This is a genomic window from Thioclava indica, from assembly GCF_000714545.1.
GTDB lineage: Bacteria > Pseudomonadota > Alphaproteobacteria > Rhodobacterales > Rhodobacteraceae > Thioclava > Thioclava indica.
Map to the genome: position 1 here is coordinate 1 of NZ_AUNB01000018.1, position 56,155 is coordinate 56,155.

Sequence of the window (56,155 nt, forward strand, 5' to 3'; positions counted from 1 at the left end):
GCGTAGCGCGGATTGTCGATCGGGGCGAAAGCCACGAACAGCGCATGGTCGCGCCGATCCCAAGGCAGTTGGTCGTTGCGGATGACGCCGCGCGCGCGCTCGGCCTTGGAGATGTTGCGCACCTGACTGGTGCCCGATTTGCCCGCCATCTTCCATTCCGCCATCGCGATGCGCGAGCCTCGCCCGGTGCCGCGTGACGAGTTCACCACCGCCGTCATGCCTTTGCGCACATCGTCGAGATGGGCCTTGGCAATGCCAAGATCGTCGCTGACGCGCACCGGTTGCTCGATCCCGTCGCGGGTGCGGATCAGGCGCGGCTCGACTTTTTTGCCGCTCGCGATGCGCGCGGTCATGATCGCAAGATGCATCGGCGAGGCCAGAACATAGCCCTGACCAATTGCCGCGTTGGCAGTGTCGCCGATCAACCAATCCTTGCCGTAGCGTTCCTTTTTCCACTCTTTGGTGGGGGCCACGCCCTCTTTGACGGCGGACATCGGCAGGTCAGGGCGCACGCCAAGACCCAGCCGATTGGCCATTTCGCTCATTTTGTCGATGCCGACGCGCTGGGACATCTCGTAGTAATAAACGTCGCAGCTTTGCTCCATGCTTTTGGTCATATCGACATGGCCGTGGCCTGCGCGTTTCCAGCAGTGAAAACGCCGCCCCGCAATCTCGACATAGCCCGGGCACCAGACGGTTTCATTGGGCTTGACGAGCCCGGCCTCAAGGGCGGCCAGCGCGGTGACCATTTTATAAGTCGAGCCCGGCGGATAAAGGCCCTGCACCGATTTATCGGCAAGCGGGCGGTGATCGTCCTGCGTCAGCGTTTTATACTGCGCGACGGAAATCCCTCGCACGAACATATTGGGATCAAACGAGGGCGCGGACGCACAGGCCAACACATCGCCATTGGTTACGTCGATCAGCACCGTCGCGGCTGATTCTTCTTCCAGCCGCTGGAGCGCGTAGTTTTGCAGCCGGTAATCGACGGTCAGTTGCAGGTTCTCTCCCGGCTTGCCCGGCTCGCGCGAGAGTTCACGCATTTCGCGCCCCGCCGAGTTCACCTCGATGCGCCGCTGCCCGGCCTCGCCGCGCAAGACGTCTTCTTCCTTGGCTTCGATCCCGGTTTTGCCAAGCTGGAATTTCGGGATCATCAGCAACGGGTCGGGATCGTCCATCTTGCTGAGATCGTAGTCCGAAACCGGGCCGACATAGCCGATGACATGGGCGAAATCATCATGGCGTGGATAAAGGCGTGACAGGCCAACATCGGGGTTCACGCCGGGCAGGGAAGGGCTGTTGACGGCGACGCGCGAAAACTCGTCCCATGTCAGACGATCCGCGACCGTAACGGGCGTGGTCGGCGGGCGGCGGCGGATGTCATGCAAGATATCGGCGGCATCGCTATCGGTGATGGGCACAAGGCGGCGCAGCTCGGCCAGCGTGGCGTCCACGTCATCGCTATCCTCGCGCGTAATCGTGACGCGGTAGTTCTGCTCGTTTCCCGCCAGCAACACGCCGTTGCGATCATAAATCAACCCGCGCGCCGGCGGGATCAGCCGGATCTTGACCGAGTTACCCTCGGCCAGCAGACGGTATTGGCTGGCGTCTTCGACCTGCATTTTGCGCATCCGCGCGGCCAGCACCGCAACCACCGCCAGCTGCGCGCCACCCAGCATCAGCCCGCGGCGCGTGATGCGGCGGGTGCTTTCTTGCGTCTCTTTCGGGGATCGTCTCATCGCGTGCCCCTTTCCTTATAATCTGTGCCCGAAGGCGTCGACTTCACCCGGGGCTGCCCGGCGCAGCCCAAACCCGACCCGCGACACCAGCACCACAACCGGATAGGCCGCCAGCGTCATCAGCATCTGGAACAGCTCTAGCCCCAGCGAGGGTTGATCCAGCAGCACCACAATCAGCACCACCCGTTTGACCACCATCATCGCGACCAATATCGCCGCGACCAGCGCCCATTCCAAGGCAAATGGCAAATCGCGCAGAGATTGCTCACGCGCGCGCAAAAACTCGGTCGCGCCCAGAACGATAAGCGCCCAAAGCCCGATTGGCCGCCAGAATAGCATGTCTTCCAGTAAAAACACGGCCACGATTAGAAGAGCGGGCACATATTCGGGGCGGCGCAGCAGCCAAGCCAATGTGATCGCCAGCGTCAAATCGGGGCCGGGCAGACCGCCGGGCGTGTGATCGACGGGCAGCATGCGCACGAGGATCAACACCAGCGCAATCGCAACGTAAAGCGCGCGATAGCGGATGCGCCGGCTGGTGAGCGGGTCGATCATTGGCTTGCCGTCCCGTCGCCCCCGGTTGCGGTGCCGTCTTCGGGTTGCAATGCGCCCTCGCTGGCCTCATCGCGCGCTTTTTGCGCCGCTTCGCGTTCAATCAGTGCCGGATCGGGCGCAATCAGCCCACCTGCCGCGCCGATGCGCTCCGCCGGGTGCGAGCGCAGTACGCGCAGGAAATCGAGCCGCTCGTAATCAGCCGCAAGGCGCACCCGCATCCGTTTGTCGCGCCCCTGAAAAATCTGCCCGACCAGCAGACCGGCGGGAAACACGCCGCCATCGCCCGAGGAAATCACCCGGTCGCCGGGACGCACGCGCTCGGGGTGTTCAAGGAAATCGATCACCGGATAAGGGGAGTTATCGCCTGCAAGAATCGCGTTTTGCCCCGAGGCGGGGATCGTGATCGGGATGCGGCTTGAGGCGTCGGTGAGTAGCAAAACACGGCTTGTGGATTTCCCCACGCCCGAGATCCGCCCGACCAGCCCCAGCCCGTCCATCGTCGCCCAACCATCGACGATCCCGTCGCGCTTGCCCACATTCAGCAGCACCGATTTGCGAAATGGCGAGCCGCTATCGGCCAGCACCCGCCCCGACACCGAGGTCAGTTTAGGATCCAGCCGCACGTTGTTTTGCGCCAGCAGCTTTGCGTTTTGTTGCTCTAGCTGAACGGCGGCCTCTTTCCAGCTTTTCATCTGCTGCAATTCGCGGCGCAATTCCTGATTTTGCTCATAGATGCGGGCGTAGGATTGGAACCCCTCGACCATATCGGTCAGCTTGCCCACCGGCGCCATCATCCAGTCAAAGCTGGGCACAAAACGATCCACCAGAGCCGAGCGCACGCGCTCCATCCGGGGGCTGTCGGCGCGCCAGAGTATGAAGAAGACCAGCAAAATCAACGCCAAAAGCGCCACGCCCACGCGGCGCAGCGGTCCAAGATAATCTTCGTTATCGCGGTTTCTGGCCAATTCCGTCTCCGGTTAGCGCGGCTGACCGGGGTGTGCCCGGATCAGCTATCGTAATCAATGACGTGGCGAAGCTGCTTTTCATATTCAAGCGCCTTGCCGGTTCCCAAAGCAACACAGTTGAGCGACTGGTCCGCGATCGAGATCGACAGGCCCGTCTGCTCGCGCAGCGCCAGATCCAGCTCGCCCAGCAGCGCACCGCCCCCCGTCAGCATCACGCCGCGATCCACGATATCAGCGGCCAGATCGGGCGGGGTGGTTTCGAGCGCCTGCATCACCGCGTCGCAGATTTGCTGCACCGGTTCGCTGAGCGCCTCGGCGACTTGCGCCTGCGTGATTTCGGTCTCTTTCGGCACGCCATTGAGCAAATCGCGCCCGCGCACATGCAGGCTCATGCCGCGCCCATCATCGGGCATGCGCGCCGTGCCGATCGTGGTCTTGATCCGCTCGGCGGTGGATTCGCCGACCAGAAGGTTCTGGTTGCGCCGCAGATAGCTGATGATCGCCTCATCCATGCGGTCGCCGCCCACGCGCACCGAGCGCGCGTAAACGATATCGCCAAGGCTGAGAACGGCCACTTCGGTCGTGCCGCCGCCGATATCGACCACCATCGAGCCGGTGGGATCGGTGATCGGCATGCCTGCGCCAATCGCGGCGGCAATCGGTTCCGCAATCAGGCCCGCGCGCCGTGCGCCAGCGGAGAGAACCGACTGACGGATTGCGCGTTTTTCCACCGGCGTTGCGCCATGGGGGACGCAGACGATGATTTTCGGTTTCGAGAAGGTCGAGCGTTTATGAACCTTGCGAATGAAATGTTTGATCATCTCTTCGGCGCTGTCAAAATCGGCGATAACACCGTCGCGCATCGGGCGGATCGCCTCGATCGAGCCGGGCGTGCGCCCCAGCATCAGCTTGGCGTCTTCGCCCACGGCGAGCACCTGCTTTTTGCCATCCTTGACGTGATAGGCAACAACCGAGGGTTCGTTCAACACGATCCCCTTGCCTTTGATATAGACCAGCGTGTTCGCCGTGCCGAGGTCAATCGCCATGTCTGAGGAAAAGAGCCCGCCTACCATTTTTCGCCTGTCCCGTCGCCAAAATCTTAACTTGCCCCCGACTCGTCCCAGCCGTGGCTCGCGCCGGGTATAGTCAAAGCCTGCAAGACGTGGAAGCGGATTTGCGCGTGCCCCCCGCGCCGGTTGCGGCAATCCGCGCAAGGGGAAGCAAGCACTTGACCTTTTTCAACTTTCTGCCTCGCGAAACCCGAATAAGAGGCGGGCAAAATGTTCATTATGCGATACGTCACGAAAACGTGCTATTTTCGTTGGTTTTGACGGGCTTGCGCGTCATGCGAAAGGGCAGCCGCTGGGGCTGCCCTTAAAGATGCACTCACTCTAGGCTCAAAGCTTGTAGCTGACCGATTTTACATCGGCATCGGGTGCCGTTTTCTGGCTGCGCACCCGCAGCCTGTTGAGCGCGCCGACATAGGCTTTGACGCTGGCGAGGATGGTATCGGTATCTGACGCCGAGCCGGTCACGATGCGCCCGTCTTCCTCCATGCGCACCGACACGGTCGCCTGCGCATCCGTCCCCTCGGTCACGGCATGCACCTGATACAGTTTCAGCTTGGCCTCGGTCGGGTAGATTTCCTTGACGCATTTGAACACGGCATCGACGGGGCCATCGCCCTCGCTTTTGCACGACTTCTCTTGGCCATCCACCAGCATCTTCAGCTCGGCTTCCTGACCATCGCTGCCGCAGACCACACGCAGCCATTTCACCTGCAGATAATCGCTGTCGGTATTGGCGGCGCTATCGGTCATCAGCGCGATCAGGTCGTCGTCGTAGATTTCCTTCTTGCGATCGGCCAGCGCCTTGAAGCGCACGAACACATCCTTGAGCTGGTTATCGCCCAGTTCATAGCCCAGATCGTTGAGCTTGGCGCGCAGCGCCGCGCGCCCCGAGTGTTTGCCCATCGCGATATTGGCCTCATTCAGCCCGATATCGGCGGGTTTCATAATCTCGAACGTCTCGACGTTTTTCAGCACGCCATCCTGATGGATGCCGCTTTCGTGCAGAAACGCATTCTTGCCCACGATGGCTTTATTGAACTGCACCGCAAAGCCCGAAACCTGCGCCACGCGGCGCGAGAGGTTCATGATCTTCGTGGTGTCGATCCCGGTATCGTAGGGCATGATGTCGTGGCGCACTTTCATTGCCATCACGACTTCTTCGAGTGCGGTGTTGCCCGCACGTTCGCCCAAGCCGTTGATCGTGCACTCGATCTGGCGCGCACCGGCCTCGACCGCGGCCAGCGAGTTCGCTGTCGCCATGCCAAGGTCGTTGTGGCAATGCGTGGCAAAGATGATCTCATCCGCGCCCGGCACCCGCTCGATCAGCATCTTGATCAGATCGGCACTTTCGCGCGGCGCGGTGTAGCCCACCGTGTCGGGGATGTTGATCGTGGTGGCCCCGGCCTTGATCGCGATTTCGATTACGCGGCACAGGTAGTCATGCTCGGTGCGCGTGGCATCCATTGGCGACCATTGCACATCATCACACAGGTTGCGCGCATGGCTGACCGTGTCATGGATCACCTGCGCCATCTCGTCCATGCTGAGGTCGGGAATGGCACGATGCAGCGGCGAGGTGCCGATAAAAGTATGGATGCGCGGCTTGGCCGCGTGTTGCACGGCCTCCCAGGCGCGGTCGATATCGGGCATCTTCGCGCGCGCCAGCCCGCAGATCACCGAGTTCTTCGAGCGTTTCGCGATCTCGCTGACGGCCTCGAAATCACCGATAGATGCAATCGGGAACCCGGCCTCGATGACGTCCACGCCCATCTCGTCAAGCAGTTCTGCAATCTCGAGCTTTTCGTCATGCGTCATCGTGGCGCCCGGCGATTGTTCGCCATCGCGCAGGGTGGTGTCAAAAATCAGGACTTTGGATTTATCGGTCATGGTCGGTGCCATTTGTTGTCTCTTTCTTAGCGGGTCTTAGCGTTAGTTTGTCCCGAAGGCCAGCGTTGCGCGGTGGCGGTCGGGATCGGTCCGGGCGCTGTTTACCCCTGAGCGGTCGCGCCCGGGCAGGGCACGCTCAGAGGCTGCTAAGTAGAAGGAGACCACGGGTCAGCGCGCCACGGGCTTGCGCCCCGGCTGCGGAAATTTGGATATGTTGGTCCCGTGTCATGGGGGCGACTATAGGCGCTGTTTTCGGAATGGAAAGGAAAAAAGAAACCAGTGCGGCGCGCCTCGCGTAGCCCTTGTGTCAAGCGAAAGCCATATCCAAGGGGGGAGAGCGATGACAGATCAGGCGCTTGTGATTGGCGATACAGGCGGGATTGGCGTGGCGATCCGGTCCGAGTTGGAGGCGCGCGGCTATCGCGTGACGGGGCTGTCACGATCGCGCGATGGGTTTGATATTTGTGACGAGGACAGCATCGCTGCGGGCTTGGGTGCGCTGAGCGCGCCGTTCGATCTGATCTTCGTGGCCAGCGGTCAGCTTGGAACGCCCGAAAAGACGCTCGCACAGCTTGGTGCGCAGGAAATGGCGGCGCAATTCAGGGTCAATGCGATGGGGCCTGCGCTGGTGCTCAAACATGCGCGCCGGTTACTGCCGCGCGACCGGACGGCGCGGTTTTCAGTGCTGTCGGCGCGCGTTGGCTCGATTGGTGATAATCGCTTGGGCGGATGGTATAGTTACCGCACCGCGAAAGCCGCGCTCAATCAACTGATCCACGGCGCATCGGTCGAACTGGCCCGCAGCCATCCGCGCCTTGTCGTGGCGTGTTTACATCCGGGCACGGTCGATACGCCCTTCACCGCCGATTATCCGCGCGACAAACTGCCCCCTGCGCAGGCCGCACGCCATCTGCTGGATGTGCTAGAGGGGTTGAGCCCGGCGCAAACAGGCGGCTTTTATGACTACGCTGGAAAGGACATCCCATGGTAGATCCGACCGCCTGCAAAGTGTTTGTTACCGGAGGCGCGCTGTCTGGTCGATCGCGGCATGACGCGCAAGATGATCTATGACGAGGTTGATCGTTGTGCTGGGCGACCAGCTAAGCCATGACGGCGCGGCCCTGCGTGGTGCTGATAAGACAAGCGACGTGGTGATGATGGCCGAGGTGCGCGCCGAGGCGACCTACGCCGCCCATCACAAGCAGAAACTCGCGCTGGTCTTTGCCGCGATGCGCCGCTTTGGAGATGAGCTGACACAGGCGGGCTGGCAGCTTTGCTACACCAAGCTGACCGATCCGGAAAACGCCGGCTCGCTGCCCGGCGAAATCGCGCGACGCGCCGATGAGGTGGGGGCCGATGAGGCGTCGGTGATCGCACCGGGCGAATGGCGCTTGCGCGAGGCGTTTGATGCCAGCCCGATACCGATCCAACAACTGCCAGATGATCGGTTTTTCTGCTCGGAAGGTCGATTTTCCGACTGGGCCAAAGGGCGCAAAGAGCTGCGGATGGAGTGGTTTTATCGCGAGATGCGCCGCGAAACGGGGCTTCTGATGGAGGGTGATAAACCCGCAGGCGGGCAATGGAATTTCGACAAGGACAACCGCAAACCCGCCCAGCCCGATCTGTTTCGCACCCCTGCGCCAACCTTTCGCAAAGACGCTTTGGTGCAAGAGGTGCTTGAGATGGTCGAGGCCGAGTTTCCCGATAATTTTGGCACGCTTGAGGGGTTCAACTGGCCCGTGAGCCGCGCTCAGGCATTGCGCGCGCTTGATCATTTCATCACCCACAATCTGCGCGATTTTGGCCCCTATCAGGATGCGATGCTGAGCGACGATCCGCTGCTCTATCATGCGCTTTTGTCCGGCGCGCTCAATATCGGCCTGCTCTCTGCGCAAGAGGTCTGCGCGGCGGCAGAGGAGGCTTGGAAAGCAGGCGATGTGCCGATCCAGTCCGCCGAGGGATTCATTCGCCAGATCCTGGGTTGGCGCGAATATGTGCGCGGGATCTATTTCTTCGAGGGGCCCGATTACACCGCGCGCAATGGCCTGGATCACCAGCGCGATCTGCCTTGGGCCTATTGGTCGGGCGAAACGGACATGGCTTGCCTGAAGGCCACGGTCACTCAAACCCGCGATCTTGCCTATTCCCATCACATCCAGCGCCTGATGGTGGCGGGCAATTTCGCGCTGCTCGCAGGCGTTGATCCCGCGCAGGTGCAGGATTGGTTTCTGGCGGTCTATATCGACGCGTTCGAATGGGTCGAAGCGCCCAATACGGCGGGCATGAGCCAGTATTCTGATGGCGGCGTTGTGGCCTCTAAACCCTATATTTCGTCGGGCGCCTATATCGACAAGATGTCGGACTATTGCGCAGGCTGCGTCTATGATGTGCGCGCCAAGTCGGGGCAGGGGGCGTGCCCGTTCAACAGCCTTTATTGGCATTTCCTCGACCGCCATCGCGACCGCTTTGAGGGCAATCCCCGCATGGCGCTGATCTATCGCAACTGGGACAAACAAGACGCGCAGACCCGCCAAGACAAGCTCGACAGCGCCGCCGATATTCTGGCCAAGCTTGACGCAGGCGAGCGGGTCTAACCCCTTTCATCTAGCCAAAAATACTCCCGCCGGAGGCATCCAACGCGTCTCACAGGCGCAGCGGTCGCGCGTTAATTGTTCGCGCCGCCGCTCTCTGCGGGGAGGGCAGCCTCCGGTGCCGCCTCGGCAGGCGGGGTGCCAGCGTCGGTTGGCACTTCGGCTTCGGGTGTCGTCTCGGTCGCGTCCGGTGCGGCGCTGGGCGCATCCCCGGGCGCTGCGCTCAGCGTGCCTTCTTTCCACTTGCCCTGCGCAACCTTGCCCGAGGCATAGGTCATCGTGCCTTGACCTTCGCGTTTGCCATTGCTGAAATGGCCCTCATACACATCGCCATTGGCATAGGTGGCGCGGCCCTCACCGGCGATTGCACCGTTGCGCCATTGGCCTTCATAGGAAAACCCGTCAGGCATGGTTAACTTGCCCGTGCCATCGCGCTGACCGGCGTCGAAATGGCCCTCATAAACCGTGCCATCGGCGTAGCGCGCGATGCCTGTGCCCTGACGTTGGCCATCAGCCCAGTCGCCCTCATAGGAATAGCCATCGGGGTAGGTCATCTTGCCGGTGCCGTGGTTGCGCGCATCCTTGAACTGGCCCTCATAGACCAGCCCGTTGGCGTAGCGCGCGATGCCGGACCCTTCGATGACGCCTGCAACCCATCCGCCCTCATAGCTCGAGCCATCGGGATAGGTAATCTTGCCCTGACCATCGGGCAGATCACCCTTGAATTGCCCCTCATAAACAGAGCCATCAGGATAGGTGACCTTGCCTGCGCCCTCGATGCGGCCCTCGCTCCAATCGCCCTCGTAAAGATACCCATCCGTGCCCTTGAAGGTGCCCGTGCCGTGGCGCTTGTCGAGTAGGAAATCGCCCTCATAGATATCGCCATTGGCATAGGTGACGCGGCCGCGACCGTGGCGCTTGCCATTGACCATCTGGCCTTCATAGACGTCGCCATTGGACTGGGTCAGCTTGCCCATACCGTTCATCTGGCCGTCTTTCCACTGGCCCTCATAGATCAGCCCGTTCGCCATTTTCAGCGTGCCGTCCCCGGCGCGCTGCCCGTTTTTTATCTGGCCGTCATAGGTCGAGCCATCAGGATAAGTGATCAGCCCTGTGCCTTGTTTGACACCCGCCACCCAGTCGCCTTCGTAACGATAGCCATTGGCGGATTCGAGCGTGCCTTTGCCGTCATGCATCGCGTTGCGAAACTGGCCTTTGTAGATCGAGCCGTTGGCGTAATGGGCAACCCCAGTGCCGGTGATTTCACCGCCCTTCCAATCGCCCTCATAGGTGCCGCCATCGGCGAATGTGATCTTGCCCTGACCATCTGGCTTGCCGCGCGCGAACTGGCCCTCATAGACCGAGCCGTTGGGAAAGCGTGCGCGCCCCTGGCCGCGGATTTCGCCCATGACCCACTGACCGTCATATTCATAGCCTGAGGGGAGTTTATAGGTGCCGTAGCCATCCTGCTTGCCATCGGTGAACGTGCCCTCGTAAAGACCGCCGTCATCATATTGCTTGGTGATGACCTCTTGCGCGTGCGCTCCCTGCGCGCCGAAAGTTGCGGCAATCAATGCCGCCGATGTCATGATGCGAAGCCGCGCCCCTGCCATGCCTGTCCTCGATCTGCTCTGCCCGGATGTCAGACGGGATTCGCCCCGCCGCTGTTAACCTTTAGAGTAAGCAACAGGTCCGAAGGTGACAAGCGGGTGTGGCGTTGCGCAAGGCGCGCTTTTGCCCGCGCGCTCTTTTCTGCCCGCAGCTTTGTGTTAAACGAGAGGCAGACAGAGAACCCGAGGATGCCCATGGCCGATCGTTTCCGCCTGACTCTTGCCCAGCTTAACCCGACCGTGGGCGCGCTGCAGGCCAATGCCGACAAAGCCTATGCCGCCTGGCAGCAGGGGCGCGCTGCGGGCGCGGATATGGTCGCGCTGCCCGAGATGTTCCTGACGGGCTATCAAACGCAGGATCTGATCGCCAAGCGCGCCTTCGTGCGCGATGCCACCGCCGCGATGGAGGCGTTGGGCGCGCGCATCACCGATGGTCCGGCGCTGGGCATTGGCGGGCCGTTCTGGGACGACAGCGGGCAGTACAACGCCTATTGGGTTTGGAAAGACGGCAAGCTGGTGGCGCGGATGCTTAAGCACGAGCTGCCCCATAAAGGCATTTTCGACGAATACCGCCTGTTCGATATCGGCCCGATTTCCGGCCCCTACGCGATCAATGGCGTGCGCATTGGCTCGCCGATTTGCGAAGACGCGTGGCATCCGGATGTGACCGAGACGCTGGCCGAAACGGGGGCCGAGATTTTGATCGTGCCCAATGGCTCGCCCTATTATCGTTCCAAGCTGGACACTCGGATGAATCACATGGTGGCGCGCGTGACCGAGACCGGCTTGCCGCTGGTGTATCTGAACGCCGTGGGCGGGCAGGACGATCAGGTGTTTGACGGGGCAAGCTTTGTGCTGAATCGTCACGGCGTGCTGGCGGCGCAATTCGCGCCGTTCGATGAAATCGTCGATCACGTCGATTTTGAGCGCGGCGTAGATGGCTGGGCCTGTGTTGCGGGGCGTGATGATCCGCAGCCGAGCGAGTGGGAGCAGGACTACCGCGCGATGGTGATGGGCACGGCGGATTACCTTGGCAAATCGGGATTTTCCAAGGTGGTATTGGGTCTTTCGGGCGGGATTGATTCCGCGCTTGTGGCGACAATTGCCGCTGATGCGCTGGGGCCAGAAAACGTGCATTGCGTGATGCTGCCCTCGGAATATACCTCGCAAAGCTCGCTCGATGATGCCGCCGATCTGGCTACGCGGCAGAATATGCGCCTTGATACCGTTAAAATCGACGGGGCGCGCGATGCGGTGAACGGCGCGCTGGCGCATTTGATGGCGGGCACGAAGCCCGACGTGACAGAGGAAAACATCCAGTCGCGCCTGCGCGGGGTGATGTTGATGGCGATCTCGAACAAGTTCGGTGAGATGCTGCTGACCACCGGCAATAAGTCGGAAATGGCGGTGGGCTACGCCACGATTTACGGCGATATGAACGGTGGCTACAATCCGATCAAGGATCTCTATAAGACCCGCGTGTTTGAAACCTGCCGCTGGCGCAATGCCAATCATCGTGACTGGATGAAGGGCGCGCCGGGCGAGGTGATTCCGCCCAATATCATCGACAAACCCCCGTCAGCCGAGCTGCGCCCCGATCAGCGCGACGATGACAGCCTGCCGCCCTATCCGGTGCTGGACGCGATCTTGGAGGGGCTGGTCGAGGATGACGCCTCGGTCGTTGATCTGGTTGCGCGCGGATTTGAGCACGACACGATCAAGAAGGTCGAACACCTGCTGTATATCGCGGAATGGAAACGCTTTCAGTCCGCGCCGGGGCCGCGCATATCGCGCAAAGCGTTCTGGCTGGATCGGCGCTATCCGATGGTCAACCGCTGGCGCGATACCGGGCATGGGCGCGCCCGACCCGAGCCGCGCGAACCGGAATCCTGAGCGTCGTTTACTCTGTCGCGTCCAGCAGCGCCGAAATTTCGGTGACAAGGGCGTTCACCTCGGCCGTGGCGGCGGATTTACCGGCCTCTAGCGCGCCGAGCCCTTGGCCAAGGGTCTGTGCATAGACGACGCGGTGACCAAGAGTGACGGTCGCGACCTCGGAGGAAATGGTGGCAGCGGCGGCAGCGACATCCTCGGCCAGACGGGTGCCCGATTTCACACGGTTCAGCACGATCACGCAGGGCTTGCCAACCCGTTCGGCCAGATCCACAACGCCATCGGTCGCCCAAAGATCGACGAGCGACGAGCCCACCGGCACCAGCACCAGATCGGCCTCGCGCAGGGCGGGTTTTAAATCGCTATCGACCTTGGGGGGCGTGTCAATGATCACGATATCATTGTTATCGCTGAGTTTTTGGCACTCATAGCCAACACCCCAAGCCGAGGAGGTGGCAAATTCCACGCCGGGATCGCCCAGCAATTCGCGCCGCGTCATGAACCAGCGCCCCAGCGAGCCTTGCGGATCGGTATCAAGAATCGCCACGCGTTTATCTTGTTTCGCAAATGCGATGGCGAGATTGACTGCGAGCGTAGTTTTCCCCGCTCCGCCCTTTTGTTGAGCAATCGTGATGATATGCGCCAAATGATTCCCTCGCTGTTGCGGGCAGTCATATCACGATGGATGTGGGAATTACATGTCGCTCAATCGCGCAGGCGTGCGAACGCCCAAACCCGTGAGAGCGGGCGGTGAAAGGTTGGGCGGCAATGCGCGACGTTGCGGAATTTTCGATCTGAGTGAGCGCGGCTTTGCCGCTCAGCTTGCGCCGCGGGCTGCGTCTGGATGCTCGGCTAGAAAGGCGCGCAAAACGGCAAATAACTCGTGCGCCTGTGGCACGTTGTCTGCGTGCAAAGCGGTGCGGATATCGTCGCAAATCATCTCGTTCACCTTTTGCGGCCCATGATGGACGTGCATCATGTATTCGCCCAACAGCGTCGCGTCATACGCGCTGAGGTGTTCATGCTCAGACAGCGCATCGATTTCTGCACGACTGAGCGCAGACATGTCCTCAACATCTTCCAACGTGATCATTGCTGTTCTCCCTGAATAGGAGCCAATTTTATCAAATCAGAGATAATGACGCTTTGATGGACCTCAAGGTAGGAGTGCGACCGGTTTGGGCCTGACGCGGCTTTACGATTTGGGTCGCAGCCCTCAGCCCCGCGCGCGCACCTTGTGCAAAAGCGGCATCAGACTGCCCATGTCGGGACCGTGGGCCTGACCGGTCACGGCCTTGCGCAGCGGCATGAACAGGCCCTTGCCCTTGCGGCCCGTGGCGTCCTTGACCGCCGTAGTCCAGTCTTTCCAGGTGGTGTCGGAATAGGGCGCGTCGGGCAGCATTGTCATGGCCTGCGCGATGAAATCGGCGTCCTCGGCGTCGATCACGGGCTCGGCGCCGTTCAGGCACAGATCGGCCCAGTGATCGAGATCGCCGAGCGTGTCGATATTTTGCGATGCCACGGCCCAGAATTGTTCGGCCTGCTCGGCGGGAATGCCAAGGGCGGCGATTTGGTCTTTCACCACCGCGAAGGGCAGGTGCTGGTTGCGCGTGCGCGTCAGCGGGATCAGGTCTTCGGCATCGAACTTGGTGGGGGCAGAGCCGAACTGGCTGAGGTCAAACCCATCGGCCAGTTCATCCATGCTCATTTTCAGCTCGATCGGCTGGCTTGATCCAAGCCGCGCCATCATGCTGAGCAGCGCCTCGGGGGCGATACCCTTGGCGCGCAGATCGCGGATTGAGAGCGCGCCGAGACGTTTGGACAGCTCTTCGCCGTGCGGGCCGGTCAGCAGCGAGTGGTGTGCAAAAGCGGGAACTTTGCCGCCGATGGCCTCGATGATCTGAATTTGCGTTGCGGTGTTGGTGACGTGATCGCCGCCGCGCACGATATGGGTGATGTTCATATCCGCGTCATCGACCGGCGAGGCAAAGGTGTACAGCACCTGACCCGAGGCCTTGATCAGCACCGGATCAGACACCGACGCCGCATCAATCGACAGATCGCCCAAAATGCCATCAGTCCACTCGATCCGCTCGAGTTCCAGCTTGAAGCGCCAGTAGCCGTCTTTTCCAGCGGCGCGCGCGGCCTCTTTTTCGGCCTCAGACAGATGCATCGAGGCGCGGTCATAAACCGGCGGTTTGCCCATGTTAAGCTGCTTCTTGCGCTTGAGATCCAGCTCAGTCGGGCTTTCGAAACACTCGTAAAGCTTGCCCGCAGCCTTCAATTCCTCAGCCACCTCGCGGTAGCGATCGAGGCGCAGAGACTGGCGTTCCTCGCGATCCCATTCCAGCCCCAGCCATTCCAGATCCGATTTCAGCGCGTCGATATATTCCTGTTTCGAGCGTTCCTGATCGGTATCGTCAAGGCGCAGGATAAACTGGCCCCCCGTCTTGCGCGCAATCAGATAGTTCATCAGCGCGGTGCGCAGATTGCCGACATGGATATAGCCGGTCGGTGAGGGGGCAAAACGGGTGATGGTGGTCATTTCGGCATACTCCTGTTGGCGCCTGCTGTTTCATAGCAGGGCGCGTTTGTCCATATGGAGGGCTATGCGTGCAGGGCAATCCCGATAAGGACGAAAGCGGTTGGGGCGTTTTATGGGTGGGGAACTTGCGAGAGGGCGCCGCTTATTGCCTGATTGCAGTGAACTAAATCACGTTCGCGTGCGTTAGGCATTTGTTAGGAGGGTGCTTTGCGCCCATCTTGGCATGGGAGTTTCACGCATTTGCCACTGGGAGAGACCGATGACCAGCCGACTAATGACACGCCGAACGGCCCTTATGACCGCCGCTGCCTTGCCTGCCGCCCCTGCAATTCTTGGCGCTACGATGGCGCAGGCCCAAGACGAAACGGCCCAAACCCCACCCGCTATCCCGCCCTACCGCAAGATGCAGCTTGGAGACATGGGGGTGACCACGCTGCTTGCCGCCAATCGCCCGATGGACAACCCCCACGGCACCTTTGGCCTCAACGCGAGTGACGAAGAGTTCGCAGCCCTCTCGCAAGAAGCGTTTATTCCTGCCGACACGTCGCTCAATTTCTTTACGCCGACGCTGATCGAGGCGGGCGACGAAAAGATCCTGTTTGATACCGGGCTGAACAGCGCGGGCACCAGTGCAGCACTTGCCGCGGCGGGTCATGCGCCCGAAGATATCACCACCGTTGTCATCACCCACATGCATGGCGATCACATCGGCGGGCTGATGGGCGAAGGCGGCGCGACGTTCAAGAATGCGCGCTACATCACCGGCCAGACCGAGTTCGATCACTGGTCCAAGGCCGGCAATGACACGTTCGAGGCCAAGGTGCGCCCGCTTGAGGATCAATTCGCTTTCATTAAAGGCGGGGATTCGGTTGTTTCGGGTATTACGGCGGTCGAGGCGTTCGGCCATACGCCGGGCCACATGGCCTATATGGTGGAAAGCGGCGGCAAGGGCTTGGTCTTGGCGGTGGATACGGCCAACCACTACGTCTGGTCGCTGCGTCGTCCGGAATGGGAAGTGCGTTTCGATATGGACAAGACGCAAGCCGCCGCGACGCGCAAATCGCTGCTGGGCATGGTGTCGGCAGACCGTTTGCCCTTTATCGGCTATCACATGCCATTCCCCGGTGTCGGGTTCCTGGAAACCTCTGGGCCGGGCTATCGTTTCGTCCCCACGGGCTATCAGTTGGACGTCTAGGCCACGCCGCTTGAACGCGTAAGCCTTCAAGATCGAAACGGGCGGCGCTGTAAAGGTGTGGCCCGTTTTGCAATCTCTAAGCCTTGCGCGCGCCGACGCCTCTTGGATCACGCGCAGTGACCTGCCATGATCGCGCTCAAGACCTTTGCCAGCCAAGGATTACGCGATGACGGCCATTCTGACGATCACGCTCAACCCCACGGTTGATCTCTCGACCTCTGCCGAGGGGATCGTGCCCGAGCGCAAGCTGCGCTGCACGCGCCCGCAAACGGATCCGGGCGGGGGCGGGTTGAATGTCAGCCGTGCGATCACGGCGCTGGGGGGGAACTCGACCGCGTTCGTGGCGCTGGGCGGGCCGACGGGCGACAAGGTGATGCGGCTGCTGGCCGAGGCCGGGATCGGCGTTTATCCGTTCCCTGCGCCGGGTGAGACGCGGATGAGCCTGACCGCCACCGACACCGCCACGTGCGAGCAATACCGGTTTGTCATGCCCGGCCCCGATTGGGGCGAGCGCGATGTGTCCAAAGCCCTCAGCCGTATCGCGCGCGCTGCGCCTGAGGGCGGGATCGTGGTGCTGTCAGGCAGCCAACCCCCCGGCATTCCCGTGGATTTCCCCGCCCGCCTTGCCGCTAAAATTGCGCGCACTAAGGCGCGGCTATTCCTCGATACCTCGGGCAAAGCGTTGCACAATCTGCTCAAGGCGAAATCGCCCCCCGCTGATCTGCTGCGCATGGACGAGTTAGAGGCCGAAGGTCTGGCCGATCGCCCCTTGCCCACCCGCGCCGACAGTGCCGATTTCGCGCAAGATCTGGTGCGGCGCGGTTTGGCCCATGCGGTGATCGTGGCGCGCGGCTCGGAGGGCAATGTGCTGGCCACGCGCGAAGGGCGCTGGTTTGCCAAGGCCGCCAAGGTCAAGGTCGTGTCCAAGGTCGGGGCGGGCGATAGTTTCGTCGCCGCCTTCACGCTGGCACTGGCGCGCGGCAAGCCCTTGCCCGAGGCGCTGCAACATGGTGCAGCCGGGGCCTCGGCGGCGGTGACCTCGCCTGCGACCGATCTTTGCAGCGCGCGCGATGTGAAACGTCTGCTTGCCCAATGTCCGGTCAGCAAGATTTGAATGCAGCGCGCTTTTAGGGCGCCGCATCGCCTGTTCCTTGGGCATTTTGCCTGCGCGCGCAGGTCGCTTTTATCCCCAAAACGGCGCATCTGGCGAATCGGGCTTGTCAGGGCGCGTGCGCCTCGGCTATGCGAATAGGGTGGAATACGGGAGACGCTGCGGCAAAATCCGCAGGGCCGAAGGAGCAACCGCCCCGGTAAACTCTCAGGCAAAAGGACCGCATTTCACCAAGGACTCTGGAGAGTGGCGCCCCATGCGCCCGCCGAAGGGATAACGATCTCAGGCGCCCGAACCCCGCAAGGGCTGGGCACGGACAGAGGGGGCATCGGGCGGGCCATTTGGCCCATTGGTCGATGCCGGACGATCCGGCTAAACGGGGAGAAGGCCGGATGAGCGATCTGAAACAGACGCCGCTTTACGATCTGCACAGGGAACTGGGCGCGAAAATGGTGCCGTTCGCGGGCTATGCGATGCCGGTGCAATATCCGTTGGGCGTGATGAAAGAACATCTGCACACGCGCGCGCAGGCCGGGCTGTTTGATGTCAGCCATATGGGGCAGGTGATTTTGCCCGGATCCGATGCGGCCGCAGCCCTTGAGGCGCTGGTGCCGGTCAATCTGGTCGGGCTGGGCGAGAGCCGTCAGCGCTACGCGATGTTCACCAATGATGCGGGCGGGATTCTGGACGATCTGATGGTCGCCAATCGCGGCGATCACCTGTTCGTCGTGGTCAATGCGGCCTGCAAAGAGGCGGATCTGGCCCACCTGCGCGCCCATATTCCCGAGGTTGTCGAGATCGCCGACCGTGCGCTTTTGGCGCTGCAAGGACCGGCGGCTGAAACGGCACTTGAGACGCTGGTTCCGGGCGTGGCGGCGATGCGGTTCATGGATGTCGCGACGTTCGACTGGCAGGGGGCCGAGCTGTGGATTTCGCGCTCGGGCTACACCGGCGAGGACGGGTTTGAAATCTCGGTTCCCGCCGCGCAGGCCGAGGCATTCGCGCGCGCATTGCTGGCGATGGAGGCGGTCGAACCGATTGGTTTGGGCGCGCGCGATAGCCTGCGGCTTGAGGCGGGGCTGTGCCTGTATGGCCATGACATCGACACCACTACCACGCCGGTTGAGGCCAATCTCGCTTGGGCGATCCAGAAAATCCGCCGCACCGGTGGCGCGCGCGAAGGCGGCTTTCCGGGCGCGGATGTGATCTTGGCGAAGCTTGAAACCGGGGCTACGCGCCAACGCGTTGGCCTGCGCCCGCAGGGTCGCGCGCCAATGCGCGAAGGCGTTGAAATCTATGCCGATGCCGAGGGTGGCACGCCGATTGGCACGGTTACGTCAGGCGGCTTTGGCCCCTCGATTGAGGCCCCGATGGCGATGGCTTATTTGCCCGCCGATCTGCCCGAGGGCACGACGGTTTACGGCGAGGTGCGCGGCAAACGTCTGCCCGCTGTGATCGCGCCGATGCCCTTCCAACCCACCACCTATAAACGTTGAAAAAACGACCGACAGGAGAGCGACAGATGAAGTTTACGCAAGACCATGAATGGCTGAAACCCGAGGGCGATCTTGTGATCGTCGGCATCACGAAACACGCAAGCGAACAGCTTGGCGATGTGGTGTTTGTTGAACTCCCCGAAGCCGGAACCGAAGTGTCCAAAGGCGACGAAATCTGCGTGATCGAAAGCGTCAAGGCCGCGTCTGATATCGTCGCACCGCTGGATGGCGAGATCGTCGCGGTGAACGAGGATCTGGCCGACAATCCGGGCCTCGTGAACGAAGATCCGATGGGTAAGGCATGGTTTTTCAAGATGAAACTGGCCGATATGTCCGCGCTTGATGGCTTTATGGACGAAGCCGCTTACACCAAATTTATCGGATAATCGCCATGTTCACCCCCACGACCTATGACACTTATGATTTCGCCAATCGCCGCCATATCGGGCCGTCGCCAGACGAGATGGCCGAGATGCTCAAGGCTGTGGGGGCGCGCGATCTGGATGCGCTGATTGACGAAACCGTGCCCAAATCCATCCGTCAGGCTGAGCCGCTTGGCTGGGCGCCGCTCACCGAATATGCCTTGCTGCAAAAGATGGAGGAGGTGGGCCGCAAGAACCGCGTGATGGTGAGCCTGATCGGGCAGGGCTATTACGGCACGGTCACCCCGCCTGCGATCCAGCGCAATATCCTTGAAAATCCGGCTTGGTATACCGCCTACACGCCCTATCAGCCCGAGATTGCGCAGGGCCGTCTTGAGGCGCTGCTGAACTTTCAGACCGTGGTGTCGGACCTGACCGGGCTGCCGGTGGCCAATGCCTCGCTGCTCGATGAGGCAACGGCGGCGGCCGAGGCGATGACGATGGCGCAGCGCGTGGCGAAATCCAAGGCGAGCGCGTTTTTCGTCGATGAAAACTGCCACCCCCAGACCATCGAGGTGATCAAAACCCGCGCGCGACCGCTGGGGATTGAGGTGACCGTGGGCGCGCCCGAGGATCTGAACGCTGATCAAGTCTTTGGTGCGATTTTCCAGTATCCCGGCACCTACGGCCATGTGCGTGACTTTACCGCCCAATGCGACGCGCTGCACGCGGCCAAAGCAGTGGCGATCATGGCAACCGATCTGCTGGCGCTGTGCCTGCTGAAGGAACCCGGCGCGATGGGGGCCGATATTGCGGTCGGCTCGGCGCAGCGGTTCGGTGTGCAGATGGGTTATGGCGGGCCGCATGCTGCCTTTATGGCGTGTCGCGATGAGATGAAACGCGCGATGCCGGGGCGCATTGTCGGGGTCTCGGTCGATGCCCATGGCAACCGCGCCTATCGCCTGTCCCTGCAAACCCGTGAACAGCATATCCGGCGCGAAAAAGCCACCTCGAACGTCTGCACCGCGCAGGCGTTGCTGGCGGTGATGGCCTCGTTTTACGCCGTTTTCCATGGTCCGATGGGGCTGCGCGCAATTGCCGAGCGGGTGCATTTCATCACCACCCATGTCGCCAACGCGCTGCGCGAGGCGGGGGCCGTGGTCGAACCCGATGCGTTCTTTGACACGCTTACGGTCAAGGTTGGCGTGGGGCAGGCGGGCATCATGGCCGCCGCGCGTCATCGCGGGATCAACCTGCGTAAAGTGGGGCGCGACCGCGTTGGTATTTCTATCGACGAGACCACCGACGAGGGGATCGTGACGCGCCTGCTGGATGCGTTCGGGATCGAGGCCGTCGGCCCGCAACCCGGCGCTTTGGGCGTTCCCGAGGCGATGCTGCGCGCCAGCGAATATCTGACCCATCCGGTGTTCCACATGAACCGCGCCGAGTCCGAAATGATGCGCTACATGCGCCGCCTCTCGGATCGTGATCTGGCGCTGGACCGGGCGATGATTCCGCTGGGATCGTGCACGATGAAGCTCAACGCTGCCGCCGAGATGATGCCGCTGACATGGCCCGAGTTCGGCTCGTTGCACCCGTTCGTGCCTGCCGATCAGGCCGCGGGCTATCACGAGGCGATCGCCGATCTGACGGAGAAACTCTGCGAAATCACCGGATATGATGCGTTCTCGATGCAGCCCAATTCGGGCGCGCAGGGGGAATATGCGGGTCTGCTGACGATTTCGGCCTATCACCGCGCGAATGGTGATGATCAACGCGATGTCTGCCTGATCCCGATGTCGGCGCATGGGACGAATCCGGCCTCGGCGCATATGGCGGGGATGAAGGTCGTCGTGGTCAATTCCGCCCCTAATGGCGATGTGGATCTTGAGGATTTTACGGCCAAGGCCAAGGCGGCGGGCGCGAACCTTGCGGCTTGCATGATCACCTATCCCTCGACGCACGGGGTGTTTGAGGAGACGGTAAAACGGGTCTGCGAGATCACCCACGAACATGGCGGTCAGGTCTATATTGACGGGGCCAATATGAACGCGCTGGTCGGGCTGGTGAAACCCGGCGAGATCGGCGGTGATGTCAGCCACCTGAACCTGCACAAGACTTTCGCGATTCCCCATGGCGGCGGTGGTCCGGGCATGGGGCCGATTGGCGTGCGCGCCCATCTTGCGCCCTTCCTGCCCGGCCATGGCGAGACCGGGGGCGACGAAGGTCCGGTGAGCGCGGCTCCCTACGGATCGGCCTCGATCCTGCTGATTTCATGGGCTTATGTCCTGATGATGGGCGGGGCAGGGCTTACGCAGGCGACGCGTGTGGCGATTTTGAACGCCAATTATATCGCGGCGCGGCTGAAATCTGCCTATCCGATCTTGTTCATGGGCAATCGGGGCCGCGTGGCGCATGAATGCATTTTGGATACGCGCAAATTTGCCGAAGTCGGGGTGAGCGTCGATGATATCGCCAAGCGGCTGGTCGACAACGGGTTCCACGCCCCCACGATGTCTTGGCCGGTCTCGGGGACCTTGATGGTGGAACCGACCGAAAGCGAGACAAAGGCCGAAATCGACCGCTTTATCACAGCCCTTCTCGCGATCCGTGATGAGATCGCGGCGGTGGAAAACGGAGAGATTTCCGCCGAGGACAGCCCGCTGCGCCACGCGCCCCACACCGTCGAAGATTTGGTGACCGACTGGGATCGCGCCTATTCGCGTGAGGCGGGCTGTTTCCCGCCCGGAGCCTTCCGCGTGGACAAGTATTGGCCCCCCGTCGGGCGCGTCGATAACGTGTTTGGTGATCGTAACTTGGTCTGCATCTGCCCGCCGCTTGAAGCCTATGTGGAGGGCGCAGAATAAACAGGCTGGGGGGCGCTGCCCCCCAGACCCCCCGGGATATTTGAAACACTTGGAAGCCAGAGGGATTGTCGCAAGCAACCGCGCAGTGTAGCAATGTTTGCGTTAACACAAGGAGATCCGAGATGATCCTGAGCTGTGGAGAGGCATTGATCGACATGCTGCCGCGTCAAAGCGCGCAGGGCGAAACTGCCTTTGCGCCCTATCCCGGCGGCGCGGTGTTCAATACGGCGATTGCGCTGGGGCGATTGGGCGCGCGCTCGGGGTTCTTCTCGGGGCTCTCGGACGATCTGTTTGGCCAGATGCTGGTTAACGCACTCGCGGAATCTGGGGTGGATGCAGGGCTGGCGGTGCGCTCTGATCGACCGACGACATTGGCTTTCGTGACGCTAATTGATGGCCATGCGCGCTATGCGTTTTACGATGAGAATACGGCGGGCCGGATGCTGTACGAGGAGGATCTGCCAGCCGTGCCGGAAGGCGTTAACGCGCTGTTTTTCGGTGGGATTTCCTTGCCGGTGGAGCCTTGCGGCGCGAGCTACGAGGCCCTGATGCTGCGCGAAGCACCCAGCCGTGTCACGATGATCGACCCCAATATCCGTCCCGGTTTTATTCGCGATGAGGCGGCCTATCGCGCGCGTCTGGACCGGATGATGGCGGCCGCAGATATCGTTAAGATCTCGGATGAGGATCTTCGCTGGATCGAAGGCTCCGGAACGATTGACGAATTGGCGCGCAAGGTCTTGGCGCGCGGCGCGAAACTGGTTTTTGTGACCGAAGGCGCGACGGGCGCGCATGGGTTTTCTGCCGATCACGAGGTGTTCGCACCGGCCCGCAAGGTTGAGGTCGTCGACACGGTCGGTGCGGGCGATACGTTTAATGCGGGTGTTTTGGCCGCGTTGGATCGCGCGGGCACGTTGGACAAAGATTCTGTGGCGGGGGCTGATGAGGGGCTGATCCGCGCCTGTCTGGACCTTGGTGTTGCCGCAGCGGCGGTCGTTGTCAGCCGCGCCGGGGCAAATCCGCCTTGGGCTGAGGAGCTTGCGTGAGAGCACTTATCCAACGTGTTTCGCGCGCTTCGGTCACGGTTTCGGGCGCAAGAATTGCAGAAATCCAACATGGGCTGCTAATCTTGGTCTGTGCGATGTCGGGTGATGATCCGAGCGCCGCCGAGAAGCTGGCGGCGCGCGTGGCCAAGCTGCGCATCTTTAAGGATGAGGCCGGGAAGATGAATCTTTCGGTCAGCGATGTGGGTGGTTCCTGTCTAGCGGTAAGCCAGTTCACGCTGGCCGGAGATACGTCGCGCGGCAATCGCCCCGGCTTTTCCAGCGCCGCGCCGCCGGATCAGGGCGAACGCCTGTATCAGCATTTCGCCGATCATCTGGAGACGCTTGGCCTGCCGGTTCAGACGGGGGAATTCGGGGCGGATATGGCGGTGGAATTGCTTAATGACGGTCCGGTGACGATCTGGATGGATAGCGCAGATCGCGGCTAGCCGACCGCGCCTTCCTCTAGCTTGAGCTTGACCTCAAGCAGCACTTCTTGCAGGGCCTGCGCCTCTTTAAGCATCCGCTTGGCCTCGTTCAGGCTGATCGTGCCATCGGCAATCGAGACATGATATTCCGCCATCAGCATTGCAAACCGCTGGCTCAGCGCGACCACATCCGAGTTGATCGAACTGCCAGACGCGTTGCGCCGCGCCTCATTCCAGCTCAGCGTGACGCCTGCTAGATCGGCCATCGCGGCAGTGACATGTGGATAGCTTGCCTCGGCCTCAAGACGGGCGGCCACATCAAGGGGCATGAAGCGCGCGCTATTGTCGGGATCCATCGAGTAATAACGCCCCAGCGTGGCCTTTGACTTGCCGCAGATACGCGCCGCCGCCTCGATGCCGATGTCTTTCACCAGCGCCTCGCTGTGCTTCTTCAAGTAGTTGCCGACCTGATCGCTCATATCCAAGCCCTGTTGTGGGAATAATGCCCTGCCATTCCCCTTAAACCGCGCCGCGCGATTTGTCACATCATAAGCCAACGAGAACGGGGCTAAACCCTGTCGCACGGTGAGTTTCAGCTCTGGATACCCAAACCATTCAGAGTTGGCGGACTCTGCCTGACGGACCCCAAGCCGGAAGGCAGAGCCTTGCCGCCGCCGTTTCGGGGCGGTATGGCGTGGCGCATGGCAAAGCTCTATTTTCACTATTCGACGATGAATGCGGGCAAAAGCACGTTGCTGCTGCAGGCATCCTATAACTACATCGAACGCGGCATGGCGACGATGCTGATCACGGCGCGGCTGGACCATCGCGCAGGCCACAATCAGATCGCTAGTCGGATCGGGATCGGGGCAGAGGCCGAAAGCTTCTCGCCAGACACCGATATGTTCGAAATGATCAAGGATCGGCTGGATTCTGGTCCCTGTGCCTGCATTTTTGTTGATGAATCACAATTTCTGAACGATGCGCAAGTCTGGCAACTGGCCCGCGCCGTGGATGATCTGGGCGTGCCGGTGATGTGTTACGGGCTGCGCGTCGATTTTCAGGGCAAGCTGTTTCCCGGCTCGGCGGCGCTGTTGGCGCTGGCCGATGAAATGCGCGAGGTGCGCACGATTTGTCATTGCGGAAAAAAGGCCTCGATGGTGGTGCGGATGGGGCCAGATGGGACCGCCTTGCATGACGGCGATCAAGTGCAGATCGGCGGCAACGAGACCTATGTCAGCCTGTGTCGCCGCCATTGGCGCGCCGCGATGGGTGAGCGGGTCTAGATCCGCTCTACCACGACCGAGCCGACCGAATATCCCGCCCCGAAAGAGCAGATTAGCCCGAGATCTCCGGGGGTGAAGTCATTGGAATGTTTGGCAAATGCGATGATCGAGCCAGCCGAGGACGTATTGGCGTAATCTTGCAGGATATTGGGCTGCTCGCCGGGCTCTGGGTCGCGGCCCAGCACCTTGCGACCCAGAAAATCGTTCATCGTTTTGTTGGCCTGATGCAGCCAGAGGCGGCGCAGATCTTGCGGGCTGACGTCGGTTTCACTGAGATGTTCAAGGACGTGATGCGCGACCATCGGCATCACCTCTTTGAACACTTTGCGGCCCTCTTGCATGAACTGCATGTCGCGCCGATCCGTGACGCCATCGGGGCGGGTGCGGCGCAGAAAACCGTTATTGTTGCGGATGTTGTTGGAAAACTCGGTGGCGCAGCGCGAGGAGCGGATCAGAAAGCCCTGCGTGTCATCTTCACGCCGCTCGATCAGGGTGGCGGTGGCGACATCGCCGAAGATGAAATGGCAGTCGCGGTCGCGCCATTCCAAGTGTCCCGAGGTGATTTCTGGGCTCACCACAAGCGCGCGGCGCACAGAACCGGTGCGGATCATGTCCGCTGCCGCCTGAATGCCAAACGTGGCTGAAGAACAGGCGACATTCATATCAAATGCAAACCCGCCAGCGCCCAGAAGTTTTTGAATTTCAATGGCAACCGCAGGGTAGGCGCGTTCCATATTCGAGGCGGCGCAGATCACCAGATCAACGTCTTCGCCGGTGCGGCCAGCCATTTTCAACGCCTGATTGCAGGCATCCAGCGCGATTTCGGCCATGATGCCGGGTTCGTCATCAGAGCGCTGGCGCAGCCGCGGATACATCCGTGCCGGGTCCAAAACGCCCGCCTTATCCATCACATGACGTTGCTCAATCCCCGAGGCTTTGAGGATGAACTCAACCGAGGAGTGATCCTTCGCCGTGACCTCGCCAGCGGCAATCGCATCGGCATTCTCGGCGTTAAAACGGTCCGCATAGGCGTTGAAGCTTTCGACCAGCTCGGCATTCGTGATGGTCTGTTCAGGGGTGAAAACCCCGGTTCCGGTGATGACGGCTTGCTGCATTGGCTCCTCCTGTCCCGACACTCGGGCGGGGCGTGCAAAAGGTCAAGCGGTGACGCGATTGGGCGGGGAATTGCCGTCGCGAAACGCAATCAGATTGTCGAGCGCCATATGACCCATCGCGTCGCGCACCTCCAGCGCAGCGGTGCCCAGATGCGGCAGTAACGTTACGTTATCAAGCGCGCGCAACGCTTCGGGGACATGCGGCTCGTGTTCGTAGACATCCAGTCCGGCCCCGGCAATGGTGTCCGCTTGCAGTGCCGCGATCAGCGCGGTTTCCTGCACGATATCGCCGCGTGCGATGTTGATCAAATGCGCATGGGGTTGCAGTTTTGCGATTTCTGGCGCGTCGATCAGGTGATGCGTTGCTGGGCTTGCGGGCACCGCGACAACGACGAAATCGCACTTTTTCAACAATTCGTCCTGGCTGACCTGACGGGCGGGCAGGCCGGGATCGGGCAGGGGGGAGCGCTTGGTGAACAGCACCTCCATACCAAATCCGTAGTGGCAGCGTTTCGCGATTGCGGTGCCGATGCGGCCCATGCCGATGATGCCCACGCGCTTGCCGCTGACATGCTGACCAAGGAACTGCGTGGGCGTCCATCCGGTCCAGTCGCCGCGCCGCACGAAACGCTCGCCTGCGCCTGCGCGCCGTGCGCTCATCAAGATCAGCGTCAGCGCGATATCGGCGGTGGCATCGGTGACCGCGCCGGGGGTGTTGGAGACCGTGACGCCAGCCGCCTGCGCGGCGGCCACGTCGATATGGTTATAGCCGACGCCGAAATTGGCGATCATTTTCGCGTGCGGCGCGGTTTTGAGCGCCCCCGCCGTCACCTGATCGCCCAGCGTCACCAGCAGCGCGTCGTAATCGGCGAGCGCCTGCGCAGCCTCGGCCTCATCCATCGGCGCGTTGCCTTTGCGGAAGGTCACGTCAAATTCGCGCGCAGCACGGGCCTCGACCTCGGGGGTAAGTTGGCGTGTGACAAGCAGTTTCATCAAAACATCCGCCCGCCGATAGGCACGTCTTTGTCGGGCGTGAGCAGCACCACTTCGCCCGTCTCATCGGGGATACCCAGCACCAAAGCCTCGGACATGAAGGGGCCGATCTGACGGGGCGGGAAATTCACCACGCCAAAGACCAGCTTTCCCACCAGTTCATCGGGTGTGTAATGCGTGGTGATCTGGGCTGAGCTTTTCTTGACGCCGATCTCGGGGCCGTAATCGACCCAAAGCTTGATCGCGGGTTTGCGCGCCTCGGGGAAGGGTTCTGCCTGAGTGACACGCCCGCAGCGAATATCGACCTTCATGAAATCATCGAAAGAGATCGTCATTTCCCCAACTCCCGGTTGCGCGCGATATTGGCCGCCACGGCGCGGCGCATCAGCGGTGCCATGCCTGTGTCGGGGTCCATCAGCACGTTCAGCGCAGCCGCCGTGGTGCCCCCCGGAGAGGTCACATTTTCACGCAGCTTACTTGGCGTTTCATCGCTTTGCTCGGCCAGTGCGCCAGCCCCGCCAACGGTTGCCTTGGCCAGTTGCAGCGCAAGGTCGGGGGCCAGCCCCTCGGCCTCTCCCGCAGCAGCCATCACCTCGATCAGATGAAACACATAGGCCGGGCCAGAGCCGGACACGCCGATCACCGCATTTATCTGCTCTTCGTTCTCAAGGCGCACGACTTGCCCCACGCCGGACATTAACTCTTGCGCAATATCAAGGTCTTGCGCAGTGGCCTTGGGGTTGCCAACAATCGCTGTCACGCCACGCCCGATGGCTGAGGGGGTGTTGGGCATCGCGCGCACAAGACGCGTTTGATCCCCTAGCATCCGCGCATAACCTTCCATCGTAATGCCCGCCGCGACCGTGACGAACAGCGTATCGCCCGTCCGCATCGTCGAAAGCTGTGACAATGCATCAGCCATCATCTGCGGCTTGACGGCAAGCAGCACGACCGCCGGGTTATCGGGCAGGTCGGTGCTCAGATGTACGCCCGAGGCTTGCAGCCAGTCGGACGGGTGCGGGGTAATCACCCAGACGGATTTCGCAGGCAATCCGCCCTGAAGCAGCCCCTGCAAAATCGCGCCGCCCATGCGGCCACAGCCCAAGATCACCAAACCACGGTCGGAAATGCTATCGAAACTCATGTTGCCCCCTTTGCGTTTGGGGGCAGATTAGGCGCGCCCGTAGGCCTCTGCAATGGCGACCTGCATCGCGTCCTCAGGCGTGCGCTCGCCCCAAGTCGCGAGTTGGAAGGCGGGGTAAAAGCGCTCGGACGAAGCCACCGCCGCGCCGATCAGCCGGTCGATCTGCTCGGGGCCGGGCATCTGTCCTCCCGTCAGCACGAGGCCGTTGCGCCACACCATCAGCCGCTGATCGGGCCAAAAGGTAAACGCGCCCGTCCAGACCCGGTCATTAACGCGGTTGAGCAGGTCATAAAGGGCAGGCTCGCGCGCCGGGGGCGGGTCCATTTCAAAGGTGCAGATCAGGCGCAGGGTTTCATCGGAATCAGACCAGGCGAGCGTGATCGAATAGCTGCGCCACTGACCCTCAACGGCCATCGCGATCTGATCGTCGGTGACGCGGTCGAATTGCCAGTCATGGGCCTCGGCCAGCGTCTCGACGATGTCGATCGGGTGCAGTTCCTCGACGTTCAGATAGTCTTCACTCAGTGCCATGCTCGTACCCCCCGGCTTTTTTGGTGCCCTGAGGTGCAGCTCCCCAAAGGCTTGTCGGCTATACAAGGATCGGCGGTGCATGCGCCTTTCCCTACCACATATCGTGTAGGTGAGGGCGCGCTGTGTAAAGCAATTTCTAGTGGATAACTCGGGGGTCGGCTACGATATCTGGGGATAGTCTATCCACAGGCCACGAGCGAAAAGGCACGAAAATAGGCCTATGCTCCTGAAATCAGGATGAAAATAAGAAAAACGCCCAACATTGCTGCGGGCGCGTGTCTAAACGGGGCGGTTTGGTGGAGCTGAGGGGGATCGAACCCCTGACCTCGTCATTGCGAACGACGCGCTCTCCCATCTGAGCTACAGCCCCTCACCGTGGCCGGGTATGTCGCGCAAGGGACGGGGATTGTCAAGATCTCTGCCCCCTGCGCGGGGCGAAAATTTTACGCGTTCACCGTCACATGCGACTTCACGAACTCAACCAGTTGCGCCGCCGGTCGCGCCCCTGCCGCGCGCGCGACTTCGCGACCCTTGGCAAACAGGATAAAGGCCGGGATGCCTTGAATACGATAGCGCTGCGTGGCGGTTGGGTTGACCTGCGTATTGATCTTGGCAAGGCGCACATGCGGGCTTAGTTCACCTGCCGCTTGCTGGAATTGCGGCGCCATTGCGCGGCACGGTCCACACCACGGTGCCCAGAAATCCACCAGCAGGGGCAGGTCGTCTTTCTCGGCTTTGGCGAGGATCTTGAAATCGACCTCGGCCACTTTGCCGGTGATCAGCCTGGCCCCGCAGGTGCCGCATTTGGCGCTAGGGCCCAGCTTGTCGCCCGGCACCCGGTTTGCCTGGCCACATTCCAGACAGGTTACGCGATAGGATTGGGTCATTTGCCCCTCCTTGAGAGTATATTTAACCCTAATATCGGAGCGCATAGCGCGGGTATCAAGGCGCAATCATGCCGCAGGGGGCTTTCGCGATTAGCGTTTCAGATAGACAAACGCCCCGATCACGATCAGCCCTGCAATCACCGCCAGCGCGATTTTAACGGCTGACCACGGGCGATCGCCCTGCACACGGCCCGTCTGAGCGTTAACGATAAAGCGATAGGACCGACCACGGAATTTATAGGCCGCGGTCCAGACCGGCAGCAGGATGTGCTTGAAGGTCTCATCGGCGAAACTCGGGTCCATCGCGGTGATGCGTTGCTCATCGCCGCCGATATCGCGACGAATATCGGTCTGGATGACGCGGATCATCTCGGCTTGGGCACTGTGATGGCCCTCGTGCAGTTCGACCGTGTAGCCCTCGGCAGAAAAACCCGCCAGATAGTCGCGCCGATAGGCCTGCAACGCGCCCAGATCCCACGGGCGCAGCGCATCGATATAGGGCGGGGGCAGCGAGCGCGCGGCATAGATCACCACGTCATCAAAGGCGCGCGCGACTCGCCCCGAGACCGCGCTCCAGCGGATGCGGCGGACCTGCTCGGTGCGCACGCCCTTGTCGGTTTGCACTTGCCGCGTCTCGTAATAGGCGTCGCCGCGCTGGCCGGAATAGCGGGTGCGCGTGTTGGCATCGAATGTCCAGAACGGCGCGTAAATGCCCGTCATGCGCCGCCCCTTGCGGGCATATTGCGACAAGCCGTTGGGGGCAAACCACAGGCTGCCAAGCCATTTCGACAGCGCCGCGCGGGCCTGTTCCTCGGTCAGTTGAAAGGGCAGCACGCCTTGCGGCTTGATCAGGCGGCGCGTGCCGGTATCGGTAACAACGGGGGTCGCGCAGAACGGGCATTGCGTGGAATGCTCGCCGTTTTGCAGCTCGATCGAGGCCCCGCAATTGGGGCATGACAGCGTGCGGTGTTCCTCCATCTCGGGCTCGGGCAAGCCGTGGGACAGTGCCTCTTGCAAGGGGAGCTCGCGCAAGCTTGCCTCGCCGCGTCCGGTGGCGGCGGGGATGTCTTGCACATGGCCGCAATGATCGCAGACCAGCCGCGTTTGCCCCGGCGCAAAGCGCAGGTCGGCACCGCAAGATTCGCAGCTATAATGGCTGTCACCACGCGGATCGGTCGGGGGCGCTTTCGCCCCCTTTCCAACTTTCGGCATCGAAAACATAGGTTTAGCCTGCGGGTGGCGGCGGGGGCGGCGCGATGGTAAAAAGCTGCGCGAGTTCGGAAATATCTTCGGCGCGCATCCAGCCATCCTGACCGGGCGTCCACATCAGGCTGTCGCGCGTCAGGCTACCATCGGACACCATGCGCCCCAGATGCCCGCGCCCATACGGCCCTTTGGTCTGTCCGTTCACCGCCATGTGCCAGACCTTTTCCACGGGTGGCGGAGGCGGCGGCGGGGCAGCGGCGGCGGGGGCTTGCCCCCAAGGTCCGGCGGCCCCCATCTGATGCCCCATCGCCATACCCATGCCCGCGCCCATTCCGGCCCCCATAGCCGCGCCCATGCCCGCAGAGGCGGCAGAGCCCGGCTGGCCCATCGCCTCGGCGGCGTTGAACTGCATGTATTTGTTCACATCCCCCACGATCCCCATCGAGGTGCGCTTGTCCAGCACGGTCTCAACCGCCTCGGGCAGCGAGATATTCTCGATATAGAACTCGGGCAGGGACAGTCCGTAATTGCCGATCGTGGGCGCGATGGCACTGGCCACCAGCTTGCCCATATCGGCAGTGTTGGCAGCCATATCCAGCACCGGAATGTTGGAGCCGGCAATCGCGCGCGAAAACTCCTGCACGATCACGTTGCGCAGCTGATAGCTGATCTCGTCAGAGGTAAATTCGCCATCCGTGCCCACGATTTCGGTCAGGAATTTGCCCGGATCACTGACGCGCATCGAATAGGTGCCAAAGGCGCGCAGCCGCACCGGACCAAATTCAGGGTCGCGCGTCATTACCGGGTTCTTGGTGCCCCATTTCAGATCGTTGATCCGGGTGGTGTTGACGAAATAGACCTCGGACTGGAAGGGCGATTTGAACCCGTGATCCCAATGTTGCAGCGTGGTCAGGATCGGTAAGTTGTTGGTTTCCAACATATAAAGTCCGGGGCCGAACACATCTGCCAACTGCCCCTCATGCACAAAGACCGCCGATTGCCCTTCGCGCACCGTCAGTTTGGCGCCGTATTTGATCGCATGGCCCTCGCGCTCGAACCGCCAGACCATCGTGTCTCGCGTGTCGTCGGTCCAGCCGATAACGTCGATAAACTCGCCCGAGAGGAAATCCAGAATACCCATGTCGTGTCGGTCCTTTTAGCTATTTGCCGCCAGCATTTCGGCGGCGATTTTCTCGATGATCGGGCGCGCCTCGGCCTCGGTCATACCGGGGCGCAGGCGCGGATCATACAGCATTTTCAACAACATCTCGTCGTGATGCGTGAGCAGCGCGAATTCCTCGTCATCATTGAAGATCGAGGGGCGCGCGCGCGGATAATCATTGGCAAGGCCGAGGCCTTGGGCCAGTTCCTCGTGGATGCAACTGGTGCGCAGGGCAGGCGGGTGCTCGCCCCGGATCACGGCCACGGCTTGGGAATAGACGGCGCTGTCGCCTTGGGAAAAAGCGAAGACCACGCAATAGGTCGACAGCGACAGATCGGTGATCGCATCCACGCTGGCATCATCAATACCCGGCACGAGCGCGCGCAGGCGGGGCGCAATCGCGCGGCGTTCATCTTCGTTAACGAACAGAACGTGGAAATTGCCACCCGTCTTCACCACGCTGACGGGATGGGTCGAGGCGCGCGCAAGGCGGCTGGCATAGGCGCTGACTTCGGCACGGTCCGAGGCGCGCTCGGCCATCGGGACCGACGCACCGAACTCCAGTTCCATGCGCACCGGTTTTTCCCAGCGCCGTAGCCGCGACACCGATTGGCGCGCGACGAACCCGCCGCCCGAAGACGTGTATTCGTCATAGAGCGCGACATGGATGAAATCATCGACCAACTGGCGCTGCCCAAAGGGCGCATCGCGCGGCGCGACATCGGTGCGCAACTGGCCGCGCGCCTCCATCTCGCGGGTGATCTTGGCGTAATAGGCCTGCATTTCGCGCGACAATTCGCTGCGTGGTGCGGCCTTGGGCGCGCCCAGCCCGGCAGGGGGCGGGGTCGGGCGCGCAGCCGTTTTTGGCGCGTAGGGCGAGGTGCCAAACGCCACGCAGCCTGAAATCGCGAGGCATCCCGCGATCCCGGCCAGAGCGTTAAGACCCCGCCGCATGGTCATCCGGCAGCACCGCCGCCCTGAGCCGAGGATTTCGCCGAGGCCAGCGTGTCGCGCAGCTTGTGCTCCATCTCGACCAGCTCGGTTTCGGCATCGGCGCGCTTGCGTTTGCCCTCATCCGCGATGCGCAAGCTGTCCTCAATCGTCGCGATCAGATCGGCATTGGCCGATTTCACCGCCTCGATATCGAACACGCCACGCTCCATTTCGGTGCGGATCTCGGCATTGGCTTCGCGCAGGTTCTTGGCATTGGCGGTCAGCAATTCGTTGGTCAGATCATTGGCCTCACGCACTGCCCCCGCTGCCTCGCGTGAGCGTTGAATGGTGACCGCCTGCGCCAGTTGGGTTTCCCAAAGCGGCACGGTGTTCACCAGCGTCGAGTTAATCTTTGTAACCAGCGATTTATCATTTTCCTGCACCAGACGGATCGAGGGCAGCGACTGCATTGTCACCTGGCGCGTCAGTTTGAGGTCATGCACCCGACGTTCCAGATCGTCACGCGCTGCGCGCCAATCACGCAATGCTTGCGCCTGCAGCACCTTTTCGTTTTCAGGCGCATCCGCGACCGCCTGTTCCATCGCCGGAATATCGTTGGCGTCGATCTCGCGCAGCTTTTCGGTGCCTGCCGCGATATAAAGCGCCAATTCGTTGTAGAATTTCAACGTCTTATCATACAGCATATCAAGCGATTTGATATCCTTGAGCAGCTTGTGTTCGTGGCTGAGCAGGCTATCAGTGACCTTGTCGATCTGGCCCTGCACCTCTTCGAAACGGGCGACGAAATTGGCGAACGGGGCTGCGCGTCCCAGCAGCTTTTCCCACCACGACCGGTTGCGGCGCACATCCAGCTCACTGACCGAGAACCCGCGGATCGTAGTCACGATTTGGCGTAGGCTGTCGCCCGCCGGTCCGACATCTTTATTCTTTACGCCCGTCAGCATTTCCTGACTGATCGCCTGCAAGTCATTTTGCGCGCGCGATCCGAACTGCACGATCGAGGTCGTGTCGGTCATGTCCAACTCGGCAATGCGCTTGCGGATCGCCTCGGCCTCCTCCGGGGTGGCCTGATCCAGCGGCGTGACCTTTTCGGCCGGACCGGGCTCGTCCAACAGCGCGCCGGTGACCCCTTCCATTTCGGTCATCAGCTCGGCTGCCTTAATTCGGGTCGTTTCGGTCATGGATGGTCTCCTTGCGGCACTCGGGGCGCATTGCCCCAGCGTCAGTTATCAGTTTCACCCCTGCTTGGGAGCCGTGGCAAGCCCTTCGCGCGCCAGACGGTCGCGCAGCACTTCGATTTCGACATCAAGCCCGTCGCGCCCGTCTTCAAGCATCTTTTTTGTGCGGGCGTTGAAATTGGCTTCCAGATCGCTCAGCAGCGCCTCGTAATCGGTGCGCGCTTGGGCGTCGCGGGTGGTGCGCCACAGGTCGGCGAATTTCACCGTCGCATCGCGCGCGCCCTCTAGATAAACGGTCATATAACGGCGCGCGGTGGCCAGATCGCCGGGGTCTTCCTGCACCACGCGGAACAGATCGCGCGCGCTGGTCTCAAAGCGGGCGACGCGTTCGATCAGCGCGCGCTCGCCACTGGGCGCAATCGCGCTGCGCATCGAGGCCAAGTAAGCCTCGCCTTCCTTGACGACGCGCTCGACGCGCTCTTGCTGGAACGCATCGACGCCGTCCATGCCTTTGTTTTTCAACGGATCAAACCCGAAGGCGACCAGCGAGATCACGGTGCCAAGCGCCCCGATTGCGATGGAGCCAATCAGCCCGACCTCAGGCGCTTGCGCCCCCACAGCCAGTCCCAGACCAAACGCGATGGAGCCCAAAATCTTGCGCGGAAAGGCAGGTCGGCGGGCAGCAGAGCGCGCCACATAAGCAAACTCGGCGCGCAGCCCCTCGCGGATCGTCCAGGCCGCGCCTGCGATCAACGCAAACGCCGCTAGCGCGCGGATCAGCGCAAACGGCCCCTCGCCAAACGCGCCCAGCAAAAACGGCACGGCGGCCAGCGTAATCCAGAACGGGCGGCTTTCCTCGGGATGACGGGCGACGGGGCGGCGATGCGCCGGAATTGGCCCGGTTTCGGGCGTTGCATGGGGATCGGGCGAATATTTGCCGCCAAAACGCTGGGCCATCACACGCTCCCCGTCAGCGCGACTGACAGGGTCAGCGCGATCATCAGCCAGAAAGCGATGCGTTTTTGAGCGTTGCGCGACATGAAGCACCCTTGGTTACGCGCGGATTTTTCCACGTGTCGCCTGATTTATAAGTATCCCGGCGGGTTTGCGCCAGAGGCGGGTACGAAATTCGCGCAAAACCTGCCGAGGGGAATTTTGCGCGTAAATTCCCCTCAAAGCCGTTTTGCTTAGCCGCGCGAGCCGCCGCGCGAGCTATTACCGCCCGGACGACCGCCCGGTTTGCCACCGTAACCACCGCCGGGCTTGCCGCCCGGTTTGCCGCTGTAACCACCGCCCGGCTTGCCGCCGCCGGGTTTGCCACCATAGCCACCGCCGGGCTTGCCGCCGCGCTGCTCACCATCGCGATGCGATTTGAACCCTTCCGAGCGTGACGGACCGCCCGGCTTGCCGCCGTGCGATTTGAACCCACCCGAACGCGGTTTGCCGTAGGTGGGCTTGTCGCCGCGCGGGCGGTCGTCACGATCCCCACGCGGTTTGCCGTAGGCGGGTTTGTCGCCGCGCGGACGGTCGTCACGGTCGCTACGCGGTTTGCCGTAGGCGGGCTTGTCGCCACGCGGGCGGTCGTCACGATCGCCACGCGGTTTGCCGTAGGCGGGCTTGTCGCCACGCGGGCGATCATCGCGATCTCCGCGGGGTTTGCCATAGGCGGGCTTGTCGCCACGCGGGCGGTCGTCACGGTCGCCGCGCGGTTTGCCGTAAGCAAGCTTGTCCCCACGCGGACGGTCATCACGGTCGCCACGTGGTTTGCCGTAAGCAGGCTTGTCCCCACGCGGACGGTCATCACGGTCGCCACGTGGTTTGCCGTAGGCGGGCTTGTCACCACGCGGGCGGTCGTCGCGGTCGCCACGGGGTTTGCCGTAAGCCGGTTTATCCCCACGCGGGCGATCATCGCGATCGCGTTTGAAGCCGGGCTTGTCGCCGGTCGGGCGGGGGCCGCGCGGGCGGTCGCCTCGGGGGCGGTCGCGGTGCGGGCGTTCTTCGGTGTCGCCCGTATCCACGCCGGTCAGCAGCCTGTCGCCAAGCTGGTCGCGCAGCATCCGGCGTTTGACCTCGACCACGTCACCGGGCTGCATGTCGATCAGGCGGAAGGGGCCGTAGCTCAGCCGGATCAGGCGGTTCACCACCAGACCGACCTCGGACATGGCGCGGCGGATCTCGCGGTTCTTGCCCTCACGGATGCCCACGGTCAGCCACGCATTCGCGCCTTGCTGACGATCTAGGCTGATCTCCATCGGCTGGAAATCCTCGCCCTCAATCGTGATGCCACGGCGTAGTGGGTCAAAGGTCGCCTCGGTCGGGCGGCCATTCACGCGCACACGGTATTTGCGCAGCCAGCCGGTTTCGGGCAGTTCCAGACGGCGCTTCAGCCCGCCATCATTGGTCAGCAGCAACAGCCCCTCAGAGTTCAAATCAAGCCGCCCGACATTCAGCACGCGCGGCATGCCCTCGGGCATTTCGTCAAACACCGTGCGACGGCCTTGCTCGTCCTTCTCGGTCGTGACCAGCCCGAGCGGCTTGTAATACAGCCACAGCCGCGTTTCCTGAGGCGCATCAATCGGCTTGCCGTCGATGGTGACCTTGTCTTTGAGCGAGACATCCAGCGCAGGAGAGTCGATCTTCTTGCCGTTTACCGACACGCGACCAGCCAGGATCATCTTCTCGGCATCACGGCGCGAGGCCACGCCAGAGCGCGCAATCACCTTGGCGATGCGTTCGTTTTGCGACGGTTTCGGGGCGGGGGTGTCATTCATGACGAAAATCCTTCTATGGGAGGGGGCGCCGGACTCACTCGGGTGCCAAGGCAGGTGATCTACACCTTTCCGCAACACTTGCAAAGCATCTTGATTGGCGCGCATGGCTGGGCGATGAAGGGCCATGGAATTTCGGTCTTTCATGCAACAGGCGCTGGATGAGGCGCGCGCGGCGGGCGCGCGTGGCGAGGTGCCTGTGGGCGCGGTTGTCGTCTCGCCCGCAGGCGTTGTCGTGGCAAGCGCAGGTAATCGCACGCGGGAATTGAATGACCCAACTGCGCATGCCGAGGTGCTGGCCCTGCGCGCCGCCTGTGCGCAAGCGGGGTCGGAGCGGCTGCCCGGACATGACCTGTATGTCACGCTGGAACCGTGCCCGATGTGCGCCTCTGCCATCAGCCAGGCCCGTATCGCGCGGCTGTATTACGGAGCGAGTGATCCGAAATCTGGTGGCGTGGCACAGGGGCCGCGGGTGTTTTCCCATCCGCAATGCCATCACACCCCCGAGGTTTATGACGGGATCGCGGGCGGCGCGGCCGAGGCGCTGCTCAAGGAGTTCTTTGCGCAACGGCGCTAGGGCGCTCGTCTGGACTTGCGGCGCGATTTCTGACACATACTGCGCTTGCGGGCATCAATTTCTGTGCCCCTCTCAAATCAAAATTGATCTAGAAGGAGCGAGGATGCGTTCGCAATTGCGTCTGCGCGTGGGCGGTCTGGCCGCCTATCAACAGGAACTGAAATGGATCGCGCTTGCGCTTGGCATCGCCTCTACGATTGCCATCGTGCAGAACTGGTATCCGCTTAACCTGTTTCTAAGCCTGCCGTTTTGCATGATCTGGGCCTATCACGCTTGGCTGCATACCGAACGCCAGCTGAAATATATCAACCTGCTGTTTATCGCGTTTTATGTTTATGGAATCGCGCGCTATTTCGTGATCGCACAAGGCGCGGCCTAAGCGGGCCTTGCCTCTGGCGCGCCAAGCAGGAATAGTCGCGACAGCCAAACAAGTGCCGGACCCAATTATGAGCCCTCCCGACGAAGCGATCCTGAAACAAGCCCGCCAGTTCATCGAGGCGATCCCGCATTCCCACGCGCTGGGGATGGTGCTGGACGAGATCGGGTCGGGCTATGCGGTGCTGTCGATGCCCTATGACGAACGGCTGATCGGCGATCCGCGCACCGGTGTGATTCATGGCGGCGCGGTGTCTGCCTTGATGGATACCTGCGCGGGGGCGGCGGTGATGAGCCATCCCGAAGCCGGGTTTTCCACCGCGACGCTGGATTTGCGCATCGATTATATGCGCCCCGCCACGCCCGGTCATCGTATCACCGCGCGCGCGGAATGCTACCACGTCACGCGCTCGGTCGCGTTCGTGCGCGCCTCGGCGCAGGACGAGGAAAACGGCATCCCGGTCGCTTCCGCAACTGGCGCGTTCACCGTGAACCGGCGGGGAGGCGCAGCATGAGCAAACCCAAGCCCGAACCCGTCCAGCAGGTCAAACAACGCCGTGATGGCGCGTTGCGCGCATTGGTTGATGGTGTGCCTTATGCGCGCTTTTTGGGCATCCAGTTTGATCGCCGTGGCGATGAGTTGACTGCGACTTTGCCCTTTGATGACAAGCTGATCGGCAACCCGATGCTGCCCGCGCTGCATGGCGGGGCGACTTCGGCGTTTCTTGAGGTCACGGCGATCATCGAGTTGAGCTGGGCCTTCCTGTGGGAAGATATCGAGGCGGGCCGGATCGACCTTGACCAGCTTGACCCGGAATCGCTGCCGCGCTTGCCAAAAACCATTGATTTCACGGTGGATTTCCTGCGTTCCGGCCTGCCGCGTGATGCTTACGCGCGTGCGCGCGTCAATCGCTCGGGGCGGCGCTATGCCAGTGTCCATGTCGAGGCATGGCAGGACAATCGCTCCAAGCTGTTTGCGCAAGCGACGGGCCATTTCCTGATGCCCCCGCGCGAGTCCGATGGCTGAGATCACCCACGCGCGGGTTCTCAAGATCGCGCTGCCGATTGTCTTGTCCAACGCCACGATCCCGATTTTGGGCGCGGTCGACACCGGCGTTGTCGGCCAGCTTGGCCTGCCCGCGCCGATCGGGGCGGTGGGGATTGGCGCGGTCATCTTGTCCTCGATCTACTGGATTTTCGGCTTTTTGCGCATGGGCACGACGGGGCTTGTCAGCCAGGCGCATGGCACGGGCGATGCGGTCGAGGTATCGGCGGGATTGATGCGCGCGCTCATCATCGCGGCGGCGGCGGGTTTGACGCTGATTGCGCTGCAAATCCCGATCTTTTGGGCGGCGTTCCGTCTGGCCCCCGCCAGTGCCGAGGTCGAAAGCCTTGCGCGTGACTACCTGCACATCCGCATCTGGGGCGCGCCGCTGACGATCTCGCTATATGCCTTCACCGGCTGGCTGATCGCGCTAGAGCGCACCCGAAGCGTGTTGGTGCTGCAAGTTGTGATGAACGGGCTGAATGTGGGGCTGGATCTGTGGTTCGTGCTGGGGCTTGGCTTTGGTGTCAAAGGGGTCGCGGCGGCGACGCTGATTTCGGAAATCGGCGGCGTGGCGCTGGCACTTTGGCTGACGCGGGCGGCATTCGTGGGCGGGCTGTGGCGGGCGCGGGCCATTTTTGATCGCGTCAAGCTGGGCGTGATGGCGCGGGTGAATAGCGATATCATGATCCGCTCGGTGCTGCTGCAAGCCAGCTTTACCACGTTCCTGTTTCTAGGGGCGGGGCAGGGCGATGTGACCTTGGCCGCCAATCAGGTGCTGCTGCAATTCTTGCAAATTACGGCCTTCGCGCTGGATGGGTTTGCGTTTTCCGCCGAAAGCCTGGTGGGGCAGGCGGTGGGGGCGCATTCGGTTGTGCGGGTGCGGCGCGCGGCGATTGCGACCTCGCAATGGGGCGTTGGATTGGCTGTACTTTTGGCGGCGGTGTTCCTTGTGGCAGGCCCTGCCATCATCGACGTGATGACCACCGCCCCCGAGGTGCGCCTTGCCGCGCGCGTCTATCTGCCCTGGATTGCCATTGCGCCCGTGATCGGCATCGCCAGTTGGATGTTTGACGGCATTTTCATCGGTGCCACGCTGACGCGCGAGATGCGCAACGCGATGTTTGTCTCGGTCGCGATTTATGTTGCGGCGCTGCTGATCCTGATCCCGACCTTTGGCAATCACGGGCTGTGGGCGGCGTTGATGGTGCTCAACGCCACGCGCGGGGTCGCGATGGCGCGGCTTTATCCGCGCGCCGAGGCCAAGGCGGCCCTGTAACCCCCTAATCGCTGGACGCCTCTGCGCGCGCAGGTTAAATCGGGACCCAACGCGAGAGGGAGACCCGCATGAGCCGCAATTTCACCCGCCGGGAGAGCATGGCCTTGGCCGCCGGGGCCGCCGCCTTGGCCGCCACCCCCGCGATGGCCGCGTTCGAGGTCACGCTGCGCCTGCACCAGTTTCTGCCCGAAACGAGTTTCGTGCCCGCCCATATCCTGAACCCGTGGATTGCGGCTGTTGAGGCCACCTCGAACGGGCGCATCAAGGTTGAGCATTACCCCTCGATGCAACTGGGCGGCAAACCCACTGATCTGGTCGATCAACTCACCGATGGCGTGGTCGATATCATCTGGACGCTGCCGGGTTACACGCCGGGGCGGTTCCCGCGCACTGAGGTGATGGAGCTGCCCTTTATGGTGGCGGATGCAGGGGCGGCCTCGGCAGCGCTGTGGGATCTGGCGCAATCGGATATGATCGACACGGATTTCGCCGATCTGCATTTGCTGGGCGCTTGGGTGCACGGGCCGGGGGTGATCCACGCAAACAAGCCCGTGCGCGAGATCGCCGATTTCAAAGGTTTGAAACTGCGCGGGCCTTCGCGTGTCACGACCAAGCTGTTGGAACATTTCGGCGCAACGGCCGTGGGCATGCCCGTGCCCGCAGTCCCCGAGGCGCTCTCGCGGGGCACGATCGACGGGGCGTTGCTGCCTTGGGAGGTCTCGGCCTCTCTCAAGATCGGGGAATTGGTGCATCATCACACCGAGTTTGCCGGTCCCTCAATCTATACCGCCAGTTTCATTCTTGCGATGAACAAGGACCGTTTCGCCAGCCTGCCGCCCGATCTGCGTCAGGTGATCGAGTCTGTATCGGGCGCTGCATTTTCGCGCGCGGCGGGCATCGCCCAACAGGCCGAGGATATCCCCTCGCGCCAAAAGGCGGTTGATCTGGGCAATGAGATCATCACGATCCCCGCCGACGAGACACCTGTATGGGAGGCCGCCTCGCAGCCCGTGATCGACGCTTGGGTCGCCGAGGTGGAAGAACGTGGCATTGATGGCGCGGCGTTGCTGGACAACGCGCGCGCGCTGGTCGCGGCGCATTCGGGCTAGCATGCGCACGGGGATCGAGCGCGTGGTGCAGGGGCTGGCGCTGGCGGGCGGTTTGATCTTGCTGGCGCTGGTTGGCATGACGGTGCTGTCCAGCCTTGGCGCGCTGGGTCTGAAAGGTGCGCAGGCGGGCTGGCTGCCCCAACCCTTTGCGATTGGCCCTTACAAGGCTGGTTATGAGATCGTCGAACTGGCGCTGCCTGGCATCGTTTTCGCGATGCTCCCGCTGGTGCAACTGCGCCATGCCCATGCGCGGGTTGAATTGCTGCGCGGACGTGGCGCGCGCGGGCTGGATGTGCTGTGGCAGGTCGTTGCGGCGGCAATGTTCGCGCTGATCGCATGGCGGATTGGCTTGGGAATGGTGGGCAAGATGCGCTCTGGCACCGAGACGTTTTTGCTGGCTCTACCCGTTTGGTGGGGCTACGCGGCTTGCCTTCCGGGCGCGTGGGGCGCGGCGTTTGTCGCGGGCTATAACGCCATACGGCAGGCGCGCGCATGAGTGATTTTGCGCTTGCGCTGGGCTCGTTTCCGCTGCTGTTGCTGCTGATCTTTCTGCGTGCGCCAATCGGTTTGGCGATGCTGGTGATCGGCGCAGGCGGACTTTGGGCGCTGACAGGCAGCCCGCAGCTTTGGCTTGCAAAGATGAAAAACGAGGGGTTTTCGACCTTCTCGCATTACGAATTGTCGGTGATCCCGATGTTCCTGCTGATGGGGCAATTCGCGACCCAAGGGGGCATGAGCCGGGCGCTGTTTCGCGCTGCAGATGCGCTGATCGGGCATCGCCGGGGCGGCTTGGCGATGGCGGCGATCGGGGCCTGCGCGGGCTTTGGCGCGATCTGCGGTAGTTCGCTGGCGACGGCGGCGACGATGGGGCGTGTCGCGATCCCCGAGATGCGCGCGGCGGGGTATTCCGGTGCGCTGTCCACCGCGGCGCTGGCGGCGGGAGGCACGCTTGGCATCCTTATTCCGCCCTCTATCGTGCTGGTGATTTTCGCCATCCTGACCGAGCAGAATATCGCCACGCTGTTTGCTGCCGCCGTGCTGCCGGGGCTGCTGGCGGTGCTGGGCTATGGGCTTGCGGTGCAGGTCTATCTGATGCGTCACCCGCAAGCGGCCGGCGAGAGGCGCGCGCCGATGCCTTGGGCGCAACGCCGGGCTGCGCTGTTGGCGATCTGGCCGGTGATTGCGATTTTCGCGCTGGTTGTGGGGGGCATTTACGGCGGAATTTTCTCGCCCACCGAGGGTGCGGCGATTGGGGCGGCGCTGACGGGGATGGCGGCTTGGATCGCGGGTGGGCTGCGCGCGGGCGGCTTTCTCCGCGCACTTCTGGCGGCCGCCGAAACCACAGGCATGGTGTTTTTCATCATCCTCGGCGCGGCGGTTTATAACGGGTTTCTTGGCTTTGCACGACTGCCGCAGGAACTGGCGCAGATGGTGGCAGGGCAGGGGCTGAGCCCGTGGCTGGTGCTGATCGCGATGCTGGTGCTTTACCTCATTTTGGGCTGTTTCATGGACAGCCTGTCGATGATCTTGCTGACGCTGCCGACCTTTTGGCCAATCATCGCGGGGCTTGATTTCGGGATGGACGCGCAGGCGCTGGCGATCTGGTTCGGGGTTTTGGTGTTGATCACGGTCGAGGTCGGGCTGATCACGCCGCCGGTCGGACTCAATTTGTTTGTTATCGGCGCGATTGAGGGGCGCACGCCCGCGCCGCAAACCTGGCGCGCCGTGATCTGGTTCGTGGGGGCCGATCTAACCCGTGTCGCGTTGATTTTGGCTGTTCCTGCGATTGCCTTGCTGCCACTATAGCAAGCAACAAAAGGGGCGGTGATTTTTACCCCAATCTGTGCAATTCTACCCCAAGGAGGATCGTTCATGATCGAAATGACCAGTGATTTCAGCGGCCAGACTGTGATTTGCACCTTCGAGATGACGCCGGCGACGGCCTCGGAATTGATGGAGAAGCTGCAATCGGCCTATAGCGAGGTGATCTCGAAAGCGCCCGGTTTTATCGGCGCGGGGCTGCATATGAATGATGCGCAAACGCGGATTGCGACCTATTCGAAATGGCGCGAGCGGGGCGATTATCAGGCGATGCTGCGCAGCCCCGAAATGATCACGCGCAACCGCTATATCTACACGCTGTGCCGCAGCTTCGAGCCGGTGATGTATGAGATTGCGGCGGATTACTAAGCCTTCACGAATCCGTGGAACCTGCGCCACGCGGCTTGCGTTGTTATGTCAAAAGACAACCCGGAGAGAGTTATGGAAGACGTTCTACAAGCCATCGGCGTGATCGGTTTTATCCTTTTGGTGATCGCGGGGCTTTTGGCGGGCTGGATTGCCAGTCTTGTCGCGGGCGGGCGCCATCGCGGGGCCTATCTGGCGATTGGCGTGCTGGGCGCGCTTGTCACGCCGTTCATCATTGCGATTTTGGGCGGTGCGGTGCTTGCCGCAGGTGGCTTGCTAGCGATTATCGCGATGGCTTTGGTCGGCGCGGCGGTCGTTTTGGTGATCGGCAAGCTGATCCTCGATTAACGGCCAAACCCTCGCCACCACAGAAATTTCAACCACGCCCCGCCCTCGCGTAAATATGCGCGAGGGCGGGGTTTGTGATGAGGGCAAGACGCAAGTGCCGCCACCCCCAAGGCACGCGCCGTCGCGCAGGCACGCGGCGCGTGATAGCCGTCGGTGATCAGCACGATTGCCTCTTGCGCGTCACTCTGTGCAAGTCCAAAGGCGATATTCTCGCGCGTTGTGGTCGAGCGATCCTCCAGCACAAGCGCCGCCTCGGGCACGCCCTGCGCGCGCAAGAGCCGCGCCATTACCTCGGCCTCGGAAGGCCCGTGTTTCCCAACCCCGCCACAGCATACCAGCCGCGAAACCTCGCCCGCATGATACAGGGCCGCGCCGTGCAGCACGCGTCGTTCAAGCGCAGGCGAGGGCTGTTCGCCCGGCCAAACGGCGGCCCCGAGGATGAAAGCGTCGGTCATCCCTGATGGCTAACGCCGTGCGCGCCGCGCGACAAGATGCGCCGACCATGCTATGATCACGCAAAAGGGAGGAAACTATGCGTGCTATTTTATGTGCTGCGCTGCTATGCGCGACGCCCGCTTTTGCGGATCCGGTGAATATTCGCCCCGATACGATGTCGATCAGCGTTGAGACCAGCTCCGGCCCGGTTGAGATTTCGCGCATCCAAGACAACGCCAATGAGATCACCGGCGAATGGGCGCGCACCTCACGGCCCTGCCCGGATTTCTGCATCCAGCCGATGGTTCCTGCCCCCGGTGTGACCCCGATCGGCGAGTTGGAAATCATGGAGTTTCTCAACGATCCCAATGTGGTGGTCATCGATGGCCGGGTACGCCGCGATTTTGAGGGCGGCGCAATTCCCGGTGCAATTAATGTGCCTTATACCGAGGCGGCGGATCGTCTGGGCGAATTGGGCTGCGAGCCTGATTTCGACGGGTTCATCTGTGATGGCGAGACTGTCAAATCCGTCGCGCTTTACTGCAACGGCGCATGGTGTGGCCAATCGCCGACCGCTGCACGGCGCATGATCGAGGCCGGATTTCCCGCCGAGAAGATCTATTATTATCGCGGCGGGATGCAGGCTTGGCGATTGCTGGGGCTGACGGTGACGCAGTAAGGCGCAGCGCTGCCGCCCACGATCAAAACGTTGGCGGGGTGGCGGCGCTGACCACGATGCAAGGCACCTGCGCCACATTGCGAAAGCGGTGGGGCAGGCGCGAGTCAAACAGATAGGCATCGCCTGCGCGCAACAATTCGGTCTTGTCGCCAACGCTTAGCAGCAACTCGCCTTCGATCACGAAACCGCCCTCTTCGCCCTCGTGGCTATAGGCATCCGCGCCGGTATCCGCGCCGGGGTCGTAGGTCTCATACAGCAGCAAAAGGCTCGTCTGTCCCGACTTTCCCGCGCGTTTCAGCGAGAGCGCGCGCAACGCGTCAGCCCCCGCCGAGCGATAAATGCGACCGGGGTTGATCTCGGTCAGCTCGTCATGGCGAAACACAAACCGGCCGGGTTCGGCGGGGGCATCGCTGTCGAAAAACGCGGCCAAGGTGAGGTCTAGAATCTCAAGGATCTTGCGCAATGAGGTGATTGAGGGCGATGTTTTGTTGCGCTCGATCAGCGAGACCAGCCCGTTGGTCACGCCCGCGCGCTGCGCCAATTCGCGTTGCGAAAGGCCTGCCTCCTCGCGGATCGTTTTCAGGCGCGCGCCTACGTCGAAATCATTCACGAAACCTCTCTTTCCGCGCCTGTTTTACGGGCTGGCTGTTGGTCTGGCAATCACAGTAGCGCAAAGCTTTGCGTTTAACAAATTCAACGTTGCGCGGTTATTCGTTAAACGCTAGCGTGACTGAAAATGTCTGATTCCGTCAAACTACGAGGTTCAAAATGTCCAGCAATATCGAACTTGAGACCCGCCGCGCTGCTGCCCTGGCCCGCGGTGTGGGTGTGCAGACCAAGAACTTTGCGGTCAGCGCCGAAAATGCCACCGTGACCGATGCCGATGGCAACACACTGATTGATTTCGCCGCCGGAATCGCGGTGGTGAACACCGGCCACCGCCACCCCAAGGTGATCGAGGCCGTCAAGGCGCAGCTTGATGCCTTTACCCATACCTGCCATCAGGTCTTGCCCTATGAACCCTATGTGCGCTTGGCCGAGCGGCTGAATGACAAGGTGCCGGGCGATTTTGACAAGAAGTCGATCTTTGTCACCACCGGCGCGGAATCGGTTGAAAATGCGGTGAAAATTGCGCGTGCTTACACGGGTCGCAATGCGGTCATCGCCTTTGGTGGCGGGTTCCACGGGCGCACCTTTATGACGATGTCGCTGACGGGCAAGGTTGCGCCTTACAAGGCTGGCTTTGGCTCGATGATGCCCGATGTTTTCCACATCCCCTTTCCCAACGCGCTGCATGGCGTGAGCGTGGAAGACAGCTTTGCCGCGATGGAGAGTCTGTTCAAAACCGATCTTGACCCCGCGCGTCTGGCTGCGGTGATCTTTGAGCCGGTTCAAGGCGAGGGCGGTTTCGTGCCCGCGCCGCGCGACTTCGTTTTGCGCCTGCGTGAGTTCTGTGACCAGCATGGCATCGTGATGATTGCCGATGAGGTACAGTCAGGTTTCGCGCGCACCGGCACTTTGTTTGCGATGGAAGCCTTCGGTGTGGCTGCCGACATCACCACAATGGCCAAGGGGCTGGGCGGCGGTCTGCCGATTGCCGCCGTCACCGGGCGCGCCGATATCATGGATGCGGCTAATCCCGGTGGGCTGGGCGGCACCTATGGCGGCAACCCGCTGGGTGTGGCTGCGGGCAATGCCGTGCTGGATGTGATCGAGGAAGAAGACCTGTGCAGCCGCGCCAACGAGCTTGGCTCACGCCTCAAGCAACGTCTTGAGCAGATCCGCGACAAGATGCCGGAAATCGCTGAAATTCGCGGCCCCGGTTTCATGGTGGCGATCGAGTTGATGCAAGACGGCAAACCCGCGCCTGATCTGACCAAGGCCGTTCAGGCCGAGGCGCTGTCGCGCGGCCTGCTGCTGCTTAGCTGCGGCGTGTATGGCAATGTGATCCGCTTCCTCGCGCCGATCACCATTCCCGACGCGCAGATGAGCCAGGCGCTTGATATCCTTGAAGAGGCGATGCTGGCGGCGAAAGGGGCATAAGATGGTAAAGCTGAAGGATCCCTCGCTGCTGGAAACCCGCGCCTATGTGAATGGCAAATGGATCGGGGGCGGCACGACATTTACCGTCAACGATCCCGCCTCCGGAAACGAGGTTGCCAAGGTCGCTGATCTGGATGTGGCCGCGACGCGCGCCGCGATTGAGGCGGCCTATGCGGCCAAGCCGGCTTGGGCGGCGCTGACGGGTAAAGAGCGTTCGATTTACCTGCGCAAATGGTTCGATCTGATGATCGAGAACGCCGATGATCTGGCCGCGATCCTGACCGCCGAAATGGGCAAGCCCCTGGCCGAGGCAAAAGGCGAGATCCTCTATGGCGCAAGTTTCATCGAGTGGTTCGCCGAAGAGGCCAAGCGTATTTATGGCGATGTGATCCCCGGCCATCAGCGCGACAAACGCATTGTGGTGCTCAAGCAGCCGGTCGGGGTTGTCGGTTCGATCACGCCGTGGAATTTTCCCAATGCGATGATCGCGCGCAAGGTGGCTCCGGCGTTGGCGGTGGGCTGCACTTTTGTCGGGCGGCCCTCGGAACTGACGCCGCTGTCGGCGCTGGCGATGGCGGTGCTGGCCGAGCGGGCGGGCATCCCTGCCGGTGTGATGAATATCATCCCCGGCACGGATGCGGCGGGCATGGGGGCAGAGCTATGCGCCAATCCTAAAGTCGCCAAGATCACCTTTACCGGCTCGACCCGCGTGGGCAAAATCCTGATGAAGCAGGGCGCGGATACGGTGAAAAAGATCTCGCTGGAACTGGGCGGCAACGCGCCGTTCATCGTGTTCAACGATGCCGATCTCGACGCGGCCGTCGAAGGCGCGCTGATCGCCAAGTTCCGCAATAACGGTCAGACCTGCGTTTGCGCGAACCGGATCTATGTGCAATCGGGCGTCTATGAGGCCTTTGCCGAGAAGCTGGCCGCCAAGGTTGGCGCGCTCAAGCTGGGCAACGGGTTTGATGCGGGCGTGACCACCGGTCCGCTGATCAACGAGGCTGCGTTAACCAAGGTCGAGGATCACATCGCGGATGCGACCGGGAACGGCGCGCAGATCGCAACGGGGGGGCATCGCTCTAACCTTGGGCGGACTTTCTTTGAGCCGACAATCCTGACGGGCGTGACGCAGGCGATGAAAGTCGCGCGCGAGGAAACCTTTGGCCCGCTCGCCCCCTTGGTGAAGTTCGAAGACGAAGCCGAGGCCATCGCGATGGCCAATGATACCGAATTCGGGCTGGCGGGGTATTTCTATTCGCGCGATCTGGCCCGCGTCTGGCGCGTGGCCGAGGCGATGGAAACCGGGATCGTGGGCGTCAATACCGGCATCATCTCGACCGAGGTCGCCCCGTTCGGCGGCATCAAACAATCGGGGCAGGGCCGTGAGGGGTCGAAATACGGCACCGATGATTTCGTCGAGATCAAATACATGTGCCTTGGCGGCATCGAGTGATCGGCTAGGCCATCAGAATCACGGCGATCCGAACAATGTTGCTCTGAGCGTGCGAAACACGCTCAGAGCGTTTTTTATTTTGGCAGCGCGCCGCAGAACCCGCCCGCTGCGATTTGCCCCGAGCCCAATGCGAAAAGCGGCGGCGCTTGGTAGGGGTTCAAGGGTGTGGACACCTGATCAAACGCGATCAGCAGGACCAGCCCCGTTACGGCGAGAGAGGCGGTGAAACGACGTGTCATGTGCGCGCCTCCAGCCCCAGGATCGGCCGCAGCCGAATGCCAACAAACGCCCCCGCGAAAGCTGCGATAAACCAGACCCAGCCATGCAAACTGCCCGTGGAGATCCCCGAAAAGAACGCGCCGACATTGCACCCAAAGGCCAAGCGCGACGAATAGCCCAGCAGCAGCCCCGCGATGATCGTTGCGATCCACGCGCGCGCCGGGTAGCGCGGCAAGGATTGCGACAGGCCGCCCCGACGCCAGCTTGCCACGCCAAAAGCGCCCGCAATCAGCCCGATATTGGTAAGCGAGGTGTAATCGGTCAGCAGGCTGTGTTGAACGCGCGCGACCGAGCCGGGTGCGGTCCAAAACGCAGAGCCAGACAGATCCGCGCCCATCGCTGTGGCCCCTTTGGCGACCCAAAGACCAAGCCCGTAGACCACGCCCCACGGCTGCCCCGCAACAACAAGGTTCGCAATCGCGAGTGCAGCCAAAACCAGTGCCGCAATGACATAGCGCGCAGGCAGGCGGCGGCTGCCGGGCTTGCCCAGCGCAAAGAACAGCGCCGCCGTCAGCGCCAAGGCAACCAACGTAATCGTCAGCCCGGTGGTGCCCGTGAGCGTCAAGATCGGCAACGCGCCCAAGTCGGTCCACCAGATCAGCCCGTAAGCCCCCGCAAAGCTGCCAATCGCAAAGAATGGCAGCGCCAGCAGCCCGATCGGATTGCCCGAACCCGCATTGACCAGCGTGCCCGATCCGCAGCCCAGCACCACCTGCATCGCCGCGCCAAAGACAAAAGCCCCGCCAACCATCGCAAAGCCAATCGGGGCTTGCGCGCCGGTCAACTCATTGGGATGCGCGGCCAGCAAGGGAATTGCGACGATGGAGACCAGCGCAATCGCCAAAAGCTGCGCCAGAATGCCCGCCGGTTCGCGCCGCAAGATCATCGCGCGCCACGGACCGGCAAAGCCGAACCGCAGCCCCTCCAGCGTGATCCCAAAGCCCAAACCAATCGCCAACATCAGCGCGTAGCGCGCGCCACCAAACAGCGCCAACGCCGCGATCGCGATCAGCGCCGCAAGGATAAGCGCGCCGCGCCCGGAAATCGCGCGCGCAGGGGCGGTGATTGAGAGGGAAGAGGTCGTCATCAGATGCCGCCTCGCAGTTGATTGAGGAAGTTGGTAATCAAGCCAGGCGTGTTTTCCATGTCGCCTTTGGTGGCGGAATATTCAACCATCGAGCCGGGGTAGAGTTTGACGTTGTCGATCCCCGCCAACTCGGAAAGCGCAAACCAATCGGTCGCCGCCCAATGACCGGTATTGCAAAACGACACGACCTCATCGCCATCCTGAAGGCCAAGTTTCGCCTTAAGAGCGGTGACATCGGGTTTGGGCGCAATTGCGGTGGCGCCGGGGCTGAAGAATTGGGAATAGGGCAGGCTTTGCGCGCCGGGCAGGGTGCCGGGACGCGCGGCTGCATCGTGCATTTTCTTACCCTCAAAGAAGGGGGTAGGGCGGGCATCGACCAGAACCGCTTTGGCTTGCCCCTCGACGATCTGGTTCACCGCCGGGGTGTCCGCAGTCCAGGCGTTGTTCCATTGGATCGAGAGTTGCGTGGGGGCGGGCGTGACGGGGGTGGTCGAAAACGCGAGCCCCGCATTCGCCCAGTTGCTCGCCCCGCCGTTTAGGATCGAAAGATCCTTGAAGCCGGAACTTTTCAGCGTCCAGTAGACCCGCGCGGCCGCACCGAAATCACTGTCGGTATCGCCTTGCGACACCACCACGACCGGGCGATCAAGCGTCAGGCCCAAGCGCTCATAGGTTGCCTCTAGCGTGTCAAGCGCGGGCACCTGACCCGGATCGTTGCTAGGGCCGCGAAACAGCCCGTAGGGGGCCGAAACCGCCCCCGCAATATGGCCCGCGTCGTAACCTTTGGGGCGGATATCAAGAAGGATCGGTGCGTCGGGTTCAAGCCCCGCCTCGAGTTGCGCTGGCGTCACCAGCGGTCCGAACGTCGATGCGATGGCAGCCGTTGCGCCAAGGGCAGATGCCGCAAGGCCGAGCATGGCCGAATATGCGAAACGTTTCATGTTGCGCTCCTTAGGGTGCGTGGATTTTGTTCCAAATTGATCAAAACAGAAGGCGTTTCAAGGAACGATTTTGACGTTCTGAGAGGGCTAGTTGATGAATGTTCATTTGAAAGGGTGCGGCGTGCCGGTTGTTCCGAAGCCCGTGCCAGCACTGGAATACTTGCCATCAAAGGACGTCGCATTTGGATTGGCATTCTTTTGGGCTCGGACACCGTTCTAAGGCATGGCGTGCGCTGTTGCCCCGCAAAACGCGCCGCGCGGGCAGCGATAGCTCTACTGCGACATCCGCGCTGCTATTGCAGAGCAGCGATTCGGGCGCGCTTTTGCGATAGCGAAGAACCGCTCAGGCACATAAAAATCGGCCCGGCATTTTCACGCCGGGCCGTGTTCGCAAGCTAAGCAGTCCAGATCAGCGACCGAGTGCTGCGTCCAACTCGTCTTTCAATTCCGCGCAGGTGAGGTCGATCATCTTGCGCGCGAAGTCGTCAATTTCGATGCCTTCGACGCGGGTGTAGACGCCGCCTTCGCAGGTCACTGGCACACCGCAGATCAGGCCCTCGGGGATGCCGTAGCTGCCATCAGAGGGCACGCCCATCGACACCCATTTGCCATCTGTGCCGTTGATCCAGTCATGCATGTGATCAATCGCGGCATTGGCCGCCGAGGCCGCCGACGACGCGCCGCGCGCCTCGATGATGGCCGAGCCGCGCTTGGCGACGGTCGGGATCAGGGTCTCGCGATACCACGCCTCATCGCCGATGAGCTGCGAGATCGCCTTGCCATTGGCCTGTGCGTTGCTCCAGTCGGGGAACATGCTGGGCGAGTGGTTGCCCCACACAGCCGCCTTTTCGATATCGCGCACGGCAACATCGGCTTTGGTCGCGAGTTGCGACAAAAAGCGGTTGTGATCGAGGCGCAGCATGGCGGTGATATTGGCGGCGGGGAAGTCGGGCGCATGGGCCGCAAGGATCGCGGCGTTGGTATTGGCCGGGTTGCCCACGACGATGACTTTGGCGTCGCGCGAAGCGGCCTCGTTCAGCGCCTTGCCCTGAACCTTGAAGATCTCGGCGTTGACAGCCAGCAGATCGGCGCGCTCCATCCCTTTGCTGCGCGGACGCGACCCGACAAGGAATACCGCGTCTGCATCTTTAAAGGCCGTGACCGGATCATCCGTCGCCACGATTCCCTGGACGAGCGGGAAGGCGCAATCTTCCAGTTCCATCAGCACGCCGCGCAACGCTTCCATCGCCTGCGGGATGTCGAGAAGTTGTAAAATGACGGGCTGGTCGGGCCCATAGACATCGCCCTTGGCGATCCGGAAAAGCAGCGAGTAGCAAATCTGTCCAGCCGCGCCGGTAATGGCGATGCGTTTTGCGGGAAGTGTCATTTGGGCCTCCTGAGTCCGTTTGCAGTCACAAGGCAATTAGCGCGTTGAGGAGCTGGCGTCCAATTCAACATTTCGATCCGTTTAAACGTGATGGGCGATTGGGGGCATCTGGGGGCCTGAAACCCGCGTTTTCGCGCGCTTTGTGTCACGACGTAGGTTTGAAATTTTGCAACGCTTGGGCAGGTGGCGAGCGATGGGGCCGGGCGCGATCCATCCGGGTCAGATTGCATTCACGCTCTGGATTACCTTTCAAATTTGGTGTAGGAATACTAGGATACCACTTTGGTTTTCGTAGGAGACAGATATGAGCAAACCCGTCATCGGTTTCATCGGACTCGGCCTTATGGGCGGGAACATGGTTGAGTGCCTGCAAAAGAACGGCTTTGAGCTGATCGTGATGGATCTTAACAAAGATGCCGTTGCTGCCGTGGTGGCCCGTGGCGCTACCGAGGCGAAATCGGGGGCCGAACTGGCTGCGGCCAGCGATATCGTGATGCTTTGCCTGACCACCTCTGACGTTGTCGAAGGGCTGGTCTATGCGCAGGACGGTATTTTGGCGGGGATCAAGCCGGGCGCTGTTTTGATTGATTTCGGAACCTCGATTCCCGCCTCGACGCGCAAGATCGGGGCCGACTTGGCCAAGAAGGGCGCGGGCATGATCGACGCGCCTTTGGGACGCACGCCCGCGCATGCCAAGGACGGTTTGCTCAACATCATGGCCGCAGGGGATCGCGCGACCTTTGACAGCGTCAAACCGGTTCTTGATGTGCAAGGCGAGAACGTCTTTTACCTTGGCGCGCTTGGCGCAGGTCATACGACCAAGCTGATCAACAACTTCATGGGAATGACCACCGTCAGCGCCATGAGCCAAGCCTTCGCCGTGGCCGACCGCGCCGGTGTTGATCGCCAGCAGCTTTACGACATCATGTCGACAGGCCCGTCGAATTCGCCCTTCATGGGGTTTTGCAAGAATTACGCGGTGGATGGCGTCAGCGATCTGGGGTTCTCGATTGCCAATGCCAACAAGGATCTGGGCTATTTCCTCAAGATGGTCGAGGATCTGGGAACGCGCTCTGAGATTGCCGAGGGCACCTCGCATAACCTTCAGGCGGCTTTCGATGCTGGAATGGGAAATGGCAATGTGCCGGAAATCTTTGACTACTTCCGCACGTTAGAAAAGTAACGCGCAGGACGCGATAAATCAGCCGCGCGCCCCGATATCGGATGCGCGGCTGGATGCAAAAGATCAATCGGTTTGCAAAAGCGCTTTAATCCCGGCCTCTGCGACTTCCAGATCTTGCGCTGGCGACCCCGAGCTGACGCCGATAGCGCCCACAATCCCCCCATCGACAACAACCGGAACGCCGCCCGCAAACACCACCATGCGCCCGCTGACGGTTGACGAGATACCATAGGCTGGCTTGCCCGGTTGGCTGGCTTCGCCAAGCTCATGCGTGGGCTTTCGGATGCCGGAGGCGGTGTAACTTTTGTCGATCGCGATGGTGATGCTGGGGATCTTGGCACCATCCATCCGCTCAAACGCAAGCAGGTTGCAGCTTTCGTCTGTCACCGCGATGCACATTGGCACGCCGATCTCCATCGCCTTGGCCTTTGCCCCGGCAATGAGAACCTGCGCATCGGCAAGGTCCAGCCGTTTGAGTGTCAACATGATGCACGTCCTTTTCTGTTCCGATGATCCGCCGCGCTGGCTAGGCCCCGACTTTGGATTGCCGCGTGAGGCGGCGCACAAGTAGCATGATCAGCGGCAGCGTCCAGATCAGCACTGTGAACGCGCCCAAGGTGCCCGCGACGGGGCGGTCAAAGAACCCGACGATGCTGCCATCGGATTTGATCATTGTGGCCATGAAATTGTCTTCCAGCATCGGGCCGATCACGATGCCAAGGATCGTTGGCGCGATGGGAAAGCCGTTTTCCTCCATCAGAAACCCGATGATCCCTAGCGCCAGCATGACGGCGATACCAAAGACACTGTTGGTGATCGCAAATGAACCCACCATGCAGAACAGCAAGATCACCGGCATCAGCAGTTTCGCAGGCGTGCGCACGACGAAACGAGCGCCACGGATCGCGAAATAGCCCAGCACCAGCAGCAGCAGATTGGCCACAAAGAAAGTCATGAAAATCGCGTAGGTCAGGTCGGCCTGTTGAACAAAGACCATCGGGCCGGGGGTAATGCCTTTCATGAACAGAACGCCAATGGCGATGGCCGTGATCGAGTCGCCCGGAATGCCAAAGACCAACGCGGGGATCCACACACCGCTGAGCGAGGCGTTATTGGCAGCGCCGGCGGCGGCCAGGCCTTCGGGATGCCCGGTGCCGAATTTTTCGGGCGTGCGTGAGAATTTCTTGGCCACGGCATAGGCGACCCAAGCGGCGATATCGGACCCAGCGCCGGGCAAAATCCCGATGACGGTGCCGATCAGGCTACCAGATGCAAGATTACCCTTGTTTTCGCGCACCATCTTCCACTGGCCGCCATAGACGGTGGAGTTGGATTTCGGCACGGATGAGGTGTCATGCGATGCGGCCATGGCGAAGCGCAGGATCTCGGTCATCGCGAACATCCCGATCATCGCGGGGATAAAGCTGACACCGCCCATCAGGTCGACCGAGCCGTAGGTGAAACGCGGAAAGCCTGCCGTCACGTCGATGCCGATGGTGGAAATGAACAGCCCGATCAGCAGCGCGATCAGCCCTTTGACCGGCGAGCCACGCGAAATGATCACGGAACAACTCAGGCCAAGAACGGCGAGCCAGAAATATTCCACCGTGCTGAACTGAAACGCAAATTCCGCAAGGTAGGGCGCGCAGGTGGTCAGGATAATCGCGCCCACGATCCCGCCAAAGACCGAACTGACAAGACCGATGCCAAGCGCGCGCTCGGCCTGACCGCGCGATGTCATCTGATAGGCGTCATCCACATAGGCAGCCGAGGCGGGGGTGCCGGGGATGCGCAGCATCGCTCCGGGAATGTCTCCGGCAAAGATCGCCATGGCGACCGCGCTAACGATGGCCGCAATGGCGGGCAGCGGGTCCATGAAAAACGTAAGCGGCACTAGCAAGGCCGTGGCCATCGTCGCCGAAAGCCCCGGGATTGCCCCAATAAACAGGCCGAAAACCGATGCGCCAAGGATGATACCCAGCACCGCAGGATCAGCGACCATCATGAGAGCGTTAAAGATATGGTCCATGAAGTTCCCCTTGCCAGCCTACCAGGCGATGGATTGCAGCAAGCCCCATGGCAGGGGCACAAGAAAGACCTTGCTGAACAGCGTGTGGATCGCCAGCGATGCCGCCACCGAAACAAGGACAGACGTCATCACATTCACCCGCAGCGCCAACAGAAACGCCAGAAGCACCGCGATGCTGAGCACCGGAAACCCGATCACGTCGAGAAACGGAATAAAGCTTGCCGTTCCCAGCAAAACGATCGCGACGCGCAGAATGCGGCGGGGATCGGTGATCCAGGCACCCGCCTCGATGAGTTTCGGGCGCGGCGTTCCCATAAGATCCTTGGCAATCAGGATCAGCGCGCAAATCATCAGACCGACGGCCACAATCGAGGGCAACAGCCCAGAGCCGATGGATTGTCCGGGGATTGTCGGGAAACTGCTGGCTTGAATCAAAACGGCTGTTGCAAACAACAGCAGGAAGCAGCCCATCAAACGGTCACTGATTTTCATGTGCTCTCCAGTGCGACAACGGAATGTTTGCCAGCGATTCGCCCCTGTGCTTGGGCTGTGTCCGGCAGTGCCCCCGACCGGGGAGGAGAACCTGAAGGTCGGGGGAGAGGTTACGCACTGGCCCAAGGGCCCACCGAAGGCCAGTGCGTCAGGTTCGTTATTTTACAAGACCGGCAGCTTGCATCACCTTGCCGTTCGCCGCATCGGCCTTTGCCATGAACGCGCCAAAGGCGGGGCCATCAAGCCAGACCTTGCCAAAACCACGTTCGGACATGAAGGCGGTGAACTCGTCAGAGTTATAGGCAGCCTCCATCGCCGATGAGAGCTTGGCGACGGCCTCGTCGGGCAGGCCGGCGGGACCAGCCACGCCACGCCAGGATGCGACCATCAGATCAACACCGGTCTCGGATTTTACAGTCGGCAGATCGGGCAGACCGGGCAGGGGCTCCTCGCTCATGACGGCAAGCGGTTTCACTTTGCCCGCAGCAATCAGAGAGGCGGCTTCGGGATAAGAGCACGCGACGATATCAACGCCCCCCGAGACCAGATCCTGTAGTCCGGCGGCAGAGCCTTTAGAGGGCACCCACGGCACTGTACTTGGGCTCAGACCGTCCTCCGATAGCAGGCCTGCCATCGCAAGATGCCA

57 protein-coding genes, 1 tRNA gene and 1 riboswitch (1 of these 59 cut by a window edge) are annotated in these 56,155 nt (G+C 61.7%); of the genes, 25 read left to right on the top strand and 33 right to left on the bottom strand.

What is annotated here, in order from left to right:
- From mrdA to DT23_RS06100, 5 genes are all read right to left on the bottom strand, one after another.
- The coding region (gene mrdA / locus DT23_RS06080) for a penicillin-binding protein 2 (RefSeq protein WP_038129456.1) at positions 1-1,739 on the bottom strand (1,739 nt) is incomplete at its 3' end.
- 15 nt (positions 1,740-1,754) lie between these two features.
- Complete coding sequence (locus DT23_RS06085) at positions 1,755-2,294, bottom strand: hypothetical protein (protein WP_038129457.1); 540 nt, start codon at positions 2,292-2,294, stop codon at positions 1,755-1,757.
- The gene (gene mreC / locus DT23_RS06090; RefSeq protein WP_081846956.1) at positions 2,291-3,259 is read right to left on the bottom strand and encodes a rod shape-determining protein MreC; all 969 of its coding nucleotides are present in this window, start codon (positions 3,257-3,259) and stop codon (positions 2,291-2,293) included. Before mreC ends, DT23_RS06085 begins: the two co-directional genes overlap by 4 nt.
- Before the next feature lie 41 nt (positions 3,260-3,300).
- The gene (locus tag DT23_RS06095) at positions 3,301-4,332 is read right to left on the bottom strand and encodes a rod shape-determining protein (RefSeq protein ID WP_038129458.1); all 1,032 of its coding nucleotides are present in this window, start codon (positions 4,330-4,332) and stop codon (positions 3,301-3,303) included.
- 324 nt (positions 4,333-4,656) lie between these two features.
- Positions 4,657-6,216 carry a 2-isopropylmalate synthase gene (locus DT23_RS06100; RefSeq protein WP_038129459.1) on the bottom strand — a complete coding sequence of 520 codons (1,560 nt, stop codon included), beginning with the start codon at positions 6,214-6,216 and terminating at the stop codon, positions 4,657-4,659.
- A 340-nt stretch (positions 6,217-6,556) separates the two neighbouring features.
- Between DT23_RS06100 and DT23_RS06105 the strand changes: the two genes are divergently transcribed.
- A complete protein-coding gene (locus DT23_RS06105; RefSeq protein ID WP_038129461.1) occupies positions 6,557-7,207 on the top strand; it encodes an SDR family NAD(P)-dependent oxidoreductase in 651 nt (216 codons plus the stop codon).
- 76 nt (positions 7,208-7,283) lie between these two features.
- Positions 7,284-8,810, top strand: coding sequence for a cryptochrome/photolyase family protein (locus DT23_RS06110; protein WP_038129463.1), 1,527 nt, complete (start codon positions 7,284-7,286; stop codon positions 8,808-8,810).
- A gap of 71 nt (positions 8,811-8,881) precedes the next feature.
- Here DT23_RS06110 and DT23_RS06115 read toward each other — a convergent pair whose 3' ends face one another.
- On the bottom strand, positions 8,882-10,420 hold the full coding sequence (locus DT23_RS06115) for an MORN repeat-containing protein (protein WP_051697085.1): 1,539 nt from the start codon (positions 10,418-10,420) through the stop codon (positions 8,882-8,884).
- Between the two features lie 192 nt (positions 10,421-10,612).
- On the opposite strand from DT23_RS06115, the gene DT23_RS06120 reads away from it, so the two are divergent.
- The gene (locus tag DT23_RS06120) at positions 10,613-12,310 is read left to right on the top strand and encodes an NAD+ synthase (RefSeq protein WP_051697086.1); all 1,698 of its coding nucleotides are present in this window, start codon (positions 10,613-10,615) and stop codon (positions 12,308-12,310) included.
- 7 nt (positions 12,311-12,317) lie between these two features.
- Here the strand turns inward: DT23_RS06120 and parA are convergent, their stop codons facing one another.
- The 3 genes from parA to gltX form a co-directional block, all read right to left on the bottom strand.
- Positions 12,318-12,953 (bottom strand): ParA family partition ATPase, encoded by a 636-nt coding sequence (parA, locus tag DT23_RS06125; protein WP_038129466.1) that lies wholly within the window; start codon positions 12,951-12,953, stop codon positions 12,318-12,320.
- A gap of 171 nt (positions 12,954-13,124) precedes the next feature.
- A complete protein-coding gene (locus DT23_RS06130; protein ID WP_038129469.1) occupies positions 13,125-13,400 on the bottom strand; it encodes a hypothetical protein in 276 nt (91 codons plus the stop codon).
- A 123-nt stretch (positions 13,401-13,523) separates the two neighbouring features.
- Positions 13,524-14,852 carry a glutamate--tRNA ligase gene (gene gltX, locus DT23_RS06135; RefSeq protein ID WP_038129470.1) on the bottom strand — a complete coding sequence of 443 codons (1,329 nt, stop codon included), beginning with the start codon at positions 14,850-14,852 and terminating at the stop codon, positions 13,524-13,526.
- Positions 14,853-15,111: 259 nt separating this feature from the next.
- Between gltX and DT23_RS06140 the strand changes: the two genes are divergently transcribed.
- The 7 genes from DT23_RS06140 (at position 15,112) to dtd (ending at position 23,375) form a co-directional block, all read left to right on the top strand.
- Positions 15,112-16,047, top strand: coding sequence for an MBL fold metallo-hydrolase (locus tag DT23_RS06140; RefSeq protein ID WP_038129471.1), 936 nt, complete (start codon positions 15,112-15,114; stop codon positions 16,045-16,047).
- Between the two features lie 166 nt (positions 16,048-16,213).
- Complete coding sequence (locus DT23_RS06145) at positions 16,214-17,161, top strand: 1-phosphofructokinase family hexose kinase (RefSeq protein ID WP_038129474.1); 948 nt, start codon at positions 16,214-16,216, stop codon at positions 17,159-17,161.
- Between the two features lie 137 nt (positions 17,162-17,298).
- A riboswitch (glycine riboswitch) is annotated at positions 17,299-17,391 on the top strand.
- Between the two features lie 159 nt (positions 17,392-17,550).
- Positions 17,551-18,654, top strand: coding sequence for a glycine cleavage system aminomethyltransferase GcvT (gene gcvT, locus DT23_RS06150; RefSeq protein ID WP_038129475.1), 1,104 nt, complete (start codon positions 17,551-17,553; stop codon positions 18,652-18,654).
- A 26-nt stretch (positions 18,655-18,680) separates the two neighbouring features.
- Entirely contained in the window at positions 18,681-19,040 is a 360-nt protein-coding gene (gene gcvH, locus DT23_RS06155; RefSeq protein ID WP_038129476.1) for a glycine cleavage system protein GcvH, read from the top strand.
- 5 nt (positions 19,041-19,045) lie between these two features.
- Positions 19,046-21,883: an aminomethyl-transferring glycine dehydrogenase gene (gcvP, locus tag DT23_RS06160; protein ID WP_038129479.1), complete on the top strand. Its 2,838-nt coding sequence runs from the start codon at positions 19,046-19,048 to the stop codon at positions 21,881-21,883.
- 122 nt (positions 21,884-22,005) lie between these two features.
- Positions 22,006-22,929: a carbohydrate kinase family protein gene (locus DT23_RS06165; RefSeq protein WP_038129482.1), complete on the top strand. Its 924-nt coding sequence runs from the start codon at positions 22,006-22,008 to the stop codon at positions 22,927-22,929.
- Positions 22,926-23,375: a D-aminoacyl-tRNA deacylase gene (gene dtd, locus DT23_RS06170; RefSeq protein ID WP_038129484.1), complete on the top strand. Its 450-nt coding sequence runs from the start codon at positions 22,926-22,928 to the stop codon at positions 23,373-23,375. The genes DT23_RS06165 and dtd overlap by 4 nt, the downstream gene beginning before the upstream one ends.
- Here dtd and DT23_RS06175 read toward each other — a convergent pair.
- On the bottom strand, positions 23,372-23,833 hold the full coding sequence (locus DT23_RS06175) for a phage regulatory CII family protein (protein ID WP_038129487.1): 462 nt from the start codon (positions 23,831-23,833) through the stop codon (positions 23,372-23,374). The two genes, dtd and DT23_RS06175, sit on opposite strands and share 4 nt — an antisense overlap.
- A 222-nt stretch (positions 23,834-24,055) precedes the next feature.
- On the opposite strand from DT23_RS06175, the gene DT23_RS06180 reads away from it, so the two are divergent.
- The gene (locus DT23_RS06180) at positions 24,056-24,640 is read left to right on the top strand and encodes a thymidine kinase (protein ID WP_038129930.1); all 585 of its coding nucleotides are present in this window, start codon (positions 24,056-24,058) and stop codon (positions 24,638-24,640) included.
- Here DT23_RS06180 and DT23_RS06185 read toward each other — a convergent pair.
- The 13 genes from DT23_RS06185 to DT23_RS06245 form a co-directional block, all read right to left on the bottom strand.
- Positions 24,637-25,755 carry a beta-ketoacyl-ACP synthase III gene (locus tag DT23_RS06185; protein ID WP_038129489.1) on the bottom strand — a complete coding sequence of 373 codons (1,119 nt, stop codon included), beginning with the start codon at positions 25,753-25,755 and terminating at the stop codon, positions 24,637-24,639. The two genes, DT23_RS06180 and DT23_RS06185, sit on opposite strands and share 4 nt — an antisense overlap.
- Positions 25,756-25,797: 42 nt before the next feature.
- Positions 25,798-26,748: a 2-hydroxyacid dehydrogenase gene (locus tag DT23_RS06190; RefSeq protein WP_038129492.1), complete on the bottom strand. Its 951-nt coding sequence runs from the start codon at positions 26,746-26,748 to the stop codon at positions 25,798-25,800.
- Entirely contained in the window at positions 26,748-27,083 is a 336-nt protein-coding gene (locus DT23_RS06195) for a tRNA-binding protein (protein ID WP_038129494.1), read from the bottom strand. Before DT23_RS06195 ends, DT23_RS06190 begins: the two co-directional genes overlap by 1 nt.
- Positions 27,080-27,892, bottom strand: a complete 813-nt coding sequence (proC, locus tag DT23_RS06200; RefSeq protein WP_038129497.1) for a pyrroline-5-carboxylate reductase — start codon at positions 27,890-27,892, stop codon at positions 27,080-27,082. Before proC ends, DT23_RS06195 begins: the two co-directional genes overlap by 4 nt.
- Before the next feature lie 27 nt (positions 27,893-27,919).
- Positions 27,920-28,423: a type III secretion system chaperone family protein gene (locus DT23_RS06205; RefSeq protein WP_038129498.1), complete on the bottom strand. Its 504-nt coding sequence runs from the start codon at positions 28,421-28,423 to the stop codon at positions 27,920-27,922.
- 294 nt (positions 28,424-28,717) lie between these two features.
- Positions 28,718-28,793, bottom strand: a tRNA-Ala gene (locus DT23_RS06210).
- Positions 28,794-28,866: 73 nt separating this feature from the next.
- Complete coding sequence (trxC, locus tag DT23_RS06215; protein WP_038129500.1) at positions 28,867-29,310, bottom strand: thioredoxin TrxC; 444 nt, start codon at positions 29,308-29,310, stop codon at positions 28,867-28,869.
- A gap of 90 nt (positions 29,311-29,400) precedes the next feature.
- Entirely contained in the window at positions 29,401-30,522 is a 1,122-nt protein-coding gene (locus tag DT23_RS06220) for a TFIIB-type zinc ribbon-containing protein (protein WP_038129933.1), read from the bottom strand.
- A gap of 13 nt (positions 30,523-30,535) precedes the next feature.
- The gene (locus DT23_RS06225) at positions 30,536-31,657 is read right to left on the bottom strand and encodes an SPFH domain-containing protein (protein ID WP_038129503.1); all 1,122 of its coding nucleotides are present in this window, start codon (positions 31,655-31,657) and stop codon (positions 30,536-30,538) included.
- Positions 31,658-31,672: 15 nt separating this feature from the next.
- Entirely contained in the window at positions 31,673-32,638 is a 966-nt protein-coding gene (locus DT23_RS06230) for a DUF2927 domain-containing protein (RefSeq protein WP_240473558.1), read from the bottom strand.
- Positions 32,635-33,813, bottom strand: a complete 1,179-nt coding sequence (locus DT23_RS06235) for a toxic anion resistance protein (protein WP_038129506.1) — start codon at positions 33,811-33,813, stop codon at positions 32,635-32,637. The genes DT23_RS06230 and DT23_RS06235 overlap by 4 nt, the downstream gene beginning before the upstream one ends.
- A 54-nt stretch (positions 33,814-33,867) precedes the next feature.
- Positions 33,868-34,767: a 5-bromo-4-chloroindolyl phosphate hydrolysis family protein gene (locus tag DT23_RS06240; RefSeq protein ID WP_038129507.1), complete on the bottom strand. Its 900-nt coding sequence runs from the start codon at positions 34,765-34,767 to the stop codon at positions 33,868-33,870.
- A 230-nt stretch (positions 34,768-34,997) separates the two neighbouring features.
- Positions 34,998-36,581, bottom strand: coding sequence for a pseudouridine synthase (locus DT23_RS06245; RefSeq protein ID WP_081846958.1), 1,584 nt, complete (start codon positions 36,579-36,581; stop codon positions 34,998-35,000).
- A 124-nt stretch (positions 36,582-36,705) separates the two neighbouring features.
- Between DT23_RS06245 and DT23_RS06250 the strand changes: the two genes are divergently transcribed.
- The 10 genes from DT23_RS06250 (at position 36,706) to DT23_RS06295 (ending at position 43,498) form a co-directional block, all read left to right on the top strand.
- On the top strand, positions 36,706-37,155 hold the full coding sequence (locus DT23_RS06250) for a nucleoside deaminase (protein ID WP_038129508.1): 450 nt from the start codon (positions 36,706-36,708) through the stop codon (positions 37,153-37,155).
- Between the two features lie 103 nt (positions 37,156-37,258).
- A complete protein-coding gene (locus tag DT23_RS06255; protein WP_051697087.1) occupies positions 37,259-37,534 on the top strand; it encodes a hypothetical protein in 276 nt (91 codons plus the stop codon).
- A gap of 67 nt (positions 37,535-37,601) precedes the next feature.
- Positions 37,602-38,045, top strand: coding sequence for a PaaI family thioesterase (locus DT23_RS06260; protein WP_038129509.1), 444 nt, complete (start codon positions 37,602-37,604; stop codon positions 38,043-38,045).
- Positions 38,042-38,557, top strand: coding sequence for a PaaI family thioesterase (locus tag DT23_RS06265; protein ID WP_038129511.1), 516 nt, complete (start codon positions 38,042-38,044; stop codon positions 38,555-38,557). The genes DT23_RS06260 and DT23_RS06265 overlap by 4 nt, the downstream gene beginning before the upstream one ends.
- Positions 38,550-39,854, top strand: coding sequence for an MATE family efflux transporter (locus tag DT23_RS06270; RefSeq protein WP_038129513.1), 1,305 nt, complete (start codon positions 38,550-38,552; stop codon positions 39,852-39,854). Before DT23_RS06265 ends, DT23_RS06270 begins: the two co-directional genes overlap by 8 nt.
- Positions 39,855-39,922: 68 nt before the next feature.
- The gene (locus DT23_RS06275; RefSeq protein ID WP_240473559.1) at positions 39,923-40,963 is read left to right on the top strand and encodes a TRAP transporter substrate-binding protein; all 1,041 of its coding nucleotides are present in this window, start codon (positions 39,923-39,925) and stop codon (positions 40,961-40,963) included.
- Between the two features lies 1 nt (position 40,964).
- A complete protein-coding gene (locus DT23_RS06280; protein WP_038129514.1) occupies positions 40,965-41,459 on the top strand; it encodes a TRAP transporter small permease in 495 nt (164 codons plus the stop codon).
- The gene (locus DT23_RS06285) at positions 41,456-42,769 is read left to right on the top strand and encodes a TRAP transporter large permease (RefSeq protein WP_038129515.1); all 1,314 of its coding nucleotides are present in this window, start codon (positions 41,456-41,458) and stop codon (positions 42,767-42,769) included. Before DT23_RS06280 ends, DT23_RS06285 begins: the two co-directional genes overlap by 4 nt.
- Before the next feature lie 66 nt (positions 42,770-42,835).
- A complete protein-coding gene (locus DT23_RS06290) occupies positions 42,836-43,153 on the top strand; it encodes an antibiotic biosynthesis monooxygenase family protein (RefSeq protein ID WP_038129516.1) in 318 nt (105 codons plus the stop codon).
- 72 nt (positions 43,154-43,225) lie between these two features.
- The gene (locus tag DT23_RS06295) at positions 43,226-43,498 is read left to right on the top strand and encodes a GlsB/YeaQ/YmgE family stress response membrane protein (protein ID WP_038129518.1); all 273 of its coding nucleotides are present in this window, start codon (positions 43,226-43,228) and stop codon (positions 43,496-43,498) included.
- On the opposite strand, the gene DT23_RS06300 is transcribed toward DT23_RS06295, so the two are convergent.
- On the bottom strand, positions 43,495-43,953 hold the full coding sequence (locus DT23_RS06300; protein WP_038129520.1) for a YdcF family protein: 459 nt from the start codon (positions 43,951-43,953) through the stop codon (positions 43,495-43,497). The two genes, DT23_RS06295 and DT23_RS06300, sit on opposite strands and share 4 nt — an antisense overlap.
- A 77-nt stretch (positions 43,954-44,030) precedes the next feature.
- On the opposite strand from DT23_RS06300, the gene DT23_RS06305 reads away from it, so the two are divergent.
- On the top strand, positions 44,031-44,612 hold the full coding sequence (locus DT23_RS06305; RefSeq protein ID WP_038129522.1) for a rhodanese-like domain-containing protein: 582 nt from the start codon (positions 44,031-44,033) through the stop codon (positions 44,610-44,612).
- A 22-nt stretch (positions 44,613-44,634) separates the two neighbouring features.
- Here DT23_RS06305 and DT23_RS06310 read toward each other — a convergent pair whose 3' ends face one another.
- Positions 44,635-45,222 carry a cupin domain-containing protein gene (locus DT23_RS06310; RefSeq protein WP_038129523.1) on the bottom strand — a complete coding sequence of 196 codons (588 nt, stop codon included), beginning with the start codon at positions 45,220-45,222 and terminating at the stop codon, positions 44,635-44,637.
- Positions 45,223-45,380: 158 nt separating this feature from the next.
- Here DT23_RS06310 and DT23_RS06315 point away from each other — a divergent pair, with 158 nt between their 5' ends.
- Together DT23_RS06315 and DT23_RS06320 are read left to right on the top strand one after the other, a co-directional pair.
- On the top strand, positions 45,381-46,655 hold the full coding sequence (locus DT23_RS06315; RefSeq protein WP_038129524.1) for a 4-aminobutyrate--2-oxoglutarate transaminase: 1,275 nt from the start codon (positions 45,381-45,383) through the stop codon (positions 46,653-46,655).
- A 1-nt stretch (position 46,656) separates the two neighbouring features.
- Positions 46,657-48,111: an NAD-dependent succinate-semialdehyde dehydrogenase gene (locus DT23_RS06320; RefSeq protein WP_038129527.1), complete on the top strand. Its 1,455-nt coding sequence runs from the start codon at positions 46,657-46,659 to the stop codon at positions 48,109-48,111.
- A gap of 74 nt (positions 48,112-48,185) precedes the next feature.
- On the opposite strand, the gene DT23_RS19790 is transcribed toward DT23_RS06320, so the two are convergent.
- The 4 genes from DT23_RS19790 to DT23_RS06335 form a co-directional block, all read right to left on the bottom strand.
- Positions 48,186-48,350: a hypothetical protein gene (locus DT23_RS19790; RefSeq protein WP_164492072.1), complete on the bottom strand. Its 165-nt coding sequence runs from the start codon at positions 48,348-48,350 to the stop codon at positions 48,186-48,188.
- A complete protein-coding gene (locus tag DT23_RS06325) occupies positions 48,347-49,477 on the bottom strand; it encodes a YeeE/YedE family protein (protein ID WP_038129531.1) in 1,131 nt (376 codons plus the stop codon). Before DT23_RS06325 ends, DT23_RS19790 begins: the two co-directional genes overlap by 4 nt.
- Complete coding sequence (locus DT23_RS06330; protein ID WP_038129533.1) at positions 49,477-50,418, bottom strand: sulfurtransferase; 942 nt, start codon at positions 50,416-50,418, stop codon at positions 49,477-49,479. Before DT23_RS06330 ends, DT23_RS06325 begins: the two co-directional genes overlap by 1 nt.
- A 409-nt stretch (positions 50,419-50,827) precedes the next feature.
- Complete coding sequence (locus DT23_RS06335; protein WP_038129536.1) at positions 50,828-51,805, bottom strand: malate dehydrogenase; 978 nt, start codon at positions 51,803-51,805, stop codon at positions 50,828-50,830.
- Between the two features lie 304 nt (positions 51,806-52,109).
- On the opposite strand from DT23_RS06335, the gene DT23_RS06340 reads away from it, so the two are divergent.
- The gene (locus DT23_RS06340; RefSeq protein ID WP_038129539.1) at positions 52,110-52,988 is read left to right on the top strand and encodes an NAD(P)-dependent oxidoreductase; all 879 of its coding nucleotides are present in this window, start codon (positions 52,110-52,112) and stop codon (positions 52,986-52,988) included.
- A 63-nt stretch (positions 52,989-53,051) separates the two neighbouring features.
- On the opposite strand, the gene DT23_RS06345 is transcribed toward DT23_RS06340, so the two are convergent.
- From DT23_RS06345 to DT23_RS06360, 4 genes are all read right to left on the bottom strand, one after another.
- Positions 53,052-53,474, bottom strand: a complete 423-nt coding sequence (locus DT23_RS06345) for a GlcG/HbpS family heme-binding protein (protein ID WP_038129540.1) — start codon at positions 53,472-53,474, stop codon at positions 53,052-53,054.
- 40 nt (positions 53,475-53,514) lie between these two features.
- A complete protein-coding gene (locus DT23_RS06350) occupies positions 53,515-55,017 on the bottom strand; it encodes a tripartite tricarboxylate transporter permease (RefSeq protein ID WP_038129542.1) in 1,503 nt (500 codons plus the stop codon).
- A gap of 18 nt (positions 55,018-55,035) precedes the next feature.
- Positions 55,036-55,509, bottom strand: coding sequence for a tripartite tricarboxylate transporter TctB family protein (locus tag DT23_RS06355; RefSeq protein ID WP_038129544.1), 474 nt, complete (start codon positions 55,507-55,509; stop codon positions 55,036-55,038).
- A 157-nt stretch (positions 55,510-55,666) separates the two neighbouring features.
- On the bottom strand, positions 55,667-56,155 hold the 3' portion of the coding sequence (locus DT23_RS06360) for a tripartite tricarboxylate transporter substrate binding protein (RefSeq protein ID WP_038129547.1). It continues 492 nt past the right edge of the window; 489 of the gene's 981 nt are visible here — the last part of the coding sequence; the start codon falls outside the window, past its right edge; it ends in the stop codon at positions 55,667-55,669.

Coding starts and splice junctions, on each gene's coding strand:
- DT23_RS06085 (WP_038129457.1), bottom strand. CDS start 2,294: ATGATCGACCCGCTCACCAGCCGGCGCATCCGCTATCGCGCGCTTTAC.
- DT23_RS06095 (WP_038129458.1), bottom strand. CDS start 4,332: ATGGTAGGCGGGCTCTTTTCCTCAGACATGGCGATTGACCTCGGCACG.
- DT23_RS06100 (WP_038129459.1), bottom strand. CDS start 6,216: ATGACCGATAAATCCAAAGTCCTGATTTTTGACACCACCCTGCGCGAT.
- DT23_RS06105 (WP_038129461.1), top strand. CDS start 6,557: ATGACAGATCAGGCGCTTGTGATTGGCGATACAGGCGGGATTGGCGTG.
- DT23_RS06110 (WP_038129463.1), top strand. CDS start 7,284: ATGACGAGGTTGATCGTTGTGCTGGGCGACCAGCTAAGCCATGACGGC.
- DT23_RS06115 (WP_051697085.1), bottom strand. CDS start 10,420: ATGGCAGGGGCGCGGCTTCGCATCATGACATCGGCGGCATTGATTGCC.
- DT23_RS06120 (WP_051697086.1), top strand. CDS start 10,613: ATGGCCGATCGTTTCCGCCTGACTCTTGCCCAGCTTAACCCGACCGTG.
- DT23_RS06130 (WP_038129469.1), bottom strand. CDS start 13,400: ATGATCACGTTGGAAGATGTTGAGGACATGTCTGCGCTCAGTCGTGCA.
- gltX (WP_038129470.1), bottom strand. CDS start 14,852: ATGACCACCATCACCCGTTTTGCCCCCTCACCGACCGGCTATATCCAT.
- DT23_RS06140 (WP_038129471.1), top strand. CDS start 15,112: ATGACCAGCCGACTAATGACACGCCGAACGGCCCTTATGACCGCCGCT.
- DT23_RS06145 (WP_038129474.1), top strand. CDS start 16,214: ATGACGGCCATTCTGACGATCACGCTCAACCCCACGGTTGATCTCTCG.
- gcvT (WP_038129475.1), top strand. CDS start 17,551: ATGAGCGATCTGAAACAGACGCCGCTTTACGATCTGCACAGGGAACTG.
- gcvH (WP_038129476.1), top strand. CDS start 18,681: ATGAAGTTTACGCAAGACCATGAATGGCTGAAACCCGAGGGCGATCTT.
- gcvP (WP_038129479.1), top strand. CDS start 19,046: ATGTTCACCCCCACGACCTATGACACTTATGATTTCGCCAATCGCCGC.
- DT23_RS06165 (WP_038129482.1), top strand. CDS start 22,006: ATGATCCTGAGCTGTGGAGAGGCATTGATCGACATGCTGCCGCGTCAA.
- DT23_RS06175 (WP_038129487.1), bottom strand. CDS start 23,833: ATGAGCGATCAGGTCGGCAACTACTTGAAGAAGCACAGCGAGGCGCTG.
- DT23_RS06180 (WP_038129930.1), top strand. CDS start 24,056: ATGGCAAAGCTCTATTTTCACTATTCGACGATGAATGCGGGCAAAAGC.
- DT23_RS06185 (WP_038129489.1), bottom strand. CDS start 25,755: ATGCAGCAAGCCGTCATCACCGGAACCGGGGTTTTCACCCCTGAACAG.
- DT23_RS06190 (WP_038129492.1), bottom strand. CDS start 26,748: ATGAAACTGCTTGTCACACGCCAACTTACCCCCGAGGTCGAGGCCCGT.
- DT23_RS06195 (WP_038129494.1), bottom strand. CDS start 27,083: ATGACGATCTCTTTCGATGATTTCATGAAGGTCGATATTCGCTGCGGG.
- proC (WP_038129497.1), bottom strand. CDS start 27,892: ATGAGTTTCGATAGCATTTCCGACCGTGGTTTGGTGATCTTGGGCTGT.
- DT23_RS06205 (WP_038129498.1), bottom strand. CDS start 28,423: ATGGCACTGAGTGAAGACTATCTGAACGTCGAGGAACTGCACCCGATC.
- trxC (WP_038129500.1), bottom strand. CDS start 29,310: ATGACCCAATCCTATCGCGTAACCTGTCTGGAATGTGGCCAGGCAAAC.
- DT23_RS06220 (WP_038129933.1), bottom strand. CDS start 30,522: ATGCCGAAAGTTGGAAAGGGGGCGAAAGCGCCCCCGACCGATCCGCGT.
- DT23_RS06225 (WP_038129503.1), bottom strand. CDS start 31,657: ATGGGTATTCTGGATTTCCTCTCGGGCGAGTTTATCGACGTTATCGGC.
- DT23_RS06230 (WP_240473558.1), bottom strand. CDS start 32,638: ATGACCATGCGGCGGGGTCTTAACGCTCTGGCCGGGATCGCGGGATGC.
- DT23_RS06235 (WP_038129506.1), bottom strand. CDS start 33,813: ATGACCGAAACGACCCGAATTAAGGCAGCCGAGCTGATGACCGAAATG.
- DT23_RS06240 (WP_038129507.1), bottom strand. CDS start 34,767: ATGGCCCAGCGTTTTGGCGGCAAATATTCGCCCGATCCCCATGCAACG.
- DT23_RS06245 (WP_081846958.1), bottom strand. CDS start 36,581: ATGAATGACACCCCCGCCCCGAAACCGTCGCAAAACGAACGCATCGCC.
- DT23_RS06250 (WP_038129508.1), top strand. CDS start 36,706: ATGGAATTTCGGTCTTTCATGCAACAGGCGCTGGATGAGGCGCGCGCG.
- DT23_RS06255 (WP_051697087.1), top strand. CDS start 37,259: ATGCGTTCGCAATTGCGTCTGCGCGTGGGCGGTCTGGCCGCCTATCAA.
- DT23_RS06260 (WP_038129509.1), top strand. CDS start 37,602: ATGAGCCCTCCCGACGAAGCGATCCTGAAACAAGCCCGCCAGTTCATC.
- DT23_RS06265 (WP_038129511.1), top strand. CDS start 38,042: ATGAGCAAACCCAAGCCCGAACCCGTCCAGCAGGTCAAACAACGCCGT.
- DT23_RS06270 (WP_038129513.1), top strand. CDS start 38,550: ATGGCTGAGATCACCCACGCGCGGGTTCTCAAGATCGCGCTGCCGATT.
- DT23_RS06275 (WP_240473559.1), top strand. CDS start 39,923: ATGAGCCGCAATTTCACCCGCCGGGAGAGCATGGCCTTGGCCGCCGGG.
- DT23_RS06280 (WP_038129514.1), top strand. CDS start 40,965: ATGCGCACGGGGATCGAGCGCGTGGTGCAGGGGCTGGCGCTGGCGGGC.
- DT23_RS06285 (WP_038129515.1), top strand. CDS start 41,456: ATGAGTGATTTTGCGCTTGCGCTGGGCTCGTTTCCGCTGCTGTTGCTG.
- DT23_RS06290 (WP_038129516.1), top strand. CDS start 42,836: ATGATCGAAATGACCAGTGATTTCAGCGGCCAGACTGTGATTTGCACC.
- DT23_RS06295 (WP_038129518.1), top strand. CDS start 43,226: ATGGAAGACGTTCTACAAGCCATCGGCGTGATCGGTTTTATCCTTTTG.
- DT23_RS06300 (WP_038129520.1), bottom strand. CDS start 43,953: ATGACCGACGCTTTCATCCTCGGGGCCGCCGTTTGGCCGGGCGAACAG.
- DT23_RS06305 (WP_038129522.1), top strand. CDS start 44,031: ATGCGTGCTATTTTATGTGCTGCGCTGCTATGCGCGACGCCCGCTTTT.
- DT23_RS06315 (WP_038129524.1), top strand. CDS start 45,381: ATGTCCAGCAATATCGAACTTGAGACCCGCCGCGCTGCTGCCCTGGCC.
- DT23_RS06320 (WP_038129527.1), top strand. CDS start 46,657: ATGGTAAAGCTGAAGGATCCCTCGCTGCTGGAAACCCGCGCCTATGTG.
- DT23_RS19790 (WP_164492072.1), bottom strand. CDS start 48,350: ATGACACGTCGTTTCACCGCCTCTCTCGCCGTAACGGGGCTGGTCCTG.
- DT23_RS06325 (WP_038129531.1), bottom strand. CDS start 49,477: ATGACGACCTCTTCCCTCTCAATCACCGCCCCTGCGCGCGCGATTTCC.
- DT23_RS06330 (WP_038129533.1), bottom strand. CDS start 50,418: ATGAAACGTTTCGCATATTCGGCCATGCTCGGCCTTGCGGCATCTGCC.
- DT23_RS06335 (WP_038129536.1), bottom strand. CDS start 51,805: ATGACACTTCCCGCAAAACGCATCGCCATTACCGGCGCGGCTGGACAG.
- DT23_RS06340 (WP_038129539.1), top strand. CDS start 52,110: ATGAGCAAACCCGTCATCGGTTTCATCGGACTCGGCCTTATGGGCGGG.
- DT23_RS06345 (WP_038129540.1), bottom strand. CDS start 53,474: ATGTTGACACTCAAACGGCTGGACCTTGCCGATGCGCAGGTTCTCATT.
- DT23_RS06350 (WP_038129542.1), bottom strand. CDS start 55,017: ATGGACCATATCTTTAACGCTCTCATGATGGTCGCTGATCCTGCGGTG.
- DT23_RS06355 (WP_038129544.1), bottom strand. CDS start 55,509: ATGAAAATCAGTGACCGTTTGATGGGCTGCTTCCTGCTGTTGTTTGCA.